The following is a 57,671-nucleotide window of genomic DNA, read 5'->3' on the forward strand; positions in this document are numbered from 1 at the left end:
CTATCGCAAATTGAACAATGTCTGTTAATACTAATAAAGAGTATTCTATCATTTCAAATCTTACTCCCTTTTTTATTTTATTTTATTTTATTTTTTATCTTTTCTAATTCCTTCTTGAATTCCATGAGCTTCTCTTAAAAAATGTGTACTGTTTAGTTTAACACTTTTGATTTCATTATTTTCAGCTTTTCCTTTTAAAATTCCAAACTCACTTCTTAGATTAGTCATAAATACACCACCTTTTTTTAGATTACAATTAACTTTCCCAATTAATAAAATTAATTTAGTAGTAATTTTTTGAAAAAATAAAAATAAACTTGTACTAGAGTATTTATAATTGGAGGGATGATATGAATAAGAAAATAACTGAGATTAAATCGTTGATATCTAGTTTCTTGTTTTTTGCTTTTACGCTTACAATTGTATTTGGGGTAGTGTATAGCGTAAGGTACATAGGGGAAAATATGTCAAATGAAAAAATGCCAATAAGTAAAGTGGAAACTGATGATAGAAAAATATCTTTAACTTTTGATATAGCATCTGGATCATCTAATATAGAAACTATATTGGATACTTTAGATAAATATAATGTAAAAGCGTCATTTTTTCTAGTTGGAAATTGGGTAGACGAAAATGAAAAAATAGTAAAAGAAATTAGTGAGCGTGGACACGATATAGGAAATCATTCAAATTCACACCCTAATATGAAAGAAATAAGTGAGTCTGATTTAAAAAATGAATTAACTGAAACATCATCTAAAATAGAATCTATAACAGGAGAAAAGACAACTATGTATAGACCTCCTTTTGGAGAATTTGATAACAAGAGTTTAAAGGTTTGCGAAGAATTGGGATACACTGTAGTTAGTTGGGATATAGATTCATTTGACTGGAAGGAAATAGGGCCTAATTTTGTCACAGAGAAAGTTTTAAAAGGAGTTCAACCAGGATCTATAGTTTTATTTCATGGGAATATAAATAATAGTGAACAATACTTAGAAAAAACAATATCAAAACTAAAAGAAAAATATGAAATAGTTCCACTATCTAAGTTAATGTATAATGAAGGTTATGAAGTTGATTCAAATGGAATACAAAAATTAAGAAGTAATTAGATAAAAGTTATAGGCATAAGCCTATAACTTTTATACTATATAAATATTTTACAAACCTTTAAATAGTAAGTATTTTATGTAGAAGGGATATAGTATAATAGTACTTATAAAAATTTTCATTCTAAGGAGGTTATAATGTTTTCTGTACCAGAAACTAAAATAGTAAAAGATGTTATGGGAAAGAACTTTGTTCTAGTGGATGAAAATATAACACTAGGACAAGCTATTGATTTTATTGTAAGTAGAAACGAAAGAGAAATCATGGTTGATAATGGAGACGGTGGGATAAAAGGTATAGTATCACTGACTGACATATGCAAAATCTCTCTAAAATTAAAAAATTACAAAGCTGAATTAGTCAAAAACGTAATGACTAAAAATTTAATAAGTATAGATAAAAATGCAAAGCTAGATGAATGTAGAAATATAATGATGAGAAACAACATAGGGGTATTACCTGTATTAGAAAATGAAAAGCTAATAGGCGTTGTAAATCAAAAACATATAAGAGATTTTTGTATATGGAGTTAGAAGATTATGGAATAACTGTTAAGCATATAATAGGCGAAATAAAAGAAGGAATATGTGCTATAAATACAGATGGAAAAGTTGTTCTTTGGAATAAATTTATGGAAAATAGATATGGAATAAAGTCAGAAGAGATTGTTGGAAAATCCATGGAGAAGTATCTTAGTGGAACTATATCAGCTAGAGTTTTAAGAACTAAAACAAGAGAAAGTGGTATATACAAAAATAATGATAATGAAAATGATGTTTATGGAGTAGTTGATGCAAACCCTATATTTATAAATTCGGAATTTGTAGGAGTTGTATGTACAGAAGTAGACATAACAGAGGCGCAAAAGCTTTCAAGAAAACTTGATAAAGCTAATGATAGATTAAAATACTTAGAGGATGAAGTAAAAAACTTATCAAAAGGAAGTTTTGATAATATATTAGGTAGAAGTTATAAATTAGAAAGAGCTAAGGAAGTGGCTAAAAGGGTTTCGAATACAAATAGTAGTATATTTATATTTGGAGAAAGTGGAACAGGTAAAGAAGTTTTTGCACGTGCTATACATGATTATAGTGAAAGAAAAGGGCCTTTTATACCTGTAAACTGCAGTGCCATACCATCAGAATTATTTGAAAGTGAATTTTTTGGATATGAAGCAGGGGCTTTTACTGGAGCTAATAAAAAAGGCAAAATAGGCATATTTGAATTGGCGAAGCATGGTACTGTATTTTTAGACGAGATAGCAGACTTACCATTAAGTATGCAGGCAAAGCTATTAAGAGTATTGCAAGAAAAAGAAGTAAGAAGAATAGGCGGGGAAAAAACTATAAAAATAGATGCTAGAATTATTTCTGCAACGAATAAGAACTTACAAGACTTAGTTGAAGAAGGGAAATTTAGAGAAGATTTATATTATAGATTAAATGTAGTAGAAATAGATTTACCACCGTTAAGAGAAAGAAAAGAAGATATTTTACTTTTAATTAATAAATTTATAAAAGAAATATGTGAAGAGAACGGTATGGAAGCATTAAGAATGAGTAAAGACGCGGTGAGTATATTACAAAGATATACATGGAAAGGGAATATAAGAGAATTAAAAAATACTATAGAAAATATAGTAGTACTATCTAATGGAAATACAATAGATAAAGATGATATACCTGTTTACATTATTGAGTCAGGGCAGACAATAAGTATGGATGAAGATTATCCATTAGATCTTAACAAGGCAATAAGCAAGTTAGAGATAAAAACTATAAAAAAAGCTTTGGATATGTCTAATGGAAATAAAGCTAAAGCAGCTAAAATACTTAATATACCAAGGACTACCCTTTATTATAAGATTGAACAGTACGACATAGAAGTGACGAAAAATAGACAATAGACGAAAAATTGACTATTATAACGTTTTCAATTTGAAATAGGGAAGTTAGAGAGATGTGATAAAAATAACTATAAAAAAATTGAAATGAAATCATAAAAACGTCGAAAATGTGACGTTTATTCTTAGGAAAACGTAATTTATCGTTGTAATTTGATGAAATTTGGTATAAAATATATGTAGACGTTGAAGAAAAATGTAAAAAACGTGTCGAAAAATGATATTTTATAAACAAATGCGATAAAACTTTTAAAAAAATAATTAAAATAAAATAATTGGCATGATAATTGCTAATAATAAAATGGTGTAAAATAAAAATAGTCAGGGGGTGAAATCTATGATGCTTAAAATAGAATTAAGACAACATGTAGGTGCTCCATGTAATCCTATAGTTGAGGTAGGAAGCGAAGTTAAAAAAGGACAACTTATCGCTGAACCACAAGGATTAGGTGCTAATATACATTCAAGTGTTTATGGTAAAGTTGCTGAGGTTACAGAAACTTCTATAATAATAGAAGCTAATGAAGATCAACCTGATGAGTACGTAAAAATTAAAGATACAGAAAGTAACTTAGAAGCTATAAAAGAAGCTGGAATAGTTGGTGCAGGAGGAGCTGGTTTCCCTACACATGTAAAACTTAATGTAGACCTTACTGGAGGTTGTATCATAGCAAATGCTGCAGAGTGTGAACCGGTACTTGGACACAATGTGGAGTTAATGGAAAATAATCCGGAAATGATAGTTAAAGGATTAAAATACATGCTTGATATAACTAAAGCTGATAAAGCTTATATAGCTGTTAAGCCGAAGTACAAGAAAGCTATAATGGCATTAGGAAAAGCTTGTAAGGATGAAGCAAACATAGAATTGAAATATTTACCAGATATGTACCCAGCTGGTGACGAGAGAGTTATAATAAGAGAATTATTAGGAATTACTCTTGTTCCAGGGCAACTTCCAATAGAAGCTAAAACTGTAGTTTCTAACGTTGAAACTATAAAACGTATAGTAGAAGCTATAGAAGAAAGAAAACCTTTTATAACTAAAGACATAACTGTTGGAGGAAGAGTAAAAGGTGCAGAAAATAAAGGAAAAGTATTTATGGATGTTCCTATAGGAATGCCTATAATAACATATATTGAAAAATGTGGTGGATTTATTGCACCATATGGAGAAATAGTACTTGGAGGACCTTTCACTGGAAGACATGGTGAAGAAGAAAGTCCAGTTACTAAGACTTTAGGTGGAATATTAGTATCTATGCCACTTCCACAAGAAAGCAAGAAATTAGGAATAATAGCTTGTGAGTGTGGAGCACAAGAAGATAGATTAAAACAAATTGCATCTTTAATGGGTGCTGAAGTTGTAGCAGAAGAAAAATGCAAGAGAATGACTGAGGTAATGGTAGATTTAGATGTGATTTACCAGGTATATGCCCAGGTCAAGCAGAAAAAGTTCTTAAGTTAAAGAGTCAAGGAGCTGAAGCTGTATTAATAGGTAACTGCGAGGACTGAACAAATACAGTTATGCAAGTGGCGCCTAGGTTAGGTTTGCCTGTATACCATAGTACAGACCATGTATTAAGAGCTTCGGGACATAGATTATATAGAAGAAAAAAATAATGCTAGGAGGTATTAGAAATGTCAATAACTGTAGAAACAGCTAAAGCTCATGCTAAAGATCCAGCGGTATGCTGCTGTAGATTTGAAGCTGGGACTGTACTAGAACCATCAAATTTAGAAGATCCAGCAATATTCGCTGACTTAGAGGATTCAGGATTATTAACAATAGCAGATGATTGTTTAACAATAGAGCAAGTTTTAGGAGCTAAATTAGTTAAAACTTTAGATGCTTTAACTCCAATAACTGCTGACTGTGTAGAAGGTGTAGTAGCAGTAGCTGAAGAAGCTAAAGAAGAAGCTAAAGAAGAAGTTAAGGAAGAAGTTAAAGAAGTGGCACCAGTTGCTTCTGTAGCTCCAGTATCTCAAATAGCTCCAGTAAATGGACAAACTATAAAGATACATATAGGTGAAGGTAGAGATATAAACTTAGAAATACCTTTAAATGTAGCTCAAGGAATGGGTGTAGCACCAGTTGCTCCTGTAGCTGTAGCAGAAAAAAATGCAGAAGCTGTAGAAGTGAATGTAGCTGAGCCAGTTCAAGAAGCTAAAGCGATAAGAAGTTTAACTAAAAAACATTTTAAAATAGAAAAAGTAGTTTTCGCTGAAGAAACAAAAATAGAAGGAACTACTTTATACTTAAGAACTCCAGAAGAATTAACTAAAGAAGCTATAGACTCAGAAGAGTTAGTTATGGATATGAAGCTTGAGATAATAACTCCAGCTGAATACAATAAATATAGTGAAACTATAATGGACGTTCAACCTATAGCTGCTAAAGAAGAAGGAGAAATAGGGGAAGGTGTAACAAGAGTTATAGATGGAGTTATAATGATGGTAACTGGTACTGATGAGAAGGGAGTTCAAATAGGTGAATTCGGTTCTTCAGAAGGTGTACTAGAAACTAACATAATGTGGGGAAGACCAGGTGCTCCTGATAAAGGTGATATATTCATCAAAACTCAAGTAACAGTTAAAGAAGGTACTAACATGGAAAGACCAGGACCTTTAGCTGCTCACTGTGCATCTGATTATATAACTCAAGAAATAAGAGAAGCTTTAAAGAAAGCTGATGAATCTTTAGTAGTAGACACTGAAGAATTAACTCAATACAGAAGACCTGGTAAGAAAAAGGTTGTTGTAGTTAAAGAAATAATGGGACAAGGGGCAATGCATGATAACTTAATATTACCTGTTGAGCCAGTTGGAACATTAGGAGCTAAACCAAACGTTGACTTAGGAAACGTTCCAGTAGTATTATCTCCACTTGAAGTATTAGATGGTGGTATACATGCATTAACTTGTATAGGACCTGCATCTAAAGAAAACTCTAGACATTACTGGAGAGAGCCATTAGTAATAGAAGCTATGCATGATGAAGAAGTAGATTTAGTAGGTGTTATATTTGTAGGATCTCCACAAGTAAATGCTGAAAAATTCTATGTATCTAAGAGATTAGGTATGATGATAGAAGCTATGGGTGTTGATGGTGCTATAGTAACAACTGAAGGATTCGGAAACAACCACATAGATTTCGCTTCTCATATAGAGCAAATAGGTAAGAGAGATGTAGCTGTAGTAGGTGTAAGTTTCTCTGCTGTTCAAGGTGCTCTAGTTGTTGGTAATCAATACATGAAGCATATGATAGACAACAACAAGTCTAAACAAGGTATAGAAAATGAAGTATTATCAAACAATACATTATGCCCAGAAGATGCTGTAAGATCTTTAGCAATGTTAAAAACAGTAATGGGTGGAGAAGAAGTTAAATCTGCTGAGAGAAAATGGAATGCTAACGTTAAATTAAATAACGTTGAATTAATAGAAAAAGAAACTGGTAAGAAGTTAGAACTTGTTGAAAACGAGCAAACTTTACCGATGAGTGAAAAAAGAAAGAATATATACGAAAAAGACGCTAAATAGAAAAAGACGTTAATAGGTTATGGAAGGATGAAATGTTATGGATAGATTAAAATATATATCAACTGAAAGAATGTATGAAGGAGTTATAGTAGAGATAACTGACGGTGGAGTCACTATAGACTTAAAAGGCAGACTTGGCCAATTTAAAATACCGAAAAGAATGCTTATAACTGATCATGAACTGAAGATCGGTCTTGAGGTTGGGTTTATGTTAAGTTATCCAGAAGTACTAAGTCCGGAGCCTAATCAAAAGTATGTAGATATAATCGAAAGAAATAAAAAAAACCAAGAAGATTTAGAGAAATAGAAGGGAGAGAAAAACTATGAGCCTTACAACAATAAAAGGACTTCAATCTGAAATATTTGTTCCAATAACACCTCCTCCTGTTTGGACTCCTGTAACTAAAGAATTAAAGGATATGACTATAGCTTTAGCTACAGCGTCAGGTGTTCATTTAAAATCTGATAAGAGATTTAACTTAGCAGGTGACTTTACATTTAGAGAAATACCAGATACAGCAACTACTGATGAGATGATGGTATCTCACGGAGGATATGATAACGCTGATGTTAACAAAGATATAAACTGTATGTTCCCTATAGATAGACTACATGAATTAGCTAAAGAAGGATTTATAAAATCTGTAGCTCCAGTTCATATAGGATTCATGGGTGGTGGTGGAGACCAAACTAAATTCACTGAAGAAACTGGTCCTGAAATCGCTAAAAGATTAAAAGATGAGGGAGTAGACGGTGTAGTTCTAACAGCTGGTTGAGGTACTTGCCATAGAACTGCCGTGATCGTGCAGAGAGCAATAGAAGAAGCTGGTATACCAACTATAATAATAGCAGCTCTTCCTCCAGTAGTTAGACAAAATGGAACTCCAAGAGCAGTTGCTCCACTAGTTCCAATGGGTGCTAATGCTGGTGAACCAAATAATAAAGAAATGCAAATGCATATATTAAGAGATACTTTAGAAGAATTAATAGCTATACCATCTGCTGGTAAGATAATTCAATTACCATACGAGTATGTAGCTCAAGTATAATAGATAACACAGCCCTTCCCTAGCAATAGAGAAGGGCTTATATAAAAAGGTGATATAAATGGAAGAGAAAATACTTAGACGTTTAGTGATTAAACCATTTCATATAAATAATGTTGAATTCAATGAAAAGTTCTCAATAGAAAAAGGTACACTATCCATAAACGATGACTATATAAATGAAATTAAAAATTCGCACGAATTGATAACAGATATAAAATTAGATATAATTAAACCAGGAGATTATAACAAGGAAATTAATACTATTATGGATATAATCCCTATATCTACTAAAGTTTTAGGTAGATTAGGTGAAGGGATAACACACACTCTAACAGGTGTTTATGTTATGCTTACTGGTGTTGATGAAGATGGAAGACAAATGCATGAATTTGGATCTTCAGAAGGTATACTTTCTGAACAAATGGTGTTTGGAAGATATGGTACTCCATCTACTAATGATTATATAATTCATTTTGATGTTACAGTTAAAGGTGGTTTACCATATGAGAGAAAACTTCCGATGATGACATTTAAGGCATGTGATACTTTTATACAAGGTATAAGAAATGTTTTAAAACAGAAAGACGGAAGAGATGCTACAGAAATTCGTGAATATTTTGACAAAATTAGACCTGACGCTAAAAAAGTGGTAATAGTAAAACAAATAGCAGGTCAGGGTGCAATGTATGACAATCAATTATTTTCTCATGAACCAAGTGGTTTAGAGGGAGGTACATCCATTATTGATATGGGAAATGTACCAATGATAATATCACCTAATGAATACAGAGATGGCGCCTTGAGAGCTATGACTTAATGAGGTGAGATAATGGGTATAGGACCATCAACTAAAGAAACATCATTACATCACTTTAGAGATCCGCTTCTTGATATAGTTAGTAATGACAAAGACATAGATCTTCTGGGGATAGTAGTAGTAGGAACACCTCAGGACAACAAAGAAAAAGAATTTGTTGGACAAAGAACAGCTGCATGGCTAGAAGCTATGAGAGCTGATGGTGTCATAATTTCATGTGATGGGTGGGGAAACTCACACGTAGATTATGCTAATACTATTGAAGAAATAGGAAAAAGAGAGATCCCAGTAGTTGGACTTACATTTAATGGGACGCAAGCTAAGTTTGTAGTTACAAATAAATATATGGACACAATAGTAGATTTTAATAAATCAGACAAGGGGATAGAAACAGAAGTTGTCGGAGAGAACACTGTAAGCGAGTTAGACGCAAAAATCATTAGCCTTATTAAAATTAAAAATGCAAAGAAATAATAAAAAATAATAATATAGGGGGCCGTAAAATGAAATTTTCAAGAAGTATACAAGCGATAGATTCTCATACAATGGGAGAACCAACAAGAATAGTAACAGGTGGAATACCTAATATAAAAGGAAAAACTATGGCTGAGAAAAAAGCGTTTTTAGAAAATAATCTAGATCACTTAAGAACAGCTATAATGCTAGAGCCAAGAGGACATAATGATATGTTTGGTTCTATAATAACTCAACCTTGCAACGATGAAGCAGATTTCGGAATAATCTTCATGGATGGTGGAGGATACCTAAATATGTGTGGACATGGTTCAATAGGAGCTATAACAGCGGCAATTGAAACTGGTATGGTAGAAATGAAAGAGCCTACAACTCATGTAGTTATGGACACTCCAGCAGGAATAGTAAGAGCAGATGCTAAAGTTGAAAACGGAAGAGTTCAAGAAGTTTCTATAGTAAACGTACCTGCATTCTTATACAAAAAAGATGTACAAATAGAGATGCCTGAAATAGGAACTGTAACTTTCGATATATCTTTCGGAGGAAGTTTCTTTGCTATAGTTAAAGCTAGTGAGTTAGGATTAAAAGTTGAGCCAAGTAATGCTCAAAAACTAACTGAAATAGGTTTAAAAATGAGAGATATAATAAACGAAACTATAGAAATACAACATCCAGAGTTATCTCATATAAAAACTGTTGACTTAGTTGAAATATATGACGATCCAACTCATCCAGAAGCTACTTATAAAAACGTAGTTATATTTGGACAAGGGCAAGTAGATAGATCTCCATGTGGAACAGGAACAAGTGCTAAGCTTGCAACTTTATACTCTAAAGGAGAATTAAAAGAAGGCGAATTATTCGTATATGAAAGTATATTAGGAACACTATTCAAAGGAAGAATAGTTGGCGTTGATAAAGTAGCTGATTATGAAGCAATAATACCTGAAATAACAGGAGCTGCATATATAACAGGATTCAATCATTTCGTAATAGATGACAATGATCCAGTAAAATATGGATTTATACTAAAGTAATAAAATAACTGTATAAATTCTAATTAAAATATGATTAAATACTACTTGTAGTATTTAATCATATTTCTATGTAAGACACTTTTTAGTAAAATCATTTAGGAGGAATTATTTGATATGTTAAATTTAGTAAGAGTATTATTAGCAGCTTTTGTTTCATTATTCGGTTTTAACTTCATCAAGGACTTATCAAAAGCTAAAGCATCTAACGGATTTGAAGATGTACCAGCATGGAAACCTTTAGCAACAGGTTTTGTAACGGACTTCTTCGACACTTTAGGAATAGGTTCATTTGCGCCAACAGTAGCAATGATGAATGCTTTAAAAATTAATATACCTGATAAGTTGATACCAGGTACGCTAAATGTATGTCATACAATACCAGTTGTATTTGAAGCATTTATATTTACAACAGTTATAAAGGTTGATTCAATAACTTTAATTAGTTTATTGGGAGCAGCAGTTGTGGGATCTTATGTAGGTGCTGGAATTATATCTAAAATGGATGAAAGAAAAATCCAAATAGTTATGGGATTCGCACTAGTTGTAACAGCTATATTAATGTTATTAGCTCAATTAGGATTAATGCCTGGTGGAGGTAATGCAACAGGATTAACTGGAGCAAAACTTGTTATAGGGGTAGTAGGTAACTTTATATTAGGCGCATTAATGACTGCTGGAGTTGGACTATATTCTCCTTGTATGGCGATGGTTTATTTCTTAGGAATGTCACCAACTGTAGCATTCCCTATTATGATGGGATCTTGTGCGTTACTAATGCCAACAGCAAGTGTTAAATTTATAAAAGAAGGAACATATGCTAAGAAAACTTCTCTATTTATTACGATAGGTGGAGTTATAGGAGTATTTATAGCAGCTAACTTTGTTAGCTCAATGCCTATGGATATATTAAGATGGGTAGTAATAATTGTAATAGCATATACTTCAGTAACTATGTTAAAAAAAGCATTTACTAAGCAAATAGCTTAATAAATTCAATAAGATAAGACTATACCGTATTTTTAAAATACGGTATATTTTTATTTTTGAAATTTAAACTTTTAATCAAATTTATTTTATTAAAGGTGTAATAAAAATGTCCATGCAGAAATATATTTATTATATAGATTTAAGATAAAATATGGTTTAACAATTGTGGGGGGAATAAAATGATAAATTTAAAAGAAGATACTAACATAGTAAATTTAAGAGGAGAACTTGAAGAGGAATTGACATTTAGCCATGAAATATTTGGGGAAAAATTCTATAGCACAAAGATAAAAATACATAGATTAAGTGATACATATGATGTTTTACCTATAACTATATCAGAAAGATTATTGGAAGAAGTAAATTTAAATGAAAATAACTTAGTTGATCTAGTTGGTCAGTTAAGATCTTATAATAAAATATAGATAATAAAAATAAATTGGTTCTAACTGTATTTGCAAGAGAAATAAAAGTTGTTGATGGAGAAGCTAAAGATCCAAATAATATTTTCCTTGATGGATATATCTGTAAAGATCCAATATACAGAAAGACTCCACTAGGAAGAGAAATAGCAGACTTGCTAGTTGCTATAAATAGACCATATAATAAATCTGATTACATACCATCTATAGTATGGGGTAGAAACGCTAAATTTGCAAAAAATTTAAAAGTTGGAGATAGAGTTCAAATGTGGGGTAGAGTACAAAGCAGAGACTATGAAAAGAAACTTGAAAATGGAGAAATAGAGAAAAGAGTTGCATATGAAGTCTCTATATCTAAAATAAAAAATGGATGAAAATAATATAAATTAACATAGAAAGTCAAGGAAAACATTATTAAAAAAATAATTTTAAAATACTTCAAAATGGTTATTGAATAGTTGCTTGGGATTTATTATAATCTATTCTATGATGTAAAAAATGATAATAAATCCAAAAGAGGGGGAGCACTGTGAAAAGCGTAGTACAATGGAATTATGAAGCAAATTATTTTGCACAGGATACCGTAGAAGATATATTAAATGTAATCAAATATGAAATGGGAGAAAGAATCCTATTGGTAGGAAATATAGGTACCCTAGGCAAGAGGTTAAGGATGCTTGGAGCCAATGTAACTATACTTGAAGATAGTGCATACCAAGATATCTGCTATTCTTTAATTCACAATGAAAACTGTAGTGTTGTCAAAGGTTGTTTAGAGTTATTGCCATTTGAAGATGGATTTTTTGATAAAGTAATAGTATTAAATCAATTTAATTATACTCATAACCAAAAGAAAGCATTGAAAGAAATTTATAGAGTGTTAAAATTAAGAGGAGAGGTTGTTTTACAAGACTCTAATTTGCACAAATTTAAAGTTAAACTTAAGAAGTTTAAGCATAGAGTATGTGGAGAACGTATAAAATACTACTACCCACATGAACTTATAAAGACATTAGAACATTCAAAATTTAAAGGAATATTAGAAAATAAAGACTGTGAAAAGTATATTTATATAGGAATGAAAAATGATTAAAAAAGACTGGGGTTAAACCTAGTCTTTTCTTGTAGGAGGAAATTTTATGAAAATACATTATAATTTGATAATTATCTGCATGTTGTTTGTAATATTAGTATCAATACAGTATACTTTAAATAAAATATACAAAACTCTCAATGAAATTAAAGTACTAATGTACAAAGATAAACTAAGGGATGGGAAGTATGATTAATTTAAACTTTATAAGAAAAGATATACAAAACATAGCAGAAGCTATATCGTCTGTTTTAGAAATTGATGTAACAATAGTAGATTCGAGTTTAGTTAGAATAGCGGGTACCGGAACTTATTTTCATAAAATAGGACAACAATTAAAAGAATACTCAGCATTTAAATATTCATTAACTACTAAAAAAGAATTAATAATAGAAGATCCAAAGAGCAATGAGATATGCAATGAATGTTACACTCGTGAGGTTTGTAAAGAGTTTGCAGAGGTATGCTGCCCTATAGTATATGATGATAAGTCTTATGGTGTAATTGGGCTTATAGCTTTTACTAAAGAGCAAGCAGATGTAATTAAATTTAGAAAAGATGATTTAATGAACTTTTTGCATAAAATGGCAGACTTAATATCAAGTAAGTTAAAAGCAGAAATAAAAACTTATGAGGTAGAGTTAGAAAAGAAAAAGCTAAAAACACTGTTAGATAATATGGATAAAGCCGTTGTGTCGTTAGATAAAGATGCGAATATAGAAAAGTACAATTTGAAATTCAAAGAAATTTTTGAAGTTAAAGGTAATATAATAGGAAGTTTTATAGGCGATGTATTAAACTTTGCTAAAGACAATAATTTCAATAATATAAATAATGATAAATCTTGTAGTTTTACATATAGAGGAGCAAAGAAGGAATTTAAAGGAATCTATAATATAAAGCCGATTATTTTAAATGAAGAATTAAAAGGATATGTACTGGATTTTATAGATAAAATAGATGCTATAAAAAACTATAACAAGATAAGTAATGATCATAAGATATATTTGGAAAATATAATTGGAAGTAGTTATGCTATAAATAAATCAAAAGAAGAAGCATTGATGGCATCTAAAACTAATTCTACAGTTTTAATAACTGGAGAGAGTGGTACAGGAAAAGAACTATTTGCAAGAGCTATACATAATCATAGTTGCAGAGCAGGAAATCCTTTTATAGCTATAAACTGTGCAGCTATTCCAGATAACTTACTAGAAAGTGAATTATTCGGATATGAGGAAGGTGCATTTACAGGCGCTAAAAAAGGTGGAAGCTTAGGTAAATTTGAATTAGCTGATAAAGGTAGTATTTTTCTTGATGAAATAGGTGATATGAGCTTACACTTACAAGCAAAATTACTTAGAGTATTACAAGAAAAAGAAGTTGATAAAATAGGGGCTAAACACAATGTATCGATTGATGTAAGAATAATAGCAGCTACTAATAAAGACTTAGAGCACATGGTCAGAAAAGGCACATTTAGAGAGGATTTATACTATAGACTAAATGTTATACCTGTAGTTCTTCCAACTTTAAGACAAAGAAAAAACGATATACATTTACTGATTGAATACATGATGAAAGAATACTCTAATAAGCTAGATAAAAATGTACAAGATATAGATTTACAAGCATTAGAATATTTATGTGAATATAGCTGGCCAGGAAACATTAGAGAGTTACAAAATGTTATAGAGTATAGTGTTAATAGATGCGAAGGAAAGATTATAACATTAGATAATTTACCTAATAGAATAAAAAACGCAAATTCAAATGAAGATCAAATTATAGAGTCTAATGAAAATATAAAAACTTTAGACGAGCTTGAAAAGAAAGAAATAATAAAAGCATTAGAAAAATATAAAGATTATAAAAAAGATAAGGATTTAGCTGCAAAAGCTTTAGGTATATCTAGAGCTACTTTATATAGAAAAATAGAAAGATATAAAATAGTCTCAAAATGATACTTAATCTCATTTTGAGACTATTTTTTCGAAATGAGATTAGAATGATAAAAAATTATTTTTCTAAATTGTAAATAAAGCCATTTCAAGGGTTTAAAAAATAATAAAAGTTGGCATACTTCTTGCTTTATAAATAAGACATAAATATTATAGCTATCAGGAGGAAAACACAATGAAAAATTTACAAACAAAATTAGTTAATATATTAAACGCAGAAGTTAAACCAGCTTTAGGTTGTACAGAACCAGTAGCAGTAGCATTAGCTTGTGCTAAAGCAAAAGAAACTTTAGGTGAAGAAGTAGTAAAATGTACAATAGGTCTTAGCCCTAACGTATACAAAAATGGTATGTGTGTAGGTATACCAGGAACTGAAAGATTAGGATTAAAAATATCTGCAGCAATGGGACTTATAGGTGGAAAATCAGAAAACGGATTAAGAGTTTTAGAAACATTAACAAAAGAAGATGTTAAAGTTGCAGAAGACTTCATGGATAACAACGATATAAACATATCACCAATAGATACAGAAGAAAAAGTTTATATAGAAGTTGAATTAGAAGGTAAAAACAACACTGCTAAAGTTGTTATAAGAACTAAACATGACAACATAGTATTTGTTGAAAAAAATGAAGATGTATTAGTAAGTGAAGAAGTAGTTGAAGTTGCAACTACAGCAGAACCTAAAGAAAATATATTAGATACTATAACAATAAAAGAAATAGTAGAAGCTATGGAAACTGTAGATTTTGAAGAAATAAAATTCTTATTAGACGGAATAACTATGAATGAAGAGATAGCTAAGTACGGATTAAATGAAAAAGTAGGAGTAGGTGTAGGGTTCGGTATAAAGAAATCTATTGAATCAGGATTATTAGGTGATGACTTAATGAACTACACAATGATGATAACAGCAGCTGCATCTGATGCAAGAATGGCTGGAGTTAAATTACCAGTTATGAGTTCTAACGGAAGTGGAAACCACGGTATAACTGCTATACTTCCAATAGTTGCATACAATGATAAATTCCCTCAAAGCGAAGATAAATTAGCTAGATCATTAGCAATATCTCACTTATTAACTGCATACGTTAAAAACTACACAGGAAGATTATCTGCAGTATGTGGATGTGGAGTTGCAGCAAGTATAGGAGCTACATCAGGATTATCTTGGTTAATGGGATGTAATGAAACTCAAATAGAAGGTGCTATAGAAAATATGGTAGCTAACTTAAGTGGTATGATATGTGATGGAGCTAAGGCTGGATGTGCATTAAAACTTGCATCAGCAGCATCAGCAGCAGTACAAAGTGCTATAATAGCTAAACAAGACTGTATAGTACCTCCAATGAACGGAATAGTAGGAACTGGAGCAGAGCAAAGTATACAAAACTTAGGAAGAGTAAGTGATAAAGGAATGACTACAACTGATAAGGTTATAATAAGAGTAATGGACGACATGAATAAAGCTAACTAATATTATATTTACCCCGTTGCAAAATTGGTAAATCTCCTATAAAATAGATATACTATAACATTTCGGAGGTTGTAACATGGATATAGAAACTAAAAAATGGGAAGTATTATGTTCAGAAGAACAAATACAAGAAAGATTAAAAGAATTAGGAGCACAAATATCTAAGGATTATGAAGGAAAAAAATTAATGGTAATATCACTGTTAAAAGGAAGCTTCATATTCTGCGCAGACTTAGTAAGACACATAACAGTACCTGTTAAAATCGGATTTATGACTACTTCAAGCTACGGGCATGGAGAAAGCAGTACTGGTCAAGTTAACATGGTAGCAGATATAAGTGATGATATAGAAGGATATGATGTTTTAGTTGTAGATGATATAACAGATACAGCTCTTACAATGAACTTTGTTATGGGTCACTTAAAAACTAAGAACCCTGCTAGTATAAAATGTTGTGTTCTTTTAGATAAACCAAGTAGAAGAAAAGTGGAATTAGTTCCTAACTACTGTGGATTTGAAATAGAAGATAAATTTGTTGTAGGATACGGATTAAACTTCGGAGATTACTACAGAAACATACCTTACGTATTTAACGTTACTAACGAAGATAGATAAAAAAAGATTGGGATTTTCCCAATCTTTTTTATGCTTAAATAAATTATATTAAACAAGGCATTAATAACAATAGTTTTAAAAAACTTAGGCACTAATAGCAATACAAAGCGCATATATATTGGGTATAATAAAAACATATAAATTGATAATAAAGGAGATTTGTATGAATAATATATGTAATATAAAAGAGTGCATGAAAAATAATAGAAAAGAATTACATGTACTAGCTGAAATAGGAAATCAAGAGTTTAAAACTAGTAAATATATAAAAGATTATTTAAATAATATAGGTGTAGAATATGAAGAAATGTTAGACACTGCCGTAGTTGGAATTATAAAAGGAAAAAATCCTAAAAAAACTATAGCTTTTAGATCGGATATGGATGCTCTTACATTAGGGGAAAAAGCTATGCACTTATGTGGGCATGATGGACATATGAGTATATTACTTGGATTAGTAACATATTTAAATGAAAATAGAGAAAATCTGATGGATGATATAGTATTTATATTCCAACCAGCAGAAGAAGGTCCAGGAGGAGCTAAACCATTAATCAACGCAGGTATAGTAGAAAAGTATAAAATAGATGAAATATATGGGCTTCATATATATCCAGAAATACCTGAAGGTTATGTAGGGACTAGACCAAATTACTTCTTAGCTCAAGTTGGAGAATTAGACATAGATATTATTGCTAAAAGTGGTCATGGAGCTATGCCTCAAAATGGAATAGATGGAATAGTTTTAGCTTCTAGCTTTATTAGTAGCTTACAAACAATAGTATCAAGAAATATAAGTCCACTAGATAATGCTGTACTTACTATAGGTAAGATGCATGGAGGGACTAGAAGGAATATAATAGCTGAAAATATTAGAATAGAAGGTACTATAAGAGCTTTTAAACCAGAAGTATATGAAACTATTAAAGAAAGAATTAGAGAACTAGCTAAAGGATATGAAGTAGCTTACAACTGTAAGATAGAAGTAGAAATAAGAGATGACTATCCAGCTGTTAATAATAATGAAGCTTTATTTGAAGAGTTTGAACAGGCAATAGGAAGCGATAAACTTATTAAACTAGAACCTATAATGATATCAGAAGATTTTTCTTACTATCAACAAGTTCTTCCAGGGTTATTCTTTATGCTAGGGGCAAGAAATGAAGAAAAAGGATTTGTAAATGGACTTCATAGTTTAAACTTTAATTTTGATGAAAATATATTAGGCAATGCCTTAGATGTATATATCAAATTATTAAAACATAAAAAATCAATATTATAATACTAAATCACTCCTCAATTTTGTATAAATTTTGTTCATATGACAAAAATATAAAATAAAGGAGTGATTTTTATGAATTATAAAGATATTGATATAAATAAACCAAGAGAGAAAAGCGCAACTAAGAAAAAGAAAATATTGACAGATGATGATATAATGAAATATGAGATAGCATCAGAACTTGGTCTAATGGATAAGGTTTCTGAGCTTGGTTGGGGAGGTTTAACAGCCAAAGAAGCAGGGCGTATAGGTGGTACGTTGACATCTCGTAAAAAGAAAAAGAAAAAAATGGAAAGGAGAAAATAAAGACGATGGATCAGTATAGAGATTTTGCATTTGTATATGATGAACTTATGAATGATGTTGATTATGACAAATGGGTTAAATATATAGAAGATATAGTAGACAACGAAAATGTAAAAGTTAAAAATATACTAGAATTAGCATGTGGAACAGGAAATATAACTATTCCTTTAGCTAAAAAAGAATACGATATAGCTGGAATTGATATATCTGCAGAAATGTTAGGTGTAGCTAGAGAAAAAGCTGAAAAACAAGGAATAGAGCTTGTATTATTACAACAAGATATAGCTGAACTTGACTTTGATATAACAGGTTTAGATTGTGTTTTATGTGCTTGTGATGGATTCAACTATATAACTTATGATGATGATTTACAAAATGTTTTTGATACAACTCATGAGTTATTAAAAGAAAATGGAATATTCATATTTGACATAAGTTCATATTATAAATTAGCCAATATATTAGGTGGTAATATATATGGTGAAAATAGAGAAGATGTATCTTATTTATGGCAAAATTATTTTGATACAGAAGAAAACTTATTAGAAATGGAATTAGCATTTTTCATAAAAGGTGAAGATGGAAGATATGATAAGTTTGAAGAGGTACATCAGCAAAGAGCGTATACAGAAGATGAAATAGTAGAAATGCTTCAAGAATCAGGTTTTAAAGATGTAAAAGTTTATGGAGACTTTACATTCAATAAACCAAAAGACGATTCGGAAAGAGTATTTTTTGTTTGTAAAAAATAGACATAAAGTTTTAATGTGATTGGAGGAAAATATTATGAAGGATTATGTTTTAAGAGCAACAGCTGGAGATGGACAGGTAAGAGCTTTTGTTGCAACTACTAGAAATATGGTAGAAACAGCTAGAGATCTTCATAAGACAAGTAAAGTTGCTACAGCTGCTTTAGGAAGAACACTAACAGCAACATCTATGATGGGTCTTATGATGAAAAACGATGGAGATAAAATAACAGTTATAATAAAAGGTGGCGGACCTATAGGTAGTATATTAGCTACAGCTAACTCTAAGGGGATAGTAAAAGGGTACGTTGATAACCCAAATGTTGTAGTAGAAGATTATGAAATGGTAAGTTAAATGTTGCAGCTGCTGTTGGAAGTGAAGGAACAGTAAGAGTTACAAAAGACTTAGGATTAAGAGAACCTTATAATGGTTCATATCCTATGGTTAGCGGAGAAATAGCCCAAGATTTAACATATTATTTCGCAGTATCAGAACAAACTCCATCAGTAGTAGCCCTAGGAGTATTGACAAAAGAAGAAGAAGTTGAATATGCAGGTGGATTTATAGTTCAATTAATGCCAGATGCAACTGAAGAAACTATATCAAAATTAGAGTTTAACGTTGCTAACTTAGATTCTATAACAAATATGTTAAAAGAAGGAAAAACTCCTGAAGACATACTTAATATAGTACTTGATGGATTAAATCCTCAAATTTTAGATAAGTATGATGTTGGATTCGAATGTGAATGCTCAAAAGAAAGAGTTGAAGGAGTTTTAATATCTATAGGACAACATCAATTAGCTGAAATAATAGAAGAAGATAAAAAAGCTGAAATAGGATGTCAATTCTGTAACTCAAAATACATGTTTGATGAAGATGAATTAAAAGCTATATTAGATAAAATGAACAAGTAATGAAATAATAAATAAAACCCTTTTGCATAAGAGTCATACCAAGTGGTAGAATATATTTATGCGAAAGGGTTTTTGGATTGAAAAAATAAAAGCGGGGTGAAAAATTTGAACTTTAACAACAGGCTAGAATTAACTCAATCTCAAAAGCTGGTGATGACTACACAGCTAAAACAGTCATTAGCAATACTCAATATGAGTAAAGTTGAATTAGAAGAAGAGATAAGAAAAGAATCAGAGGAAAATCCCTTATTAGATATAGAACGAAAAGAGGAAATAGACTGGGAAGCTTACATAAAAAATATGGATACCGGATATAAAAGAGAAGTAAATTATAATCCAGATAATGATTTAAATCTAGAAAATATGATAAGGGAAGATGTTAATTTATATGAACACTTAAGTCTTCAAATAGGATTATACAAAATTAGTCAACTAGAAAAAGAAGTTTGTAATTACATAATTGATAGCTTGGATGAAGATGGATATCTAAGATTTTCAGAAGAAATAATGTTGAACGAGTTAAAAGAGTTAAATGTAGATGAAAATACATTTTTAGAGTGTTTAAAAAAAGTTCAACAGCTAGATCCTATAGGAGTTGGAGCTAGAGATTTAGTTGAATGTCTAATTTTGCAAATTGAAAATGCAGGAGAATATGACGAAGATTTAATAAATATAATCAAAGAAGATTTAGACTTAATAGCTTCTAATAAAGTTAAAGAAATAAGCAAAAAACACAAAATTCCAATGCAAAGATGTGTTAATCTAGTCCACAAAATTAAGTCATTGGATCCTAGACCGGGAAGATTGTGTTGCAGTGAGAAAACGGTATACGTGCAACCTGATGTTATAGTTGAAAAAATTGATAATGAGTTTATAGTTTATAAAAATGAAAAAGATTCTTATATGTTAAAGATCAATAATTTTTACAAAGAAGTACTTAGAAATACATCATCAGACAATGATGCTAAAGAATTTATAAAATCAAAATTAAATTCTGCTACTAGCTTGGTAAAAAATATACAAAGCCGAAACCATACAATACTAAAAATTGCAGAAACAATAGTTTCTTGCCAAGAAGAATTTTTTAATAAAGGACCACAATTTATAAAACCACTAAAATTAAAAGATATAGCTCATATAATTGACTGTCATGAATCTACAGTAAGTAGAGGAGTAAATGGAAAATACATGTTAACTCCATTTGGAGTATATGAATTTAAATACTTCTTTAGCAGTGCCATTGAAACACAAAATGAAGAAATGGCATCTAGCACCAGCATAAAAAAATAATAAAGGAAACAATAAAGTCTGAAAATAAGAAGAAACCGTTAAGTGATGAGCAACTATCTAAAATTTTAAAGGAAAGCGGAATTTCAGTAGCTAGACGTACTGTAGCCAAGTACAGAGAAGAGTTAAAGATACCTTCATCTAGTAAAAGAAAAGAGTATTAAAATAATTAAATATAAAAAAATTTTAAAAACTATTGAAATTAATAAGGATTTCCTATAAAATAAAATTAACTTGTGGGACTAAAATATGAACAAGGGACAATAAATGTCCCTTAAATAAGAATTATATTGAAGGAGTAACTTTTAATGAATGACTTAATTAATATACAAAAGAAACTAATTCCACAGGTAATAGAAATTATGGAAAGAAGATATTCTATATTAAGACAGATATCTTTAAGTGAACCTATAGGAAGACGTACATTATCAAATATGCTAGAGATTAGCGAAAGAATAGTTAGATCAGAGACAGAAGTCTTAAAAGAGCAAAATCTAATAAATGTAGCTGTTTCAGGAATGACGGTTACAGAAGAAGGATTAGATCTTTTAGATCAACTAAAAGATATTATGAATGATGTTATGGGTCTTTCACAGCTACAACATAGAGTTAAAGAGAAATTGGGAATTAAAAAAGTTATAATTGTTCCTGGTGACTTTGAAAAGAATGAGAGCTTATTAAAAGATGTAGCGAAACAAGGTGCTGAATACTTCTTAAGTATACTAAAAGACAACAGTGTCGTAGCAGTAACAGGTGGAAGTACTATGCTAGAATTTGCCAACAGTTTAAAAAGCGACAAAAAATACAATCAAACGACTATAGTTCCTGCTAGAGGAGGGGTCGGAAAAGATGTAGAAACTCAATCAAATAACATAGTAGCTATATTAGGAAAAAATTAGGAGCACATTACAAATTACTTCATGTACCAGATGAACTAGGTGTAGAAGCAATGAAAACGCTTAGTTTAGAACCAGAAATACACAAAACATTAAATTTTGTTTTAAACACAGATATACTTGTATTTGGAATTGGAAGAGCAGATGAAATGGCTACAAGAAGAAAATTACCAAAAGAGCAAGTTGAAGAAATTTTATCTAAAGGGGCTGTAGGTGAAGCATTTGGATATTATTTCAACAAAAATGGTGAAATAGTATATGAATTAAATACTGTAGGAATAAAATTAGAAACATTTAAATCTGTAAAAAATAACATAGCAATATTTGCAGGATCAAGTAAAGCAGAAGCGGTTACTGCAATATCTAAGTTAAATGATAATATGGTTATAATTACAGATGAACAAAGTGCTTATAAAATATTAGAAGTAAATTAGTTAATAACTAGCAAAGCTAGCTAAATATATACACATTTATATTAGGGAGGCAAACATAATGGTTAAAGTAGCAATTAATGGATTTGGAAGAATAGGTAGATTAGCTCTAAGAAGATTAATGGAGCAAACAGATAAATTTGAAGTAGTAGCAATAAATGACTTAACAGACGCTAAGACATTAGCTCACTTATTCAAATATGATTCAGCTCAAGGAAGATTTAATGGTGAAATAGAAGTTAAAGAAGGAGCTTTCGTAGTTAACGGACAAGAAATAAAAGTTACTGCTGAGAGAAACCCTGCAGACTTACCTTGGAAAGAGTTAAACGTTGATATAGTATTAGAGTGTACTGGATTCTTCACTTCTCAAGAAAAAGCTGGTCTTCATTTAGAAGCTGGAGCTAAAAAAGTTGTTATATCAGCACCTGCAACAGGAGACTTAAAAACAGTAGTATTTAACGTTAACCATGACATATTAGATGGAAGCGAAACAGTTATATCAGGGGCTTCTTGTACAACTAACTGTTTAGCACCAATGGCTAAAACTTTAAATGATAAATTCGGATTACAAAAAGGATTCATGACTACAATACATGCATACACTAATGACCAAAATACTTTAGATGGTCCTCATGCTAAAGGAGACTTAAGAAGAGCTAGAGCTGCTGCTTCTAACATAGTTCCTAACACTACAGGAGCTGCAAAAGCTATAGGTTTAGTTATACCAGAATTAAAAGGTAAATTAGACGGAGGAGCTCAAAGAGTTCCAGTTATAACTGGTTCTTTAACTGAATTAGTTTGTACATTAGATAAAAAAGTAACTGTAGAAGAAATAAATGCTGAAATGCAAGCTGCATCTAATGAATCTTTCGGATACACTGAAGAGCCATTAGTATCTTCAGACATAGTAGGAATAGAGTTCGGATCATTATTCGATGCAACTCAAACAAAAGTTATGGAAGTAAACGGAGAGCAATTAGTTAAAGTTGTTTCTTGGTATGACAATGAAATGTCTTACACTTCTCAATTAATAAGAACTTTAGGATACTTCGCTAACTTAGCTAAGTAATTCGTATAAATAAAAATATACAGGCTTTAAAAAAGTCCGGGTTTGTAGTTTAACACTACGGGCTCTGGACTTTTTTACGATTATAGATCGTACTAGACAAAAATTTGATTATAAATCAGCAAAAACAAGTATATCAAGAAAAGTAAATTTTTATAAATGTGACATACTTTATTGGTCAAAAAGCATAAATATGATATACTGATTTGTGGAAAACATTTTTTGAGAGGAGATAGTACCATGTCAATGCTTAATAAGAAAACGATAGAAGATATAAATGTGTGCGGTAAAAAAGTTTTAGTTAGATGTGACTTCAACGTACCTTTAAAGGATGGGGTTATAACTGATGAAAATAGATTAAACGGAGCTATGCCTACTATAAAATACTTAGTAGAGAACGGAGCAAAGGTTATATTATGCTCTCACTTAGGAAAACCAAAAGGTGAAGCTAAGCCAGAATTATCTTTAGCACCAGTAGCTAAAAGATTATCTGAAATGTTAGGTAAAGAAGTAGTATTTGCAGCTGACGAAAACGTTGTAGGGGAAAATGCAAAAACTGCTGTAGAAAAAATGGAAAACGGAGATATAGTATTATTAGAAAATACTAGATATAGAAAAGAAGAAACTAAAAATGAAGAAAACTTCTCTAAAGAGTTAGCTTCATTAGCTGAAATATTTGTAAATGATGCATTCGGAACTGCTCATAGAGCTCACTGTTCAACAGTTGGGGCTGGAGAGTTCTTAAATGAAAAAGTTTGCGGATACTTAATACAAAAAGAATTAAAGTTCTTAGGAGAAGCTGTAGCTAATCCAGTAAGACCTTTCACTGCTATATTAGGAGGAGCAAAAGTTTCTGATAAGATAGCTGTTATAAATGAATTATTAGAAAAAGTAGACAACCTAATAATAGGTGGAGGAATGGCGTACACATTCTTAAAAGCTCAAGGATACCAAATAGGAACTTCATTAGTTGAAGAAGATAAGGTAGAATATGCTAAAGAAATGATGGAAAAAGCAAAAGCTAAAGGTGTTAAATTATTATTACCAATAGATAATGCTGCCAGTAATAAATTTGCAGATGTTGCTCCAGTTATAACTGAAGATGCAAACATACCAGAAGGATTCATGGGACTAGATATAGGACCAAAAACTATAGAAGAATACGTAAATACAGTAAATGCTTCTAAAACAATAGTATGGAATGGACCTATGGGAGTTTTCGAATTTGAAAACTTTGCAAAAGGAACATTAGCTGTTGCTAAAACTATGGCAGCTTTAGAAAATGCTACAACAGTAATAGGTGGAGGAGACTCTGCAGCAGCTGTTAACCAATTAGGATTTGGAGATAAGATGACTCACGTTTCTACAGGTGGAGGAGCTTCTCTAGAATTCTTAGAAGGTAAAGACTTACCAGGTATATCAGCATTAGACAATAAATAAGCCTTAAATTTTATCAATAATTATATATATAGCTTACAGTAGATAAATTTGATTTTATCTACTGTAAACAAAAAGTACTATATTCAATTTATAGTAATGGAGGAAGTAAAAATGAGAAAACCTATAATAGCAGGAAACTGGAAAATGCACAAAACTATAGCAGAAGCTGTAGAGTTTGTTAATGAGATAAAAGGAAAAGTAAATAATACAGATGTAGAGGCAGTTATATGTGCTCCTTTCACTTTATTAAAAGATTTAAAGGAAGCTACAAAAGGAACTCCTATAAAAATAGGTGCTCAAAATATGCACTATGCAGATAACGGAGCATTTACAGGAGAAATATCTGCACCTATGTTAAAAGAATTAGATATAGATTATGTAGTATTAGGACATTCTGAAAGAAGACAATACTTCAATGAAACTAACGAAACAGTAAACAAGAAAGTATTAAAAGCTTTAGAAGTTGGAATAGATCCAATATTATGTATAGGTGAAACTTTAGAAGAAAGAGAAGCAGATAAAACTAAAGATGTTTGTAAAGTTCAAACTGAAAAAGCTTTAGAAAATGTAACTGCAGAAGATATGAAAAAAGTTGTTATAGCTTATGAGCCAATATGGGCTATAGGAACTGGAAAAACTGCAACTGCTGAGCAAGCTAACGATGTAATAGCATATGTTAGAGAAGTAGTTAAAGGATTATACGGAGAAGAAATATCAGAAGAAGTAAGAATACAATACGGAGGAAGTGTAAAACCTTCTAATGTATCAGAAATAATGAACCAAACTGATATAGATGGAGCTTTAGTTGGTGGAGCTAGTCTACAACCAGCTGACTTCACAGAACTTGTTAATTTCTAAGGAGTGAAAAAAGACATGAAAAAACCAGTAGCATTAATAATAATGGACGGTTTTGGATGTAGTGAAGTAAAGATAGGAAATGCAGTAGCAAGTGCAAAAACTCCTAACTTAGACAAATTACATGAAAACTACCCTCATACTTTAATACAAGCTAGTGGTCTTGATGTTGGGCTTCCAGATGGACAAATGGGTAACTCAGAAGTAGGACACACTAACATCGGAGCAGGAAGAATAGTATATCAAGATTTAACTAGAGTTAGTAAGGCAATAGAAGATGGAGAACTTTTCAAAAATGATGTCTTATTAGAAGCAATGAAAAATGGGAAAGAACATTCACTTCATTTAATGGGATTACTATCTAATGGAGGAGTTCATTCACATATAGACCATTTAAAAGCTTTAATAAAAATGGCTAAAGAAAATGGTGTTGAAAATGTATATGTTCATGCATTCACAGATGGTAGAGACACTGATCCAAAGAGTGCTTTAACATTCATCGAAGATGTTGAAAAATACATGCAAGAAGTAGGAGTGGGGAAATTTGCATCAGTATCTGGGAGATACTATGCTATGGATAGAGATAAAAGATGGGAAAGAATACAACTAGCTTATGAAGCTATGGTTGATGGAAAAGGCGAAACTGCTACTTCTGCAAAAGAAGCTGTAGAAAAAGCTTATAAAGAAAACAAGACTGATGAATTCGTACTACCAACTGTAATAGTTGAAGACGGAAACCCAGTAGGTCTTATAAAAGAAAATGACTCTATAATATTTGGTAACTTTAGACCAGATAGAGCAAGACAAATAACAAGAGCATTAGTTTGCGATGAATTTGTTGGATTTGAAAGACCATGTATGAAAACTTACTTTGTTTGTTTAACTACATATGACATAACTATAAAAAATGTACACGTAGCATTCAAGCCACAAAGCTTAGAAAATACATTAGGAGAATATTTAGCTAAAAACGGTAAAACTCAATTAAGAGCTGCTGAAACAGAAAAATATGCTCATGTTACTTTCTTCTTTAATGGTGGAGTTGAAGAACCAAACAAAGGTGAAGATAGATTATTAGTACCATCTCCAAAGGTTGCAACATACGATTTACAACCTGAAATGAGTGCTGATGAATTAACAGAAAAAATGTTAAAAGCTATAGATGAAGATAAATATGACTTTATAGTACTAAACTATGCTAACCCAGATATGGTTGGACATACTGGAGTTATAGAAGCAGCAGTTAAGGCTGTAGAGGAAGTTGATAAATGTGTTGGACAAGTTACAAATAAAGTTTTAGAAAAAGGTGGAGTAGCTTTAATAACAGCTGACCATGGTAATGCAGAATTAATGCAAGATCCAGAAACTAAAACAACTATAACTGCGCACTCAACTAACCCAGTACCATTTATGGTTGTTGGTGATGAATACAAGTCTTCTAAACTTAGAGAAGGTGGAAGATTATCTGATATAGCGCCAACTGTACTTGACATAATGAATTTACAAAAACCAGAAGAAATGACTGGAGATTCATTAATACAAAAGTAATGTAATTTTACAAAAGATTACATTAAATACTATTAATTACCAATATTTATAATATAATATAGATATATATTTAAAACTTTAATATATAAACTTGAAAGGAGACATAATTATGTCATTAATCGATTTAGTATACGCTAGAGAAGTATTAGATTCAAGAGGAAACCCAACTGTAGAGGTTGAAGTAGTATTAGAAAGTGGAGTAACTGGTAGAGCTATAGTTCCATCAGGAGCATCAACAGGAGCTTTCGAAGCAGTTGAGTTAAGAGATGGAGATAAAGGAAGATACTTAGGAAAAGGTGTTGAGAAAGCTGTTGACAACGTTAACGAAATAATAGCACCTGAATTAGAAGGTATGGATGCAACAGACCAACCTGGAATAGATGGATTATTAATAGAATTAGATGGAACTCCAAACAAAGGTAAATTAGGAGCGAACGCTATATTAGGTGTTTCTATGGCTGTAGCTAGAGCTGCTGCTGAAGAAGTTGGTTTACCATTATTCCAATACATAGGTGGAGTAAATGCTAAGCAATTACCAGTTCCAATGATGAACATACTAAACGGTGGAGAGCATGCTGATAATAACGTAGACGTTCAAGAGTTCATGATATTACCAGTAGGTGCTAAATCTTTCAGAGAAGGATTAAGAATGGGAGCAGAAGTATTCCATTCATTAAAGAAAGTTTTAGGTGAAAATGGATTAGCTTGTGGTGTTGGTGACGAGGGTGGATTCGCTCCAAACTTAGATTCAAACAGAGCTGCTTTAGAATTAATAGTTGAAGCTATATCAAAAGCTGGATACGAGCCAGGAAAAGACGTTATGTTAGGACTTGACGTTGCTGCTACAGAAATGTACAACAAAGAAACTAAAAAATACGTTTTAGCTGGAGAAGGAAAAGAATTAACTTCTGCTGAAATGGTTGATTTATATGAAGATTGGGCTAACAACTTCCCTATAATAACTATAGAAGATGGATTAGACGAAGAAGATTGGGATGGATGGAAAGTATTAACTGACAGATTAGGAAACAAATTACAATTAGTTGGAGACGACTTATTTGTTACTAATACTGAAAGATTAGAAAGAGGAATAGAAGCTGGTGTAGCAAACTCTATACTAGTAAAAGTTAACCAAATAGGTACTTTAACTGAGACTTTAGATGCTATAGAAATGGCTAAGAGAGCTGGATACACTGCAGTTATATCTCATAGATCTGGAGAAACTGAAGATACTACTATAGCTGACTTAGCAGTAGCTGTAAATGCTGGTCAAATAAAAACTGGTGCTCCATCAAGAACTGATAGAGTTGCTAAGTACAACCAATTATTAAGAATAGAAGAGATGATAGGTGAGTCTGCTAGATACTGCGGATTAAACTCATTCTATAACTTAAAGAAATAACCTCAAATTATATAGATAAATGCTAAAAAAGAGTCTTAGTTTACTAAGGCTCTTTTCAGTTTTATAACCTTTCGGTCCTCGGGTGAATATATTAGTTTCGCTTCCAAAGCTGAAAAAATGCTTTAAAGGGCGCTGAAACTAATATATTCACCCTGCAGACATTTTGGAAAAAACTTAAAAACTGAAAAGATGCTTTAAAGGGTGTTGGAAATAAAATATGCACCATTAAAATGAAAGTTTGTTTGAGGTTTGGGAAAGATTATATTTGAACATGATTTATGTTAAAGTATTTGTGAAGAAGGTTATGTTATGGCTATAAATAAAATTAGTAAGAATTTAGCTCAAGAGATAGTGAATGCAGTTAAGGAAGTTGTAGATAAGGATATAAATTTCATTGATAAAAATGGAGTTATAATTGGGAGTACTGATAAGAATAGGTTGAATACATTTCATCAGGCTGGATATAAGGCTGTGAAGACTCTTAGTAATATAACTGTTGAAGATAATTCTGAGTATGAAGGTAGTAAAAAAGGAATAAATTACCCTATAAAAATTAATAAAGATGCAATAGGGGCTATTGGAATAACTGGAGAACCAAGTGAAGTAAGTAAATATGGTTTTTTAGTAACGAAGATAACGGAAATATTTATAAAAGAGCAAGAGCTAAATTATAAATATGAGGCAGATAAGCAAAGAATAAATTATGTAGTTAAGTCTCTTATATATGATAGTATAGAAGACAAAAATGAGATTGAAAGTATTTTAGAGCAATTTGGGATAGGAGTAAATCAAAAGTTTGCTGTTGTACTTATGAAAATCAAGAAGAATCATAATGATAGAGAAGTAGAAATTATAGAAGAAGATATAAGTAAGGTATTTGATTCTATAGGTAATATCTTCAAAATATATGTTTATCCTAATGAATGTATAGCTTTAGTAAATGAGCAAAAGTATGAAAAACTTAAACTTGTTTATATGGATATACTAAATAAATATAAAGATAAGCTAAACGGTGGAGTAGGAAGATTAAAAGATTTATATGATACTCATAAATCATATCAAGAAGCTAGAATAGCACTTCAGTATTCTAAAAAAAATAATAAGATATTAACTTATATAGATGATTTAGATTTAGAGTTAATATTAGAAATCTAGATCTAGAAATTAAAAATCAATATCTAGAAAAAGTTTTAAAGAACTTAGATGATGAAGATATAAAATTATTAGAAATTTATTATAAAAATGATATGTCATTAAAAGCAACATCTGAAGAATTATATATTCATAAAAATACTTTACAGTATAGATTAGAGAGAATTTATCAAAGAAGTGGACTAAATCCTAGATGTTTTAAAGAATCTGTAGTTTTATATATAGCAATAGCTATACGATTATCAAAATTTAATTAAAATAAAAAGTACCATATCAAAATAAAATAGTTTTTGATATGGTATTTTTTATTTGAAGCATTAATGGAATAGCTTTTCAATGGTATAAGTACCAAAATAAAATTAAATAAAGTTGTATTATTTAGTATACGTAACATTCGGTTAGAAAAGCGAATTTGTTATAATGAAAATATCAAAGGGAGGCGACAAAAATGAAAATAGTAATTTCGATAGATTCGTTAAAAGGAAGTTTAACTTCGATAGAAGCAGCAAATGCAATTAAAAAAGGAATATTAAGTGTTGATAATAAATCAGATGTAGTTATAATGCCCCTTGCAGATGGAGGCGAAGGAACTGTAGAAGCCCTAGTACAAGGTATGAACGGAGAAGAAAAAGTAATAAGTGTAACAGGACCTATAAATGAAAAAGTAAATGCAACTTATGGAATATTAAAAGAAACAAATACAGCAATAATAGAAATGGCTCAAGCGTCAGGATTACCATTAGTTCCAGCAGAACTTAGAAATCCTTTAAATACAACAACTTATGGAGTTGGAGAAATAATAAAAGAAGCAATAGAAAAAGGATGTAGAAACTTCATAGTTGGAATAGGTGGAAGTGCTACAAATGATTGTGGTGTAGGCATGCTTCAAGCATTAGGATTTGAGTTTTATGATGAAAACGATAACTTAGTGGAACTAGGTGGAAAAGTTTTAAATCAAATAAAAAGAATAAAAACAGATAACAAATTAAAAGAACTAGATCAGTGTAATTTCAAGATAGCATGTGATGTAAACAATCCTTTATATGGTGAAAATGGAGCAGCTTATATATATGGACCTCAAAAAGGAGCAAATGAAGAAATAGTAAAGGAATTAGATAAAGGACTTAAAAACTTTGCAGAAGTTGTGAAAAAAGATTTAGGAAAAGATATAGCTCACATAGAAGGCTCAGGAGCAGCTGGAGGACTAGGATTTGGATTCTTAGGATTTTTAAATTCTAAATTAGAGTCAGGAATAAAAATAATTTTAGATGAAATAAAGTTAGAAGAAGTAGTAAAGGATGCAGATATTGTTATAACAGGAGAAGGAAGATTAGACAATCAAACTGCTATGGGAAAGGCACCAATAGGAGTAGCTAAGTTAGCTAAAAAACATGGAGCAAAAGTAATAGCAATAGCAGGATGTACAACACCAGATGCAGTTAAATGTAATGAAGAAGGTATAGATGCTTATTTCTCTATAGTAAACAAGGCTATGACAATAGATGAAGCAATGAAAAAAGAAAATGCAACTCAAAACATGATTGAATCAACAATACAGATATTTAACCTTATAAAAGCAGTAAAGAACTAATCAAAACTAAAAAATAAGGCGGTGGACGAAGATGGAAGTACAAATAACAACACTAGGAGCAATACTAGGACTTTTATTATCGATAATACTTATAATAAAGAAATTTCATCCGGCTTACAGTTTAATACTAGGAGCAGTAGTAGGTGGATTAGTAGGTGGTGCAGGTCTTACAGGCACAGTAGATGTAATGATGACTGGAGCAAAAGACATAATGCCGGCAATCCTTCGTATAGTAACATCTGGGGTTTTAGCTGGAGTATTAATAAAAACAGGTGCAGCAGCTAAAATTGCAGATCAAATTATAAAAACACTAGGTGAAAAAAGAGCATTATTCGCATTAGCATTATCAACTATGATATTAACATCAGTTGGAGTATTCGTAGATGTAGCAGTTATAACAGTAGCTCCAATAGCATTAGCAATAGCTAAGAAAATAGGATATGCGCCAATGGTTATACTTTTAGCTATGATAGGTGGAGGAAAAGCAGGAAATGTAATATCTCCAAATCCAAACACTATATCAGCAGCAGAAAACTTTGGGGTAGATTTATCATCATTAATGGCAGCAAATATAATACCAGCAATAGTAGGACTTATAGTAACAGTTATATTAGCAAATATGCTAGGTAAAAAATAAAATCTAAAAAATTACAAGAAATAGAAGATGAGATAGAAAATGAAAGTGAAAAGGTAGAATTACCATCATTTATATCAGCAATAGTAGGACCTGTGGTAGCTATAATGTTATTAGCATTAAGACCTATAGCAGGAATATCAATCGATCCACTTATAGCACTTCCAGTAGGAGGTATAGTTGGAGCATTGGCTATGGGAAAAATAAAAAATATTAATGAATACGTAACATTTGGTTTATCAAAAATGATGCCAGTTGCAATATTATTAATAGGAACTGGAACAGTAGCAGGAATAATAAAAGCATCAACATTACAGCAAACAACAATAGCTGTATTAAGCGCAGTTCATATGCCAGCATTCTTATTAGCACCAATATCAGGAGTATTAATGTCAGCGGCTACTGCATCTACAACAGCAGGAGCAACAATAGCATCAGCGACATTTGCACCAGCTATAATAGCATCTGGGGTATCACCATTAGCAGGTGGAGCAATGGTACACACAGGAGCAACAGTACTTGATCATTTACCACATGGATCATTCTTCCATGCAACAGCAGGAGCTACTAACATGAGTATAGGCGAGCGTTTAATGTTAATACCATATGAGTCTTTAATAGGACTTTCAATGACAATAATTTCAACTATAATGTGGGGAATAATACTTTAGGAGGCGACTATGATAAACAATAGAAAAAGAACTAAGATAGTATGTACGCTAGGACCAGCATCAGATAAAGAAGAAATATTAAAAGAGCTTGTAGAAAATGGATTAAATGTATGTAGATTTAACTTCTCTCATGGATCACATGAAGAACATAAACAAAGAATGGATATAGTTAAAAAAGTTAGAGAAGATTTAAATGAACCAATAGCTATATTATTAGATACAAAAGGTCCAGAGATAAGAACAGGAAACTTTGATGCACCTGAAGTATTATTAGAAGAAGCTCAAAAGTTCACTATAACAATGAAAGATGTTATGGGTGATAAAAATAAATGTACAGTAAGTTATAAAGGATTAGCAGAAGATGTAGTACCTGGAGATACTATATTAATAGATGATGGATTAGTAGGATTAAGAGTTGAGGAAGTTCAAGGTGATGAGATAATTTGTATAGTAGAAAATTCAGGAATAGTTAAAAATCACAAAGGTGTTAACGTACCAGGGGTAAAAATAAATTTACCAGCACTTACTCAAAAAGATATAAGTGATATAGAATTTGGTATAGGACAAGGTATTGACTATATAGCAGCATCTTTTGTTAGAAAAGCATCTGATGTTTTAGCTATAAGAGAAGTTTTAGAAAATAATAATGCAACGCATATACAAATAATATCTAAGATAGAAAATCAAGAAGGTATAGATAATATAGACGATATAATAAAAGTTTCTGATGGAATAATGGTAGCAAGAGGAGATTTAGGAGTTGAAATTCCTACAGAAGAAATACCAATAGCTCAAAAGATGATGATAAGAAAATGTAATGAGTTAGGTAAGCCTGTAATAACAGCAACTCAAATGTTAGATTCTATGATTAGAAATCCTAGACCAACCAGAGCTGAAGTGACAGATGTTGCAAATGCAATATATGATGGGACAGATGCAATAATGTTATCAGGAGAAACTGCAGCAGGTAAGTATCCAGTTGAAGCTGTAAGAACTATGGCTACAATAGCTAAGAGAACAGAAGAAACTTTAAATTATAATGAGTTACTTAAAAAGAAAAAGTTAAAAGATGTTAATGTAACAAATGCTATAAGCCATGCTACATGTACAACTGCAATAGATTTAGATGCAGCATCAATAATAACATTTACATCAAGTGGACATACAGCAAGAATGGTTTCTAAGTTTAGACCACAATGTCCAATAATTGCAACTACAGAAGATGAAGGTGTTATGAGAAGATTAGCTTTAACTTGGGGAGTGTATCCTATAAAGACATCTAATGTAGCAAATACAGATGATATGATAGATAATTCTATAAAGGCTGTTACAGAGTTAAATTATTTAAATCAAGGTGATTTAGTTGTTATAAGTGCAGGTGTGCCAACTGGTATATCAGGTACTACAAATATGATAAAAGTTCACTCAATAGATAGGTAGTCCTCGGGTGAATATGTTAGTTCCGCTTCCAAAGCTGAAAAGATGCTTTAAAGGGCGCTGGAACTGACATATTCACCCTTCGGACGTTTATGAGGAGGAAAAGAAGTTTTGCTCCCAAAACTAGAAAGAAGCTTTAAAGAGCGTTAAAACTTATACACTAACCTTTCGGACGTTTATGAGGGGAAAAAGGAAAGTTTCGAGGGTGGATTATTATGGTTAAGATTGGGTAATAATACAACAAGATTGACTTTATAGCTTGAATGTAGTATATTATTATGCTACACTAAAATTATGCTATATTAGTGATTATAAATGTAGGAGGATAGCTATGTTTAATGTATTAATGGGAGTACAGGTAGTAATATCTATAATTTTAGTAGTAAGTATATTACCACAAGATACTAAGAGTGCTGTACCTACTGAATTTGGTGGAGAGGGAACTCAAAGTTACTTTAAACCAAAAGGAAAAGAAGCATTTTTAGCAAGAGTAACTAAAATAAGTGCAGTATTATTTTTCTTAAATGCTATGGCAATACTTTTAGTTAAATAATAAAATTGAATTTATTTTACACATAAGATGACAATTACGATTAACGTAATTGTTTTTTATTATCATATAAAACAGAATTTACCATTATAACCATTTAATGATATAATTTATGGATAATTAATCTTATTGTAATTTATATAAATAAAATGGGAAAAATATTTAGTGAAAGCATAGTATAAAGTAATAACTAAATTAATAGGAGGAAAACAATGGGTGAAGAATTAAAACAAAAATTGTTGGGACTTATATCAGAAGCAGCATACAATCCTCTAAAAAAAGAAGAATTAGCAATGATATTTGATATACATCATACAGAAATGCCTATGTTCTATAACTTTTTAGATGAATTAGTAGAATCTGGGTATTTAATACTTACTAAAAAAGGGAAATACACATCTCCAAATCAGATGGGACTTTTTGTAGGTAAGCTAGTATCTCATAAAAAAGGATTTGGATTTGTAGAATCTGATGAAGAGTATACACAAGATTTATTTATACCTGCTGATAGTCTTAATGGAGCAATGCATAATGATAGAGTTATAGCTGAGATCACAACTCCAGCAACTGATGAAAAAAGAGCAGAAGGTAGAATTATAAAAGTTGTAGAAAGAGCTATAACTGATGTTGTAGGAACTTTCCAAGAAAGCAAAAACTTTGGATTTGTCTTACCAGACAATAAGAAGTTTAATAAAGATATATTTATACCTAAGAAATTTTTCAATGGAGCTAGAGGAAATGACAAAGTAGTTTGTAGAATAACTCAATGGCCAACAGAAGATAGAAAACCAGAAGGTAAAATAATAGAAATATTAGGGCAAAAAGGGGACAGATATGTTGAGATTGCATCTGTAATAAGAGAACATGGTCTTCCTGAAGAGTTCCCTAAAAAGGTATTAGATGAAGCTGAAAAAGTAGCTATCGAAATACCACAAGAAGAAATAGATAGAAGATTAGATTTAAGAGATATGAATATATTCACTATAGATGGTGAAGATGCTAAAGACTTAGATGACGCTGTATCTATAGAAGTATTAGATAATGGAAACTATAAATTAGGAGTTCATATAGCTGACGTTACTCACTATGTAAAAGAAAAGAGTAAGTTAGATAAGGAAGCTTTAAAAAGAGCAACTTCTGTTTATTTAGTTGATAAGGTAATACCTATGTTACCTAAAACTTTATCTAATGGAGTATGTAGTTTAAATCCGTTTGAAGATAAGCTTACATTATCAGTATTTATGGAAATAGACCATAAAGGTGATGTAGTTAAGCATGATATAAAGGAAACGATAATAAATTCAAAAGCTAGAATGACTTATACAGAAGTATCGGATATTCTTGAAAAAGATGATGAGAAACTTAAAAAGACATTTGCTAAGGTAGCTGATGATTTCTTCAATGCTGAAAAACTAGCTAGAATATTAATGAAGAGAAGAGAAAAGCGTGGGGCTATAGATTTTGATTTCCCTGAAGCTAAAATAATATTAAATAATGATGGCGATGTTGTTGATATAAAACAATATGAAAGAAGAATATCTAACAGAATAATAGAAGAGTTCATGTTAATAACAAATGAAACTGTAGCAGAACATTTCTTCTGGTTAAATATGCCTTTTGTTTATAGAGTTCATGAGACTCCTGCACATGAGAAGATAGAAACTTTAAATAAGTTTATATCTACTTTTGGATATGTTATAAAAGGAGATTTAGAAAGTGTTCATCCTAAAGCATTACAAGGTATAATAGATCAAATACATGGTAAGACAGAAGAAAAAGCTATAAGTACTATCATGTTGCGTTCTTTAAAACAAGCTAGATATTCACCTGAGTGTGTAGGTCACTTTGGATTAGCTGCTCAATATTATTCTCACTTTACTTCACCTATAAGAAGATATCCAGATTTACAAATTCATAGAATTATAAAAGAGTTCTTAAACGGTAAGATAAGTCAAAAGAGACAAGATCAATTAGCTCAAATAGTTGATTATGCTTCTACTCAATCATCAGAAAGAGAAAGAGAAGCAGAACTTGCTGAAAGAGATGTTAAAGATATTTATAAAGCTAGATATATGGAAGATAGAGTTGGAGAAGAGTTTATAGGTATTGTTTCAAGTGTAACTTCTTTTGGTATGTTTATTGAGTTAGATAATACTGTTGAAGGTTTAGTTAGACTTGCAGATATGAGCGATGATTATTATATATTTGATGAGAATACTTTCACTATTTTAGGTGAGAGAACTAAGAAAATGTATAGAATCGGTGATGTTGTTAAGATTAAAGTTGAAAAAGTTAATGTAGATTTTAAAGAGATAGACTTTAAACTTCTAGAAAAAATAGAACAAAATTAATTAAAGCTGGGAGAGTTCGAATTATTATTTCTTTCATACAAAGACCTAAAGAGCGCGGTCTTTAAGTATTTCAGAAATAACAAATTCGAACTCTCCCTTTTTATAAATAATCTTTGTTTGAAGGGTGGATGGAATTTAAGTGTTCCGTAAACAACAATTCCAAACTCTCTCTGTTGTATGAAAAAAGAGGGGTGATATGTTTGCTTCTTTCACACAAAGGCCTAAAAGTCGCGGCCTTTAAGTGTTACATAAGCAAACATATCAACCCTTTTTTATGATTGTGATGATTTTTTTGCACATAGTGTTATGTACGTTAGTGATACTCTTAGGATTATATACGCCGGTATTAGGTAATAGTATATATCCAAGTGTTTGTTTATTATTAAGATGATACTTAATAATATGTAGAATAATAAGTCTACGAAGTCTGTTACGTTTAGTACTTTTCTATATAGAATTTCTGGGAAATTTGATGTACTTCTAATTTCTTTCGAAAAGTTATTTTTAATTGATTTAAATGTATCATTTAAAATTTTAAGTATGATTATTAAAAACAGTATCCGTGGTAATACGCTAATTTGATTCACCTACTTTCTTTGAGATTGTTTCAAATACCTTAGCTGCTATTATTTTAAGTCCTGCAAATACAAAAAAGTAATGAAAAATATTAATATAAAAACTTACTATCTCTTAATGATAGTATTGTTATTCCTAGATATGATATATCTTCTAATACAAATAAGGATTTATAGCATTTAGCTGCTTTTTTAGCTAAATCCTCATATTTTAATTTTTCTATTATGTCTTTTTCTATTTGGAATGTATTCATTGTAGCTAAATCATATAGATTCTTTGTACAATAAAGAATAAGCAGTAAAGCACATAGTTTTGAAACCATAATTATTTAACCTCTTTTTAACATTTTGGTAAAAGAGTAGCATAATTGGGTATAAGTTGTATATAAGGATGGACTAACATTGGAAATTTTGGGAGTGAAATGTTATTGATTTTATATACTATGTGTAATATATAACTTGTTTATTACATATAATACTAGTGAATCAAGTTTTAAGTTAACTCAATATTTGTGAGTATTGACTAGTATGGTTATATATGGTATATTTTAAGGTAATTAATGAAGGATAAGGATAAGAGGTGATTTGTATGGCAGGTGTTAAGGTTTTAGCTACTAATAGAAAAGCAAGACATGAGTATTTTATAGAAGAAACTTATGAATGTGGTATCGAATTAAAGGGTACTGAAGTTAAGTCTATTAGACAAGGTAAACTTAACTTAGCTGAAGGATATGCTTCTGTTGATAATTCAGAGGTGTTTTTAAAACAAGTTCATATAAGTCCATACGAACAAGGAAACATATTTAATGTTGATCCTCTTAGAGTAAGAAAATTATTACTTCATAAACATGAAATAAGAAAGCTTATAGGGGCTACAACTATAAAAGGTTATGCTTTAATTCCTTTAAGTGTTTATCTTAAAAATGGTAAAGTTAAAGTTGAACTTGCTTTAGCAAAAGGTAAAAAATTATATGATAAGCGTCAAGATTTAGCTAAGAAAGATGCTAATAGACGTATTGAAAGAGAGTTATCTGGTAGATACTAGATATAATTCCAATGAGATAATATTGCTTTTAAGTTTAAAAAGTTTTATTATATATATAACAACTTAATATTGATTAATGGTGAAAAAAGTTTGCGATAGAAAGTCTCAGGACTATAAAACAACCACGGGGGCGTAATGGTTTCGACGTGGGTTTGGCACTTGAGGCTGCGTGTCGTGTTACTCTGGGTCACGTAAAAACTGGGGAACTTAAAATAAACGCAAACGATAATTACGCTTTAGCAGCATAATGACTGCTCGTCCCGCCTAAGCCCTCCTGCCGGCCAGGCCTGGACGTCATTTATGCAGGGAACTACTTTCGGGGTGTCTCGACCGAGAGTGGACTAATTGGGACTGGTCAATCACAGAGCCTGCCACTGTGCGATGTGTGCGACGAGATTTAAAAATCAGATGGCTACGCACGTAGACGCAGCGAGGAAAGGACTTGCGGACAGGGGTTCGACTCCCCTCGTCTCCACCATTGAAATCCACGAAAATCCTATTGATATAATATCAATAGGATTTTTTATGCTCAAATTTAACAGATTATTATAAAAAATATATATGGATAGTAGATTTTTAACATATTACCTAAGTACAAAATTTATATACAGAGTAAATATTTTTATAAGTCATTATGTATAAATACAATGTTGAAGTAATTTTAAAAAAGATATTTTTTATTTGGGATAAAGTTATAGTGTAAAAGTAATTAAATTTCTATTATAGTTTTTATAAATTAAAATTTAGATTAAACGAAGTATAAGTTATTAAGATTGATAATATTAAAATTTATTAAAGATAAATAATATGGGTTAGAATGGAAATATAATATGAAAAGCTCTAAATAGAAGTATAGAATAGTCATGTAATATATTGTAAAATTAAATATATATAGCATAAAATTGGAAAATAAAACTCAGTAAGTTAAGAAAGATTTATAAAAATTATTAATAATATAAGTATATAAATATAGGGAGAAAGAATGAGTGTACAAATTGTAATACAAGAATCAAGTAATGGGGATTGTATTTGGGTAAGATTTGGTAAGGATAAAAAATATAATATTGTTATAGATTCTGGTCCTGGTGTATTTGCGGGCAAATTTAGACAAATGATAAAGCAAATAAATAGTAATGATGAGACTGTAGATTTATTAATATTGACTCATATAGATGATGACCATATAAATGGATTTAGAAAAAGTATTAATAGTATAGAAGGTAAAGACATTAAACGAATATGGTTAAATGGAGATCCAAAACAGTATTATTTAAATCAAACACACTCTGCCAAAAATGTTGGAGGGTTAGTGAAAGATATACGTAAAAAGCAGATAGAAATAGTCACGCCTATACTAGGAGGAACTACTGAGAAAATAGGAGATTCATATTTAACAGTATTGACGCCTACATATGATGATATGATTAATACATCAAAAACAATTGAAGATTTTACAAAGCATTCTAAATATAGTAAATATAGTTTAAATATTGATGATATAAATGTAATTGATAAATATTATCCAGATAAAAGCCCAACTAACAAGGCATCAATATCGTTTATTCTTTCATATTTAGATAAGAATATAGCTTTTCTCGGAGATGCACATGCAGAGGATATTTGCAACGGATTGATTAAATATTGGAATAAAGGCTCTATAGATATGGTTAAGTTATCTCATCATGGTAGTAAGCATAATACTAGTTGTGAACTATTAGCTTTGATGGAATGTGATGAGTTTATAATAACGAAAAAATCACCTATTCATAAGGAGACAATAAGTAGAATAGTAAGGAATAGAGAGATTGCAAAAGTATATTGTAACTATGACTGGTGGACAAGCACTAAATTTTTTACTAAACAAGACATAGATAAATACTTATCTACAGGAAAGTTGGATATTTCTGTGATAGATAGAAATGGTATTTTAATTTAAGGGTAAAGGAGGTTGAATATGGACCGAATAAAGTGGTTATCTGTTAGATTAGAAATAGAAAGAGAAAATAAAGAACAAGAGAGCATTGGTAGTGGGGTAATATGGAATCCTAAAGATAGTATATTTTCATATATTTTTACAGCAGCCCATGTAGTTGATGACTATATGGATGAGAAGTTAATATTCAATGCTAGATATTATAATGTGGATGGAGAGGAGTCAGTTACAAAACTACACAAAGAAAATATTGCTATTCATAGGGAATATAAAAAATGGGATTGTAGTAAATTTAGAGGCATGAATGATATAGCTGTAATAAAGTGTGAAAGAATCAATTCTAAAAAGATAGACTTTAAGATATCTAGTTCTAATGAAATTATTAAAGATAAAGGTTTAGTATTATATGGGTTTCCGAAGAAACTTGAAAATACAGAACTAAGTATTAATATGAATGAGTATACAGGTAAATTTCATAATATGGTAAATAAGGATGAATCGTTTAAATATAAATTGGATGCAGACAATTCATTGGATGTATCTATGAAAAATGAGGACTTAATAGGTACATCAGGTTCAGGCATATTCTTGTATGAAGAAGAACATATATTTCTAGTTGGGATTCATACACATGGAGTGGGTGAAGATACAACTATGAATATGGTGATAGGAATGAATATAGGGCTAGTGATAGATATATGTACAAATATGGGGTGGGATATTCCAAAGTTGGATACATTTTGTGAGGCTAGGCATGCAGAATGTGATAGTAATACCAATCAAGAGATAAAATCTAAAACATTTCAAATTTCAAGTATTCAGGAGTTTATTAGTGAATATGATTCAAATGAAACTTCGGCACCATTAGAAACTAATTTTCAATTTCGAGATAGTGAAATTAAAGAGCTAATATCATCTATTGGAGAGAACAAAGTCACTGTTGTATTCGGAAAATCGGGTGTAGGAAAAACAAGGCTCGTAGTAGAAGTTATAAAAAAATTACACGAACAAAATAAGTATAATATACTTTGCATACGTAGTAAAGATTTACCTATTTATGAGGATTTAATGATAAATATTTCAATACCGGGTAATTACTTGATATTTATAGATGATGCTAATGAACTAATAGGACTTAAGCATATATTGCATTATTTAGATATGTACAATAGAGGATATAACGTGAAAATTATTATGACAGTTAGAGATTATGCCAAACAGTATATAATGAGTGAAGTTAAACGATTTACAATACCAAAAAATATTGAAGTAGATAGCTTTAGCAATGATGAAATAAAGAAGTTTATTGAAGAAAATTTGGGTATCAAAAATGAGTTATATTTAAATCAAATAGCTACTATCTCGCAGGGAAATCCTAGAATAGCTTTTTTGGCAGGAAGGTTAGCTAAAGATAATCAAAGCCTTAAAAGTATTAAAGATGTAAGTCAGTTATATGAGATTTATTATGGAAGATATATTGATGGTAGTATAATATCTAAAGATGAAAAGGTATGTTTATCAGCAGGAATTATAGCTATATTAAATACAATAAATTTAGATAATTTAGAAAAGATTCAAGAATTACTCAGTTTAGTTAATATAGATAAAGATAAATTTATTAATAGTTTAAAGATATTACATGATATGGAATTTATATCAATACACTTTAATAAAGTTGTTGAAATATCAGATCAATGCCTATCAAATTATATGATTTATTATACTTTCTTTGAAAAAAAACTAATTTCATTTTCAAAAATTTTAGATGTAGGATTTAGGTATTTTAGAAAGGGAATAATTAAATCTATAAATATATTATTAAATATATTTAATTCAGAATATACACGTAAATATATATATGAACAAGTAAATATTGTTTGGACAATCTACGAAGAAAAGGACGAAAAAATATTTTTGAATTTTAAAAGTATTTCATAGCTTCAAGCCTGTAGAGTCATTAATATATATTGAAAATAAGATTAATCAGATGGATATTGAGGAGATTGATTTATTTAAAATAAACTTTGAAAAAGATAGAAGCTATGAGGATGATGATACTTTATCGGTTTTAGGTGGGTTTAAATATAGTGAATATGTATCAGAGGCAATAGAACTTATATTTACATACTGTAAAAAATGTCAAAGTCGAGTAATTAAAGCATCAAATATACTAATAAATAATTATGGAATAAATCATGAATCCTATAGAAATGATTATTATACAGCAAATATAATGGTAAAAACACTTTTGGATAATTGTAATGATAATGAATTAATAGAGAGGTTATTTATTAGAATTTCTGAAAAATTACTGCCTTTATCTATGTCATCAACAGATATAATCAATAACAAGACACTTAACATGTATACGATTACTATAGAATCAACAGAAGGTTCAAAGCAATACAGAAGTATACTATGGGAAAAGCTTATAGAATTAAGCATCAAAGATAAATATAAATATAGTATATTGGATATTATTTCAAACTATTCAAATAATTTGTACAATGAGATAGATAGCAAGGTATTAGAATTTGATTTACATTATATTGAAGAATTATTTGAAAATATAAAACCAGTAAATGCTTTAGAGGTAGCAAAATTATGTAGTCGAATAATTGAGGAATGTAAAAAAAATCAAATTGAAACGAGTAGCAAGTTTAAGAATATAACTAAATGCAATGATGATTATGATGTATACCTAATGTTATCAGAGAGGTATCATAAAAATGGTATTAGTTATGAGGAATCTATTCAAATTAGAAAAGATAATATAAAGTCCTATGCTAGAGCTTTAGATATAAATCATTTAGAGAAAAATGTAATTATCTTTAATGATATTGTTAAGCAATTGCCTAATGAAGAATGGTGTATTAATGATGGAGTTGGTATTTTTTTAGATTACCTAAGCTATAATAAAGCTAAATATTTAAAATTTATAGAACTCTATATTGAGAAAGGTGAAAATTTAAACGTTTATCCAGGACCAATTATAAAACAATTATTTTATTTTATGGGTATAGAAGCTACATTTGAATTTATAAACAGTAATGAGTTTGTACAGAAAAATAAATGGGAGTTTGTATTTTTTGAATCATTGGAATTAGATGTTTTAAATAATTATTGGTCGAATGCATTTCTAGAATACTTAGAAAAAGATAGTGATAAAGATATAAAAAAATCATCATATCGAAACTTGAAATTCTTAGATAAATATGCAACCGTTGATTCAGATATATATATTAAAGCTATAAGAGTTATAAATAATAAGTTTAAATATAGCCCTTTTATTTTATCAATTTATTTACATTTATTTTTCAATGAAAATGTATTTAAACCAGATGAATTACTAAATATGTTTACTGATGATTTAAATCTTCTTCAAGAGATATACTTTAAGCTGACATCGTACGATAATCATATTGATTATTCTGGTATTTATATTAAAACATTTGTAGAGCTAGATAAGTCTTGGATTGAGCAATATATCATTAATATTATAAATAATATTGATGATATAAGATATGATGTACCTGATAGAATTTCAGCTTGTTGGGTAAGTGAAGATTATAAGTATATATTTGATAAGATATTTTATGAAATTGAAAGTAAGTGTTCTTTTTGTACATGGAAATTAAAACCCTTCTTTAGTAAAGTACTGTCTTACAAAGATAAAGAGTCAGAGAGATATAAAAATCAGATAAGCTGGTTAGAGAGTATAATTTTAGATAATTATGATAATGACAAAATAATTTGTATATTTGAGATTATTTCAGAATTAAATGAAGATATTCGAATTAAATGTATATTGCAGTTCTTAAATCTAAATAGTGATTATAGTGTATTCGAGAAACTAGAGCTTGAAGCTAACCATTGGGGTGGTAGCGGAAGTATGATTCCATACATGGAGGAACGGATAAAATTTTACGAATATCTACTGAATCAAGTTAAGGGAGTAAAAATGCTACGACATAGAAAACTTATTTTAGAAAAGATTGATAGGTGGAAAAATATGATAGAAAATGAGCAGATAGTAGAAATTTTAGAAGAAAAATATAACTAAAACATATAGTCATATAAGTAATAATATTAATATAAAACTAAGTATAATAGTAGTGCTTTTCTAGATAATTGTATTTACTATTATATTTGTAAATAATGATGATATAAACTAACTGATAATCTAATTTTTAATATGAAATTGTAACAAGCTTTAAGGTAATGTAAAATAAATATAATTAGATTACGCTTAAATCGTGGGCATTATTCCTGCGATTCGTCTCCACCATTGAAATACACGAAAAGATATTAGTAAATTACTAATATCTTTTTTTACTTTAAGAATTATAGCATGGAGATAGCAGTGTATGATATATTTATATAGATTGAAAATTATTAAAAAATAAATACATGGGGGTGTAATATAATGAGAAACATTGTACCTTTTGAAGATGTATCAGGCTCCGAGCGAAGTCTATAATAAAAACTTGTTTGGAGCCGCATTTAACATAGATACGGCTAATATAGCCATAATAGATTTTGCTCGACTATATACACATAAAAGTAGATAGGGGCAAATGTTATGAAATACGAAAATGCAAATAATATATTACCGTCACACGTTTTAGAGATGCTACAAGAATATATTGATGGAGAATATTTATATATACCAAGAAAACATAACAATAAAAAATCTTGGGGAGAAAAAAGTGGATTTAGAGAAGACCTGAACAATAGGAATAGAGAAATAATTAATGAATATAACAAAGGAAAAACAGTAAAAGAAATATCAAAACATTATTATCTTACAGAACATAGTATTAGAAGGATTATTAGAAATTATAATAAATAACAACAAACTAAGTGTCTTAAAGTTATAAATAAATTACTTAAGACACTTTTTTAGTACAAAAATAACATAGAACTATATATGTACTTAGTGTGATTTGATAGTAAATGATAAGATTAAATATATAAGATAATAAGGAGGCGTAAGTCATATGATAAAAAATATAGTAAATGAAGATTTAAATAGAATAATGGATATATGGTTAGAAAGCACTATAAAAGCTCATGATTTTATATCTAAAGAATATTGGCACAATAGCTATAATACTGTAAAGCATGTATATATACCTATGGCTGAAACATTTGTTTATGAAGATGATAAATGTATAAAAGGTTTTATAAGTATAATAAATAATGAATTTATAGGGGCATTATTTGTTGCTACAGATTATCAAGGTAGTGGGATAGGTAAAGAATTAATAGATTATGCAATAGATAGATACAAAAAATTAAAATTAGCAGTATATAAGGATAATGAAAAATCAGTAGAGTTTTATATCAACAGAGGATTTAAAATAGTAAAAGAACAAGTAAATGAAGATTCAGGATATGGTGAGTATATAATGGAAAAAACTTTCTAAGTGTATTATGTTAAATTTATTTTTAATATAGTATAAGTATAAAAAGAAATTATAATCTAGTGGAGTAGAGTGTGACTTTCTATGTAATTAATTTAATATTTGAATACTTCTATCTCCTTCCCTATTATAAGTAGTTTTGTAATTCAGTGCAGAAATCATCACTTTTAGATTGAAATTTCTATTGTATTTTAATACAAATTAGAGAAGTATTCCGATAAATATTTAATCGTGGTATTATTTTGTGAATCGTCTCAACTATTGAAATACACGAAAAACACATTGATAATTTTATCAATGTGTTTTTTTCTTTTAGAAATTAAAAAAATGCAAGTGAAAAAATTATAAAGGAATCAATAGAAGTATCACTACAAGAAAGATGATTTATGACTAAGATGTTTTGTCCGTATGGTAATAATATATGACCATATAGTTAATAATAGTTGTTTTATTATCATAGTTTAACTATTATGAAGTATATGGGAGGTGGAAAATGAATGTTATAGTTGAGGAACAAGAAGATTTAATTGAAGATCAAGTTGTTATATATTGTAGAGAAGAAAATCAAGAAATAAGAAAGATAAAAGGGTTTATAAAAAATATAAATACGAAACTATGTACATCTCTAGATTTTAAGAAAGTAATGATTACGCCTGACGAAATTTATTATATAGAAAGTGTAGATAAAAAGACTTTCGTATATATAAAAGATAAGGTTTTAGAATGCTCACTAAAATTATATGAGATAGAAGATAGATTTAAGGAATTTTCTTTTTTTCGTGCAAATAAAAGTACTATAGTCAATGTAATGTATATAAAAGATATAAATATATTATTAAATAGAAATTTGCTTGTAACACTTGAAAGTAAAGAAAAAATTACTATATCAAGGAGAAATGTAAAAGATTTTAGAAAATTAATTGGTTGGGAGTGATATGATTGAATAATAATGAGGGTAGTTCAAGTAAATTAAAAGAATTAATGAATGTAATACTATTTGCTTTTTCAGTTATAGGGGCAATTGTAGTACTTGCATATATTTATAAGGATGCTAATGGATTTGATGTTATGCCGCTGGCATTTATAAATAAGGTAATTGTATATGTATCATTTTTTGCTTTAGCAATAATTATATGTTTCACTGATATAATTCCTATAAATATATCACAAAGAACAAAGATAATAGTAACGATTACTGCTTTTTATATTTTAACCATGAACTCACTGAGCCATTATAGTGTAGATCCAATGGGGAGTATTGAAAATTTCATAATATGTACAGTGTGGTACTTTTTTATGGTAGGATGTGTAATAGTAGCGTGGAATATATATGAGACTATAACTTCAAATAAGTATAATAAATACCTTAAGCAATATCAAAATCTTAAGAAATAAAAATTATGAAGCAAATTATTAAAGTGGGAGAATATGAATAAAGAACCCTATCTAAAACAAATCGAGCAAAAGAAAGTTACACAAAGAAAACGTTGACAAAAAAGATGCTATGTTCTATCATAGTAATTGGAATTAGGTAGTAATTGTTTAAGTACAAGCTAAGCTTATTCATTAATAATAGCAGTATCCTAGGAAGGAGTCTGCCCATTATTATGAATAAGCTTTTTTTATACTTAAAAGGAGGCTAATCATGATAATTAATAAAATATTAAACAACAATGTTGTAATTACATCAGATGACAATGATAAGGAAATTATTGTAATAGGTAAAAGTATTGGTTATCAAAAACCAAAAAGGTGATTCAATAGATGAAAATGGTTACGTAGAAGATGATTACAGAATCGATTATTTAAGAGAACATATAAAAGCGATGCATGATGCAGTTTCGATAGATGGAGTAGATTTACTAGGTTACACGACGTGGGGGCCTATTGATTTAGTAAGTGCTGGAACAGGTGAAATGGAAAAGCGTTATGGATTTATATATGTAGATAGAGACAATAGAGGTAATGGAAGTTTAAGAAGAAGTAAAAAGAAAAGTTTTGAATGGTATAAGAAAGTTATAGCTTCAAACGGTGAAGACTTATACTAAATGATAAACAATATTTAATATGGAAACTTATAGTAAATAAAAGCTCCAAATATACTAATTAATATAGCATCAGAGTTATTTAATAACAAATTTAAAATTTCCATACTTCCACCCACTTCCTGTTTGGAAGTAGGTTTGATTCTTAGTACAAAAATTAATTTAAGTGTAAATGCTAGTGAAAAAACACATTGATATAATAGTCAATGTGCTTTTTTATTAGCAGAAAAGTTTAGACATTAACAATATAAATCTTACTAAAAAGTAAGATTTATATTGTTAATGTAAGTTTAAGGTCATGGTATGCAAATTATAGATAGAGTAAATTATATATAAGGAATAGAAAAGGAGATTAAAGTATGAAAAAAATAAGTAAATTAGTTTTAGGAATAGCAGTAACATCATTATTAATAGTGGGAGTTCAAAAAGGAATAAAGTATTACTTACAAGGCCCTCCTAGAGAGTTTAATTCAATATTAATAAGTGGTGAGTTAGAAAATGTAAATAAAGGAAAAGAAATATATAAAGATAACACAAAATATGCAAAGGACTATAAATATAAAATAGTTACGAATACAGAAAAAGTGTTAGATGAAAAAGGAAATGTAGAAGTTGGAGAAAATGGAAAGGAAATATTAGTTGAAAATAAATTCTTAGTAATCACTAAAGATACGGCAAAAGAAATGTTAAAAGATCAAGTATTACGTACGTTAAAAAATCCAGGGAGTGGTAGTATAGAAACTAAACTTCTTGAAAGTATACCAAATATAGATACAGATAAAACTATATACTTTGGAGATGAGAACAAAGATAAGAAATTAGAGATAAATAGAAAAGATATACCTTTAGAGTATGGTAGCTATTCATGGGTAGGATATTATCCATCAGAGCAAGGTAGCTTAATAGTAACAGATAATGAAACTTATAAATCTATAGAGGATAAAGAACAAATCATCAGTTTAATAAAATTTGACAAAGGTAAAAAAGATTTAAGAAATGCTAAAGATAAAGAAGAAATTAAACAAAAACTATCAAAAGCACAAATTACAGAAATAAACTATGCAAATGTAGAAAAATAAAGGGGATAGACTATGGAAATTTTAAGAGTTGAAAATCTAACAAAAACTTATGGTGAAGGCGAAAATAAAGTTGAGGCACTAAAAAATATAAACTTATCAATAAATAAAGGAGAGTTTGTAGCAATAATAGGTGCATCAGGCTCTGGAAAAAGTACATTATTACACTTACTTGGAGGATTAGATAGACCAACTACAGGTAAAGTAGTTATCGGTGAAAAAAGCATATATGACTACAATGATAACGAATTATCAATATTTAGAAGAAGAAAAATAGGTTTTATATTTCAGTTTTTTAATCTAATACCAGTCTTAGATGTGGAAGAAAATATAGAGTTACCAGTTATATTAGATAATGAAAAAGCAGATAAAGAATATTTAGATGAAATCATAAATATTCTAAACCTTAATGAAAGAAGAACACATTTACCGTCTGAGTTATCAGGAGGACAACAACAAAGAGTATCTATTGGACGAGCTCTTATTAATAAGCCGAGTATAATACTTGCAGATGAGCCAACAGGAAACTTAGACTCTAAAAACACTAGAGATGTTATTGATCTTTTAAAATTTACTGCAAAAAAATTCAATCAAACACTTATATTAATAACACATGATACAAACATAGCTACAATGGCAGACCGTGTTATAACTATAGATGATGGTAAAATAGTAAATGATACAAAAACAGAGAACTAATGCATTAGGAGGTGATATTTTTGATTAAAAATTACAAGACAATAAGTAACAGATATATTAAACAAAACAAAAAGCGTACTACATTAACTCTTATAGGTATTATATTATCTTTAGCCTTGATTTCAACAATGGGATTATTTGCAAATGGTACTAAAAAATCTCAAATTGAACAAACAAAACAAAGTCAAGGTGATTCATCTCATATAATGTATAAGACTTATGATGATAATATATTAAATAAAGTAAAAAATAATCCTAATATAATGCATTATGGAAATGTATCTACAGGAAAAGATATAAAATATAATGACATTACGCTACAAGAACAATTTGTTGATAGAGGGGCCAATGAAATATTAAAGTACGGATTAAAAGAAGGTAAAATGCCTACTAAAGAGGGTGAAGTGTGTATAGATGAATGGACTAAGCCACATATTAATTCTAACTTAAAAATTGGTGATAAAATAACTATTGATCAAAATGAATACAAAATTGTAGGTTTCTTAAAAACGTATGAATCTATGCAACGTAACAAAATAAGTAGAGCTATTATATTTGATGAGAGTAAAAAAGATGGTAAATTAATGGTAGAGATAAATCCTGATGGTGAATTTAGTGAAACACTTGAAATATTAAAATCTTTAAGTAATAAACAAAATATAGAAGAAAATCAATCTTTAACAAGATTATATCAAGTAGATTCTAATAAATATATGGTTGTTCTTATAGTTATTGTAACCGTTATTGTATTAATAGCTACAATTATTGTTATATATAACTCATTCCAAATAAATGTAGCGGAAAGAATTAAGCAATTTGGATTGCTTAGAAGCTTAGGAGCAACTAAGAAACAAATAAAATCTATTGTGTTTAGAGAAGCAACAATATTATTAATGATAGCTATTCCTATTGGTTTATTATTAAGTATAGGAACAATATATGTACTACAGGCAATTTTAAATTCACTACTTAAGGAAAATAATCTTCTTTCTATTGTAAGCATTGATATAAGACATTAATTATAAGTTCCACAATAATTATAATAGCTGTTTATATATCAAGTTTTTTACCTGCTAAATATGTAGGAAATATATCGCCTTTAATGGCTATTAGTAGTAGAATAACAATAAGAAAAGAATCTATTAAAAAAAGAAAAATAAAACTTTAAAGAAATTCTTAAATTTTAAGGTGCTAATGGCGCTTAAAAATTTAGGTCGTAATCCTAAGAGATGTACAGTAATGGTATTATCTTTTGTAGTAAGTTCAACTTTATTTATTACATTTACTACATTAGTCCAAGATGTAATTATGTTAAAAGGAACAAATTATGAATATCAAAATATTGATTTAGAAATTACTACTAATACGGAAATTGATAATAGTAAAGTTGATAAAAATCTAATAACTAAAATTGGGAACTTAGATAATGTTGATAAAGTTTATTTAAAATATCCATTAATTACTGGAAAATCAGAGATTACATCAGATAAAAAGATACAAGAGGCTGGAGACATATATGAATCAGAGAATATTAATGGTAATGCAAAGGAATTTATGTATACTCAAATCAATGTATATGATAAAAATGCATTGGATTTAATTAAGAAATATAAAATAAGTGGACAGGTTAATCTTGACGAAATAAACTCACAAAATGGTGTAATATTAATATCTAATGGAAGTGCAAGAGACAATACTAATAAACAAAGATACAGAGGGAAATTAACCAATTACAAAGTAAATGATGAAATTACTTTAAATGATGATAATGGAAAAGAGTATAAAGTAAAAGTAATGGCTATAATTGAAAATAATATTTTCGAAAGAGATGTTCCACTAAATGCTTTATCTTTAATAACAACAGATGAAGTTAGAAATAATTTAACAAAGCAAGATGTGGAAATAGCTAATATAGCAGTAGATTTAAAGGACTCAGAATTACACTTAAAAAATTATGAAGAAATTTATAATATGATACAAGATAATCAAGAATATAGTGTAGTAGATTGGGTAGATGTTAATACTAATGAAAAAACTGGAACGTTATTAATACAAGTATTAGTTTATGGGTTTATATTTGTAATTACTTTAATAAGTAGTATAAATATCATAAACACGATAACAATGAATATTACACTAAGAAGAAAAGAGTTATCTGTATTCAAATCTATAGGTATGTCTCAAAAAGACTTAAAGAAAATGATAATGTATGAAGGGGTATTTTATGGATTAGTTGGAGGAACAATAGGTTCTATAGCAGGATGTGCATTTACTTATATTATATACGATGTTTTATATGATATAGCAGGACTTACATGGAAACTACCTTTAAAATTATGTATAATAACTATTTTGGTATCTATAATAATAAGTTTTTTATCTGTACTGATACCTATGAAAAAATAGAAAAAGATAATGTAATAGAAGCTATAAGAGAGGGGTAACGATTAAGGAGGATTTGAATGGATAATATATTATTTGTAGAAGATGATGTTTCATTAGGTTATGCACTAGAATTTTCATTAACTGATGAAGGTTATAATATAACAAGAGCTTGTACTATTGATGAAGCCAAAAATTGCTTTAACAAAGAAGAATTTAATTTAATACTTTTAGATGTAAATTTACCTGATGGAAGTGGTTATGATTTTTGTAAATATGTTAGAGAAAAATCAAGTATACCCATTATATTTTTGACAGCATTAGATGATGAAGTTAATATTGTAATGGGGTTAGAAATAGGAGCAAATGACTATTTAGCAAAACCATTTGGTGTTAGAGAATTAGTAGCTCGAATTAAAGTTCAACTACGATCAAATAAAATAAAAGAATTAAAAAATATTTTAATCAGTAATGAGATAACTGTTAATATGTCAACAGCTAATGTATATAAAAATGATGAACTTTTAAATATAACAGCATTAGAATATAAATTATTAATATTATTTATGAAAAATCCTCTGAAAAATTTAGAAAGGCACGACATACTTGGAAGTATTACAGGTAGCAGTGATGATGTGTTTTTGATGAAAATACCCTATCAGTATATATAAAAAGACTGAGAGAAAAAATAGAAGATGACCCTAAAAATCCGAACTATATTATAACTAAACGTGGTTTGGGTTATAAGTGGGATATAGAAGTAAGGAGTGAATAATATTGAATAGAGTTTTTATAAATGAAGAAATCAAAAAAAGTACTATTATATTAACACTAATCCTTACTTTATTTATGTCACTACAATTATGGATGTATAATGATTATATTAAAAAACAAAAGCAAGATTATATTGGTATAGTTGGAAGTATAATATCAAAAACTGTAAGTGTTGATCCAAACCTAGAGTCGAAAATAATCTCTATAGTAACGCAAAATATTAGTGAAAAAGATAAGGAATCTGGTCGTGAGATTTTAAAACAGTATGGTATAACAGATAAACTTAGTAGCAATTTATTCCCTAATATTACCGATAATTATAATGTTATAATATTAAGTCTGATTTTATCAGTTTTATTAATTATATTAAATTATATACAGTATATTTACTTTTTTAAGAAAGTGAGAAATCTAACACTAGCGGCAAATAAAATATTAGATGATGATTATGCTCATATAATAAATGAGGATAAAGAAGGTGACTTTTCTAAACTAGCTGTAGAATTTTCAAATGTTAGAAGAATAATTAAAAATAATATTAGCAATACTCAAAAAGAAAAAGAATACTTAGTTGAATTATTGCAAAATATATCTCATCAATTAAAAACAAAGCTGGCTACTATGATTTTATATAATGATATATTATTAAATAGAAAAATAACAGAAGAACAAAATAAAATTCTTAAATGATAATAGAATTCAGCTTAATAATATGAATGTTATGATTCAGAGCATATTAAAATTAGCAAAGTTAGATACAAATACAGTTGAGTTTTGTAAAAAAGAACAAAGTTTAAATCAAACTGTAAAAGAAGTAGTATACAACTTTGAGGAGTTTGCAAAAGAAAAAGATGTTAAGTTAGAATTAAATAATTGCGACAACATTATATTAAATCAAGATAAGTTTTGGTTAAAAGAGGCATTTAATAATATTTTAAAAAATGGTATTGAACATACACCAAAAGGTGGGAGTGTAAAGGTAAATTTAATAAGTAATTCTGTATTTTACAAAGTAATAATACAAGATACGGGTGAGGGAATAGAACAAAGTGAGATAAGAAAGATATTTAATCGATTTTATAAAAATAGTACTTCAAGTAAAAGAGATTCAGTAGGTATAGGAGTGGCAATATCTAAATCAATTATTGAATCTCATAATGGATATATAGATGTTAGTAGTGAAAAGGGAGTCGGAACTACTTTTTCTATAACTTTTATGAAGTATTAGTATATAAACTTTTCAAAAGTATCATTTGATGCCAATGTATAGTGTTGTTCAAAATGTAATGATGATACTAATGACTTTAGAAGACTGGCTTGTTTCGCATGACAATTAAATTAGATATAGAAAGTATATTATGGTAAGATGAGTAAATGCTATCTAAAAGTGAGCATTAGAAAAAGGTATTGACTAAACTGTCAATATCTTTTTTGTATTTCTAGAGTTGGCAACAACTTGACGTTGATTTGATAAATATGATCATATTATGTGTATTTAAAAAAGTTATAATTAAAAGCCTATTTACATAATATGTAATGAAACATTTAGTACTTAAAGGGGGAATCATTACATGAGAGAAATAAGATGTCCATTTACAGGTAGAGTAAGCAACGCTGTATCAGTAGATGGAAACTCAAATAAAGATTGGTGGCCTAATCAGCTGAACCTAGATATTCTTCATCAAAATTCAAGCCTTAGTAACCCAATGGGGCCTAAGTTTGACTATGCTAAAGAATTCTGTAAGCTTGATTTTTATGAATTAAAAAAAGATTTATATAATTTAATGACAGATTCAAAGGATTGGTGGCCAGCAGATTTTGGTAACTATGGACCACTATTTATTCGTATGGCATGGCATAGTGCAGGAACTTACAGAGTAGGTGATGGAAGAGGTGGAGGTGGTGATGGATCACAAAGATTTCCACCATTAAATAGTTGGCCTGATAATATTAATTTAGATAAAGCTCGTAGATTAATTTGGCCAATCAAACAGAAATATGGTGATAAAATTTCATGGGCAGACCTTATGATATTAGCAGGAAATTGTGCTTTTGAATCAATGGGACTTAAGACTATTGGATTTGGGGGAGGACGTGAGGATGTTTGGGAACCACAAGATACTTACTGGGGTTCACAGACTAAATTGCTTGGAGACAATAAAAATCCTATAAGTGGTAAACTTGAAAACCCACTTGCTGCAACTCAGATGGGATTAATTTATGTAAATCCAGAAGGACCTGATGGAAAACCTGATCCGGTTGGATCAGCAAAAGATATTAGAGAAACATTCTCCCGTATGGCTATGAATGATGAAGAAACTGTGGCACTTATAGCTGGGGGTCATACATTTGGTAAGTGTCACGGCGCAGCTCCTGCAACATATGTTGGTCCGCCACCTGAAGCTGCTAGTATCGAACAGCAGGGACTTGGTTGGAAAAACAGCTATAAAAGTGGTAAAGGGCCTGATACAATCAGTAGTGGAATTGAAGGTGCATGGAAGCCAAATCCAACAAAATGGGATATGGGTTATTTTAAAGTATTGTTAAGATACCAATATGAGTTAGTTAAAAGTCCTGCAGGAGCGTATCAGTGGATAGCTAAAGATGTAGATGAAGAGGATATGATTATAGATGCACATGATCCATCTAAGAAGCATCCGCCTATGATGACAACAGCTGACTTAGGTCTTATCTACGATCCTATATATAAAAAAATTGTAGAAAACTATTCAGAAAATCCTAAAAAATTTACTGATGATTTCGCACGTGCTTGGTTTAAATTAACACATCGTGATATGGGTCCTATTTCACGATATCTTGGTCCAGAGGTTCCTTGTGAGGAGTTTATATGGCAAGACCCTGTACCAGAAGTCGATTATGAATTAATTAATGAAGGTGATATCAAATATCTTAAAAAGAATATCTTAGATTCTAAATTATCAATATCAGAGCTTGTCTATACAGCTTGGTCATCTGCATCAACATTTAGAGGTTCTGATAAACGTGGTGGTGCAAATGGAGCTAGAATTCGACTAGAGCCACAAAAAAATTGGGAAGTTAATGAACCACAGCAATTAGATTATGTTTTACATATTCTTGAAGAAATAAAAGAAGATTTTAATTCTTTACAGTTAAAAAATAAGCAGGTATCTTTAGCAGATATGATTGTTCTTGGAGGATGTGTAGGTATTGAAAAGGCAGCAAAAAATGCTGGATATAAAGTTAGAGTTCCTTTTATTCCAGGACGTACAGATGCATCACAGGAACAAACTGATATTGAATCATTTTCTGTGCTTGAGCCAAAAGCAGATGGATTTAGGAATTATTTAAAATCAGATTATTCAGTGCGTGAGGAAGAATTATTAATTGACCGTGCACAACTTTTAACTTTGACTGCTCCCGAGATGACAGTTTTAATAGGTGGTATGCGTGTATTGAATACAAATTATGGAAAGTCTAAGTATGGTGTTTTTACAAAGAGACCAGAAGCGCTTACAAATGATTTCTTTGTAAATCTTTTAGATATGGATACAGTTTGGACACCTACTTCTTCTGATGAAAAGGTATTTGAGGGACGTGACAGAGAAACAGGAAAGTTAAAGTGGGAAGGAACAAGAGTTGATCTTGTTTTTGGATCTAATTCTCAACTTCGTGCTATTTCAGAGGTGTATGCAAGTGAAGGTTCTCAGGGTAAATTCTTAAAGGATTTTATATGTGCTTGGAATAAAGTAATGAATGCAGACCGTTTTGATATAGACAAATCTAAAAAATAGAATAATATTATTCCTGTGAATTGTCTCAAACATTCAAATACACGAAAAAGTCATACTATGATAGTATGATTTTTATAAAAAATAAAGAAATATCATTAATATTAATAAATAAAATAGTGAAAAAGCAAAAGCATTAAATAAAACAAATAAACGTAAAAAATTTATAATAAAGATAAGACTATTAAATTAAGGCTATCCTATAATATTGCTTATTTAAGTAAAAAAGAACTTTCAAAAGATGAAACTCTAGATTATATTGATATAATAAGAATAGGAAAGGGGGAATTTGGAGTGGAAAAAATTATTTTAATAGAAGACGACGAAAAAATAAGGATTGAGCTAAAAAATTTCTTAGTTAATTATAACTACGAAATAGTAATAATGGAGGAATTTGAAAACATAGTAGAAAATACATTAAATGAAAAACCTCATTTAATATTACTAGATATAAATCTACCAATATGTGATGGATACTATATATGTAGAGAAATAAGAAAAAATCGGATGTACCAATAATAGTAGTAACAAGCAGAGATACAGAAATGGACGAGCTTATGAGTATGAACTTAGGAGCTGATGATTTTATAACAAAGCCATATAACACACAAATACTTTTAGCTCATCTAAATTCAATATTAAGAAGAACTTATAAAAATACATCTGTAGAAACACTTACATATAAAAACTTAGAATTAGATTTGGGGAAAAATAGTATCTATTTTGATGATAAAGAATTAGAACTTACAAAGAATGAATTTAGAATATTAAATTGTTTAATGAAAAATAAAGGCAAAATAGTATCAAGAGGAGACTTAATGGATTATTTATGGGATTTAGATTTATTTATAGATGATAATACTCTAACCGTAAATATAAATAGACTTA

Annotated in this window: 52 protein-coding genes, 1 other RNA gene and 7 pseudogenes (1 of these 60 running past the window's edge); 58 read left to right on the forward strand and 2 right to left on the reverse strand. The window is 29.6% G+C overall.

Annotated features, from left to right (window positions below):
* Window positions 1-87 precede the first annotated feature (87 nt).
* A complete protein-coding gene (locus LEQ07_RS10645) occupies window positions 88-228 on the reverse strand; it encodes a hypothetical protein (RefSeq protein ID WP_263330660.1) in 141 nt (46 codons plus the stop codon).
* A 122-nt stretch (window positions 229-350) separates the two neighbouring features.
* On the opposite strand from LEQ07_RS10645, the gene LEQ07_RS10650 reads away from it, so the two are divergent.
* The 36 genes and pseudogenes from LEQ07_RS10650 (at window position 351) to rnr (ending at window position 37,058) form a co-directional block, all read left to right on the forward strand.
* Window positions 351-1,115: a polysaccharide deacetylase family protein gene (locus LEQ07_RS10650; RefSeq protein WP_046822976.1), complete on the forward strand. Its 765-nt coding sequence runs from the start codon at window positions 351-353 to the stop codon at window positions 1,113-1,115.
* Between the two features lie 135 nt (window positions 1,116-1,250).
* Complete coding sequence (locus LEQ07_RS20140; protein ID WP_317852069.1) at window positions 1,251-1,646, forward strand: CBS domain-containing protein; 396 nt, start codon at window positions 1,251-1,253, stop codon at window positions 1,644-1,646.
* Window positions 1,637-3,019: a sigma 54-interacting transcriptional regulator gene (locus LEQ07_RS10655; RefSeq protein ID WP_317852070.1), complete on the forward strand. Its 1,383-nt coding sequence runs from the start codon at window positions 1,637-1,639 to the stop codon at window positions 3,017-3,019. The genes LEQ07_RS20140 and LEQ07_RS10655 overlap by 10 nt, the downstream gene beginning before the upstream one ends.
* Window positions 3,020-3,353: 334 nt before the next feature.
* Window positions 3,354-4,639: pseudogene (gene prdC / locus LEQ07_RS10660) on the forward strand (proline reductase-associated electron transfer protein PrdC).
* An 18-nt stretch (window positions 4,640-4,657) separates the two neighbouring features.
* Complete coding sequence (gene prdA / locus LEQ07_RS10665) at window positions 4,658-6,559, forward strand: D-proline reductase (dithiol) proprotein PrdA (protein ID WP_263330661.1); 1,902 nt, start codon at window positions 4,658-4,660, stop codon at window positions 6,557-6,559.
* Window positions 6,560-6,596: 37 nt separating this feature from the next.
* Window positions 6,597-6,866 (forward strand): CBO2463/CBO2479 domain-containing protein, encoded by a 270-nt coding sequence (locus tag LEQ07_RS10670; RefSeq protein ID WP_046822980.1) that lies wholly within the window; start codon window positions 6,597-6,599, stop codon window positions 6,864-6,866.
* A gap of 16 nt (window positions 6,867-6,882) precedes the next feature.
* Window positions 6,883-7,608, forward strand: coding sequence for a D-proline reductase (dithiol) protein PrdB (prdB, locus tag LEQ07_RS10675; RefSeq protein ID WP_084822057.1), 726 nt, complete (start codon window positions 6,883-6,885; stop codon window positions 7,606-7,608).
* Between the two features lie 58 nt (window positions 7,609-7,666).
* Window positions 7,667-8,899 (forward strand): annotated as a pseudogene (prdD, locus tag LEQ07_RS10680) (proline reductase cluster protein PrdD).
* Between the two features lie 29 nt (window positions 8,900-8,928).
* The gene (locus tag LEQ07_RS10685) at window positions 8,929-9,936 is read left to right on the forward strand and encodes a proline racemase (RefSeq protein ID WP_046822985.1); all 1,008 of its coding nucleotides are present in this window, start codon (window positions 8,929-8,931) and stop codon (window positions 9,934-9,936) included.
* Window positions 9,937-10,050: 114 nt separating this feature from the next.
* Window positions 10,051-10,923 (forward strand): sulfite exporter TauE/SafE family protein, encoded by an 873-nt coding sequence (locus tag LEQ07_RS10690; protein WP_263330662.1) that lies wholly within the window; start codon window positions 10,051-10,053, stop codon window positions 10,921-10,923.
* A 179-nt stretch (window positions 10,924-11,102) separates the two neighbouring features.
* Window positions 11,103-11,348 carry a hypothetical protein gene (locus tag LEQ07_RS23030; RefSeq protein ID WP_332843099.1) on the forward strand — a complete coding sequence of 82 codons (246 nt, stop codon included), beginning with the start codon at window positions 11,103-11,105 and terminating at the stop codon, window positions 11,346-11,348.
* 14 nt (window positions 11,349-11,362) lie between these two features.
* Complete coding sequence (locus LEQ07_RS23035) at window positions 11,363-11,719, forward strand: single-stranded DNA-binding protein (RefSeq protein WP_332843100.1); 357 nt, start codon at window positions 11,363-11,365, stop codon at window positions 11,717-11,719.
* Between the two features lie 155 nt (window positions 11,720-11,874).
* Window positions 11,875-12,438 carry a class I SAM-dependent methyltransferase gene (locus LEQ07_RS10700; protein ID WP_021434101.1) on the forward strand — a complete coding sequence of 188 codons (564 nt, stop codon included), beginning with the start codon at window positions 11,875-11,877 and terminating at the stop codon, window positions 12,436-12,438.
* 46 nt (window positions 12,439-12,484) lie between these two features.
* Window positions 12,485-12,634, forward strand: coding sequence for a hypothetical protein (locus LEQ07_RS10705; protein WP_167335606.1), 150 nt, complete (start codon window positions 12,485-12,487; stop codon window positions 12,632-12,634).
* Entirely contained in the window at window positions 12,627-14,402 is a 1,776-nt protein-coding gene (locus LEQ07_RS10710; RefSeq protein WP_332840860.1) for a sigma-54 interaction domain-containing protein, read from the forward strand. The genes LEQ07_RS10705 and LEQ07_RS10710 overlap by 8 nt, the downstream gene beginning before the upstream one ends.
* 172 nt (window positions 14,403-14,574) lie before the next feature.
* Window positions 14,575-15,876 carry an L-cysteine desulfidase family protein gene (locus tag LEQ07_RS10715; RefSeq protein WP_263330663.1) on the forward strand — a complete coding sequence of 434 codons (1,302 nt, stop codon included), beginning with the start codon at window positions 14,575-14,577 and terminating at the stop codon, window positions 15,874-15,876.
* Between the two features lie 76 nt (window positions 15,877-15,952).
* Window positions 15,953-16,492 carry a hypoxanthine phosphoribosyltransferase gene (gene hpt / locus LEQ07_RS10720; RefSeq protein ID WP_046822990.1) on the forward strand — a complete coding sequence of 180 codons (540 nt, stop codon included), beginning with the start codon at window positions 15,953-15,955 and terminating at the stop codon, window positions 16,490-16,492.
* Window positions 16,493-16,655: 163 nt separating this feature from the next.
* On the forward strand, window positions 16,656-17,774 hold the full coding sequence (locus LEQ07_RS10725; protein ID WP_046822991.1) for an N-acetyldiaminopimelate deacetylase: 1,119 nt from the start codon (window positions 16,656-16,658) through the stop codon (window positions 17,772-17,774).
* Window positions 17,775-17,846: 72 nt separating this feature from the next.
* Entirely contained in the window at window positions 17,847-18,080 is a 234-nt protein-coding gene (locus LEQ07_RS10730) for an alpha/beta-type small acid-soluble spore protein (protein ID WP_263330664.1), read from the forward strand.
* 5 nt (window positions 18,081-18,085) lie between these two features.
* A complete protein-coding gene (locus LEQ07_RS10735; RefSeq protein ID WP_263330665.1) occupies window positions 18,086-18,832 on the forward strand; it encodes a class I SAM-dependent DNA methyltransferase in 747 nt (248 codons plus the stop codon).
* A 34-nt stretch (window positions 18,833-18,866) separates the two neighbouring features.
* Window positions 18,867-19,747, forward strand: a pseudogene (gene hslO, locus LEQ07_RS22555) (Hsp33 family molecular chaperone HslO).
* A gap of 153 nt (window positions 19,748-19,900) precedes the next feature.
* Window positions 19,901-21,198: pseudogene (gene rpoN / locus LEQ07_RS10745) on the forward strand (RNA polymerase factor sigma-54).
* A gap of 198 nt (window positions 21,199-21,396) precedes the next feature.
* Window positions 21,397-22,364, forward strand: a pseudogene (locus tag LEQ07_RS10750) (sugar-binding transcriptional regulator).
* Between the two features lie 58 nt (window positions 22,365-22,422).
* Complete coding sequence (gene gap, locus LEQ07_RS10755) at window positions 22,423-23,430, forward strand: type I glyceraldehyde-3-phosphate dehydrogenase (protein WP_046822995.1); 1,008 nt, start codon at window positions 22,423-22,425, stop codon at window positions 23,428-23,430.
* Between the two features lie 237 nt (window positions 23,431-23,667).
* Window positions 23,668-24,867, forward strand: a complete 1,200-nt coding sequence (locus LEQ07_RS10760) for a phosphoglycerate kinase (protein ID WP_046822996.1) — start codon at window positions 23,668-23,670, stop codon at window positions 24,865-24,867.
* A 111-nt stretch (window positions 24,868-24,978) separates the two neighbouring features.
* Window positions 24,979-25,725 (forward strand): triose-phosphate isomerase, encoded by a 747-nt coding sequence (gene tpiA, locus LEQ07_RS10765; RefSeq protein WP_263330666.1) that lies wholly within the window; start codon window positions 24,979-24,981, stop codon window positions 25,723-25,725.
* A gap of 15 nt (window positions 25,726-25,740) precedes the next feature.
* Window positions 25,741-27,270 (forward strand): 2,3-bisphosphoglycerate-independent phosphoglycerate mutase, encoded by a 1,530-nt coding sequence (gene gpmI, locus LEQ07_RS10770; protein WP_263330667.1) that lies wholly within the window; start codon window positions 25,741-25,743, stop codon window positions 27,268-27,270.
* A 109-nt stretch (window positions 27,271-27,379) separates the two neighbouring features.
* Window positions 27,380-28,672, forward strand: a complete 1,293-nt coding sequence (gene eno / locus LEQ07_RS10775) for a phosphopyruvate hydratase (RefSeq protein ID WP_195945614.1) — start codon at window positions 27,380-27,382, stop codon at window positions 28,670-28,672.
* 309 nt (window positions 28,673-28,981) lie between these two features.
* Window positions 28,982-29,827: a CdaR family transcriptional regulator gene (locus LEQ07_RS10780; RefSeq protein WP_263330668.1), complete on the forward strand. Its 846-nt coding sequence runs from the start codon at window positions 28,982-28,984 to the stop codon at window positions 29,825-29,827.
* 74 nt (window positions 29,828-29,901) lie between these two features.
* Window positions 29,902-30,081 carry a helix-turn-helix domain-containing protein gene (locus LEQ07_RS10785; protein ID WP_263330687.1) on the forward strand — a complete coding sequence of 60 codons (180 nt, stop codon included), beginning with the start codon at window positions 29,902-29,904 and terminating at the stop codon, window positions 30,079-30,081.
* Between the two features lie 191 nt (window positions 30,082-30,272).
* Window positions 30,273-31,415, forward strand: coding sequence for a glycerate kinase family protein (locus tag LEQ07_RS10790; RefSeq protein WP_263330669.1), 1,143 nt, complete (start codon window positions 30,273-30,275; stop codon window positions 31,413-31,415).
* A gap of 31 nt (window positions 31,416-31,446) precedes the next feature.
* Window positions 31,447-32,052, forward strand: coding sequence for a GntT/GntP/DsdX family permease (locus tag LEQ07_RS21365; RefSeq protein ID WP_332842156.1), 606 nt, complete (start codon window positions 31,447-31,449; stop codon window positions 32,050-32,052).
* 92 nt (window positions 32,053-32,144) lie between these two features.
* Window positions 32,145-32,720 (forward strand): hypothetical protein, encoded by a 576-nt coding sequence (locus LEQ07_RS21370; RefSeq protein WP_334307508.1) that lies wholly within the window; start codon window positions 32,145-32,147, stop codon window positions 32,718-32,720.
* 9 nt (window positions 32,721-32,729) lie between these two features.
* Window positions 32,730-34,151 (forward strand): annotated as a pseudogene (gene pyk / locus LEQ07_RS10800) (pyruvate kinase); the annotation flags it as partial.
* Between the two features lie 337 nt (window positions 34,152-34,488).
* Window positions 34,489-34,710: a preprotein translocase subunit SecG gene (gene secG / locus LEQ07_RS10805; protein ID WP_052169208.1), complete on the forward strand. Its 222-nt coding sequence runs from the start codon at window positions 34,489-34,491 to the stop codon at window positions 34,708-34,710.
* Between the two features lie 209 nt (window positions 34,711-34,919).
* Window positions 34,920-37,058 (forward strand): ribonuclease R, encoded by a 2,139-nt coding sequence (gene rnr / locus LEQ07_RS10810; RefSeq protein WP_263330670.1) that lies wholly within the window; start codon window positions 34,920-34,922, stop codon window positions 37,056-37,058.
* Window positions 37,059-37,725: 667 nt separating this feature from the next.
* Here rnr and LEQ07_RS10815 read toward each other — a convergent pair.
* Window positions 37,726-37,956 carry a hypothetical protein gene (locus LEQ07_RS10815; RefSeq protein WP_263330671.1) on the reverse strand — a complete coding sequence of 77 codons (231 nt, stop codon included), beginning with the start codon at window positions 37,954-37,956 and terminating at the stop codon, window positions 37,726-37,728.
* 266 nt (window positions 37,957-38,222) lie between these two features.
* On the opposite strand from LEQ07_RS10815, the gene smpB reads away from it, so the two are divergent.
* From smpB to LEQ07_RS21380, 22 genes and pseudogenes are all read left to right on the forward strand, one after another.
* On the forward strand, window positions 38,223-38,678 hold the full coding sequence (gene smpB, locus LEQ07_RS10820; protein ID WP_021430171.1) for an SsrA-binding protein SmpB: 456 nt from the start codon (window positions 38,223-38,225) through the stop codon (window positions 38,676-38,678).
* 126 nt (window positions 38,679-38,804) lie between these two features.
* Window positions 38,805-39,156, forward strand: a transfer-messenger RNA (tmRNA) gene (gene ssrA, locus LEQ07_RS10825).
* Window positions 39,157-39,660: 504 nt separating this feature from the next.
* Window positions 39,661-40,614: a ComEC/Rec2 family competence protein gene (locus LEQ07_RS10830; RefSeq protein ID WP_263330672.1), complete on the forward strand. Its 954-nt coding sequence runs from the start codon at window positions 39,661-39,663 to the stop codon at window positions 40,612-40,614.
* Window positions 40,615-40,632: 18 nt separating this feature from the next.
* The gene (locus LEQ07_RS10835) at window positions 40,633-42,549 is read left to right on the forward strand and encodes a serine protease (protein ID WP_263330673.1); all 1,917 of its coding nucleotides are present in this window, start codon (window positions 40,633-40,635) and stop codon (window positions 42,547-42,549) included.
* A gap of 49 nt (window positions 42,550-42,598) precedes the next feature.
* Window positions 42,599-44,674 carry a hypothetical protein gene (locus LEQ07_RS10840; protein WP_263330674.1) on the forward strand — a complete coding sequence of 692 codons (2,076 nt, stop codon included), beginning with the start codon at window positions 42,599-42,601 and terminating at the stop codon, window positions 44,672-44,674.
* Between the two features lie 519 nt (window positions 44,675-45,193).
* Window positions 45,194-45,463, forward strand: a complete 270-nt coding sequence (locus LEQ07_RS10845) for a CD3324 family protein (protein WP_046822902.1) — start codon at window positions 45,194-45,196, stop codon at window positions 45,461-45,463.
* Window positions 45,464-45,611: 148 nt separating this feature from the next.
* Window positions 45,612-46,040, forward strand: a complete 429-nt coding sequence (locus tag LEQ07_RS10850; protein WP_046822901.1) for an N-acetyltransferase — start codon at window positions 45,612-45,614, stop codon at window positions 46,038-46,040.
* Between the two features lie 490 nt (window positions 46,041-46,530).
* Window positions 46,531-46,971, forward strand: a complete 441-nt coding sequence (locus tag LEQ07_RS10855) for a LytTR family DNA-binding domain-containing protein (RefSeq protein ID WP_046822896.1) — start codon at window positions 46,531-46,533, stop codon at window positions 46,969-46,971.
* A gap of 5 nt (window positions 46,972-46,976) precedes the next feature.
* Entirely contained in the window at window positions 46,977-47,432 is a 456-nt protein-coding gene (locus LEQ07_RS10860; protein WP_263330675.1) for a hypothetical protein, read from the forward strand.
* Between the two features lie 250 nt (window positions 47,433-47,682).
* Complete coding sequence (locus tag LEQ07_RS22560) at window positions 47,683-47,793, forward strand: CAT RNA binding domain-containing protein (protein WP_263330676.1); 111 nt, start codon at window positions 47,683-47,685, stop codon at window positions 47,791-47,793.
* Window positions 47,792-48,085 (forward strand): annotated as a pseudogene (locus LEQ07_RS10870) (family 1 glycosylhydrolase); the annotation flags it as partial. The gene LEQ07_RS22560 and the pseudogene LEQ07_RS10870, both read left to right, overlap by 2 nt.
* Before the next feature lie 356 nt (window positions 48,086-48,441).
* Entirely contained in the window at window positions 48,442-49,161 is a 720-nt protein-coding gene (locus tag LEQ07_RS10875; RefSeq protein ID WP_263330677.1) for a lipoprotein BA_5634 family protein, read from the forward strand.
* Between the two features lie 12 nt (window positions 49,162-49,173).
* Window positions 49,174-49,857 (forward strand): ABC transporter ATP-binding protein, encoded by a 684-nt coding sequence (locus tag LEQ07_RS10880; RefSeq protein ID WP_263330678.1) that lies wholly within the window; start codon window positions 49,174-49,176, stop codon window positions 49,855-49,857.
* A gap of 20 nt (window positions 49,858-49,877) precedes the next feature.
* Window positions 49,878-50,876, forward strand: a complete 999-nt coding sequence (locus LEQ07_RS10885; RefSeq protein WP_263330679.1) for an ABC transporter permease — start codon at window positions 49,878-49,880, stop codon at window positions 50,874-50,876.
* A 175-nt stretch (window positions 50,877-51,051) separates the two neighbouring features.
* Complete coding sequence (locus LEQ07_RS10890; RefSeq protein WP_263330680.1) at window positions 51,052-52,263, forward strand: ABC transporter permease; 1,212 nt, start codon at window positions 51,052-51,054, stop codon at window positions 52,261-52,263.
* A gap of 56 nt (window positions 52,264-52,319) precedes the next feature.
* Window positions 52,320-52,910, forward strand: a complete 591-nt coding sequence (locus LEQ07_RS10895; RefSeq protein WP_317852071.1) for a response regulator transcription factor — start codon at window positions 52,320-52,322, stop codon at window positions 52,908-52,910.
* Window positions 52,911-52,927: 17 nt separating this feature from the next.
* Window positions 52,928-53,014: a hypothetical protein gene (locus tag LEQ07_RS22565; RefSeq protein WP_317852072.1), complete on the forward strand. Its 87-nt coding sequence runs from the start codon at window positions 52,928-52,930 to the stop codon at window positions 53,012-53,014.
* A 2-nt stretch (window positions 53,015-53,016) separates the two neighbouring features.
* A complete protein-coding gene (locus tag LEQ07_RS10900) occupies window positions 53,017-53,703 on the forward strand; it encodes a hypothetical protein (RefSeq protein ID WP_263330681.1) in 687 nt (228 codons plus the stop codon).
* Between the two features lie 22 nt (window positions 53,704-53,725).
* Window positions 53,726-54,241: a sensor histidine kinase gene (locus LEQ07_RS10905; RefSeq protein WP_263330682.1), complete on the forward strand. Its 516-nt coding sequence runs from the start codon at window positions 53,726-53,728 to the stop codon at window positions 54,239-54,241.
* A 343-nt stretch (window positions 54,242-54,584) separates the two neighbouring features.
* Window positions 54,585-56,786: a catalase/peroxidase HPI gene (gene katG, locus LEQ07_RS10910; RefSeq protein ID WP_263330683.1), complete on the forward strand. Its 2,202-nt coding sequence runs from the start codon at window positions 54,585-54,587 to the stop codon at window positions 56,784-56,786.
* A gap of 291 nt (window positions 56,787-57,077) precedes the next feature.
* The gene (locus tag LEQ07_RS21375; protein ID WP_332843104.1) at window positions 57,078-57,302 is read left to right on the forward strand and encodes a response regulator; all 225 of its coding nucleotides are present in this window, start codon (window positions 57,078-57,080) and stop codon (window positions 57,300-57,302) included.
* Between the two features lie 26 nt (window positions 57,303-57,328).
* A protein-coding gene (locus LEQ07_RS21380; RefSeq protein WP_332843105.1) for a response regulator transcription factor crosses the window boundary here: on the forward strand, window positions 57,329-57,671 show its 5' portion. The gene runs 74 nt beyond the window's last position; the window shows 343 of its 417 coding nt (coding positions 1-343); its start codon is at window positions 57,329-57,331; its stop codon lies beyond the right edge, outside the window.

It is taken from the genome of Paraclostridium sp. AKS73 (assembly GCF_025671395.1).
In the GTDB taxonomy this organism is placed as follows: Bacteria; Bacillota; Clostridia; order Peptostreptococcales; family Peptostreptococcaceae; genus Paraclostridium; species Paraclostridium benzoelyticum.

What these genes read in the sequence shown, in the direction of transcription:
- LEQ07_RS10850 (WP_046822901.1), top strand. Translation starts at nt 45,612, where the DNA reads ATGATAAAAAATATAGTAAATGAAGATTTAAATAGAATAATGGATATA.
- LEQ07_RS10855 (WP_046822896.1), top strand. Translation starts at nt 46,531, where the DNA reads ATGAATGTTATAGTTGAGGAACAAGAAGATTTAATTGAAGATCAAGTT.
- LEQ07_RS10670 (WP_046822980.1), top strand. Translation starts at nt 6,597, where the DNA reads ATGGATAGATTAAAATATATATCAACTGAAAGAATGTATGAAGGAGTT.
- LEQ07_RS10830 (WP_263330672.1), top strand. Translation starts at nt 39,661, where the DNA reads ATGAGTGTACAAATTGTAATACAAGAATCAAGTAATGGGGATTGTATT.
- LEQ07_RS10710 (WP_332840860.1), top strand. Translation starts at nt 12,627, where the DNA reads ATGATTAATTTAAACTTTATAAGAAAAGATATACAAAACATAGCAGAA.
- LEQ07_RS10905 (WP_263330682.1), top strand. Translation starts at nt 53,726, where the DNA reads ATGAATGTTATGATTCAGAGCATATTAAAATTAGCAAAGTTAGATACA.
- LEQ07_RS21365 (WP_332842156.1), top strand. Translation starts at nt 31,447, where the DNA reads ATGGAAGTACAAATAACAACACTAGGAGCAATACTAGGACTTTTATTA.
- LEQ07_RS10645 (WP_263330660.1), bottom strand. Translation starts at nt 228, where the DNA reads ATGACTAATCTAAGAAGTGAGTTTGGAATTTTAAAAGGAAAAGCTGAA.
- secG (WP_052169208.1), top strand. Translation starts at nt 34,489, where the DNA reads ATGTTTAATGTATTAATGGGAGTACAGGTAGTAATATCTATAATTTTA.
- LEQ07_RS10780 (WP_263330668.1), top strand. Translation starts at nt 28,982, where the DNA reads ATGGCTATAAATAAAATTAGTAAGAATTTAGCTCAAGAGATAGTGAAT.
- gap (WP_046822995.1), top strand. Translation starts at nt 22,423, where the DNA reads ATGGTTAAAGTAGCAATTAATGGATTTGGAAGAATAGGTAGATTAGCT.
- LEQ07_RS10715 (WP_263330663.1), top strand. Translation starts at nt 14,575, where the DNA reads ATGAAAAATTTACAAACAAAATTAGTTAATATATTAAACGCAGAAGTT.
- LEQ07_RS10705 (WP_167335606.1), top strand. Translation starts at nt 12,485, where the DNA reads ATGAAAATACATTATAATTTGATAATTATCTGCATGTTGTTTGTAATA.
- LEQ07_RS10650 (WP_046822976.1), top strand. Translation starts at nt 351, where the DNA reads ATGAATAAGAAAATAACTGAGATTAAATCGTTGATATCTAGTTTCTTG.
- LEQ07_RS10760 (WP_046822996.1), top strand. Translation starts at nt 23,668, where the DNA reads ATGTCAATGCTTAATAAGAAAACGATAGAAGATATAAATGTGTGCGGT.
- LEQ07_RS10880 (WP_263330678.1), top strand. Translation starts at nt 49,174, where the DNA reads ATGGAAATTTTAAGAGTTGAAAATCTAACAAAAACTTATGGTGAAGGC.
- LEQ07_RS10875 (WP_263330677.1), top strand. Translation starts at nt 48,442, where the DNA reads ATGAAAAAAATAAGTAAATTAGTTTTAGGAATAGCAGTAACATCATTA.
- katG (WP_263330683.1), top strand. Translation starts at nt 54,585, where the DNA reads ATGAGAGAAATAAGATGTCCATTTACAGGTAGAGTAAGCAACGCTGTA.
- LEQ07_RS10690 (WP_263330662.1), top strand. Translation starts at nt 10,051, where the DNA reads ATGTTAAATTTAGTAAGAGTATTATTAGCAGCTTTTGTTTCATTATTC.
- eno (WP_195945614.1), top strand. Translation starts at nt 27,380, where the DNA reads ATGTCATTAATCGATTTAGTATACGCTAGAGAAGTATTAGATTCAAGA.
- LEQ07_RS10725 (WP_046822991.1), top strand. Translation starts at nt 16,656, where the DNA reads ATGAATAATATATGTAATATAAAAGAGTGCATGAAAAATAATAGAAAA.
- LEQ07_RS10730 (WP_263330664.1), top strand. Translation starts at nt 17,847, where the DNA reads ATGAATTATAAAGATATTGATATAAATAAACCAAGAGAGAAAAGCGCA.
- LEQ07_RS23030 (WP_332843099.1), top strand. Translation starts at nt 11,103, where the DNA reads ATGATAAATTTAAAAGAAGATACTAACATAGTAAATTTAAGAGGAGAA.
- LEQ07_RS10845 (WP_046822902.1), top strand. Translation starts at nt 45,194, where the DNA reads ATGAAATACGAAAATGCAAATAATATATTACCGTCACACGTTTTAGAG.
- LEQ07_RS10815 (WP_263330671.1), bottom strand. Translation starts at nt 37,956, where the DNA reads ATGGTTTCAAAACTATGTGCTTTACTGCTTATTCTTTATTGTACAAAG.
- prdA (WP_263330661.1), top strand. Translation starts at nt 4,658, where the DNA reads ATGTCAATAACTGTAGAAACAGCTAAAGCTCATGCTAAAGATCCAGCG.
- LEQ07_RS10840 (WP_263330674.1), top strand. Translation starts at nt 42,599, where the DNA reads ATGGATATTGAGGAGATTGATTTATTTAAAATAAACTTTGAAAAAGAT.
- LEQ07_RS22560 (WP_263330676.1), top strand. Translation starts at nt 47,683, where the DNA reads ATGATAATTAATAAAATATTAAACAACAATGTTGTAATTACATCAGAT.
- tpiA (WP_263330666.1), top strand. Translation starts at nt 24,979, where the DNA reads ATGAGAAAACCTATAATAGCAGGAAACTGGAAAATGCACAAAACTATA.
- smpB (WP_021430171.1), top strand. Translation starts at nt 38,223, where the DNA reads ATGGCAGGTGTTAAGGTTTTAGCTACTAATAGAAAAGCAAGACATGAG.
- LEQ07_RS10835 (WP_263330673.1), top strand. Translation starts at nt 40,633, where the DNA reads ATGGACCGAATAAAGTGGTTATCTGTTAGATTAGAAATAGAAAGAGAA.
- LEQ07_RS20140 (WP_317852069.1), top strand. Translation starts at nt 1,251, where the DNA reads ATGTTTTCTGTACCAGAAACTAAAATAGTAAAAGATGTTATGGGAAAG.
- LEQ07_RS10895 (WP_317852071.1), top strand. Translation starts at nt 52,320, where the DNA reads ATGGATAATATATTATTTGTAGAAGATGATGTTTCATTAGGTTATGCA.
- hpt (WP_046822990.1), top strand. Translation starts at nt 15,953, where the DNA reads ATGGATATAGAAACTAAAAAATGGGAAGTATTATGTTCAGAAGAACAA.
- gpmI (WP_263330667.1), top strand. Translation starts at nt 25,741, where the DNA reads ATGAAAAAACCAGTAGCATTAATAATAATGGACGGTTTTGGATGTAGT.
- LEQ07_RS10735 (WP_263330665.1), top strand. Translation starts at nt 18,086, where the DNA reads ATGGATCAGTATAGAGATTTTGCATTTGTATATGATGAACTTATGAAT.
- LEQ07_RS10655 (WP_317852070.1), top strand. Translation starts at nt 1,637, where the DNA reads ATGGAGTTAGAAGATTATGGAATAACTGTTAAGCATATAATAGGCGAA.
- LEQ07_RS10890 (WP_263330680.1), top strand. Translation starts at nt 51,052, where the DNA reads ATGGCGCTTAAAAATTTAGGTCGTAATCCTAAGAGATGTACAGTAATG.
- LEQ07_RS10790 (WP_263330669.1), top strand. Translation starts at nt 30,273, where the DNA reads ATGAAAATAGTAATTTCGATAGATTCGTTAAAAGGAAGTTTAACTTCG.
- LEQ07_RS10685 (WP_046822985.1), top strand. Translation starts at nt 8,929, where the DNA reads ATGAAATTTTCAAGAAGTATACAAGCGATAGATTCTCATACAATGGGA.
- rnr (WP_263330670.1), top strand. Translation starts at nt 34,920, where the DNA reads ATGGGTGAAGAATTAAAACAAAAATTGTTGGGACTTATATCAGAAGCA.